Source organism: Gordonia prachuapensis (assembly GCF_036350515.1).
Taxonomy (GTDB): Bacteria; Actinomycetota; Actinomycetes; order Mycobacteriales; family Mycobacteriaceae; genus Gordonia; species Gordonia prachuapensis.
In genome coordinates this window covers 56,923-114,005 of the sequence record NZ_JAZDUE010000008.1, presented here as the reverse complement: position 1 = coordinate 114,005, position 57,083 = coordinate 56,923, and the positions used below count along the sequence as shown (strand labels likewise).

The window sequence follows — 57,083 nt, the reverse complement described above, 5'->3', positions numbered from 1 at the left end:
AAAGCGCCGTCCCGATGTCGGCGATCGGGATTCCCGGTTTGGCCGGGTGTCCGTGTGTACCGGTGATGCTGCACGACCCCGACTCGGCCTGGATGAGCAGGTCGTAGGCACGCTTGTGGTCGAGTGGGCCGCCCTTGCCGTAGCCGGAGATGTCGACGATGACCATACGCGGAAACCGCTGGGCCAGTTCGTCGACGGCGAGTCCAAGTCGATCCAAGGCTCCCGGTGCGAGGTTGGACACAAGCACATCTGCCGTCGACAGCAGCGCCGTCAGCACCGCGAGGTCGTCGGGAGCCTTGAGATCCAGCGCCACCGATTCCTTGCCGTGATTGAGCCACACGAAATGCGCGGACATGCCGTCCACCACGCTGTCGTAGTGACGGGTCGAGTCACCCAGACCAGGGTTCTCCACCTTGATGACACGGGCACCGAGATCGGCGAGGTGCCGTGTACACAGCGGCGCCGAGATCGCCTGTTCCAGACCGATCACAGTGATTCCTTCGAGTGGCCTGACAGTCATGGGAAGTTCGGCTCCCGCTTCTCCCGGTGTGACGCAACGCCTTCCACGACCTCGGGTCCCCCGAAGCCATAGAACTCCATCCCCCACGACGCGTCAAAGATCGGCATCGCCTGCCGATACCAGTTGTTTAGTGCGTGTTTGGTCAGTTGCAGGGCACTGCGTGCCCCTCCCGCGAGTCTGTCGGCGATCTCCATCGCCTTCTCCTGCACCTGATCGTCATCCACACACACCGACACCATGCCGATACGCTCGGCCTCCTCGCCGGTGAGGATCTCGTTGGTGAGCAGATGATATTTGGCCTTGGCCATACTCGTCAGCAACGGCCAGCACACGGCCGCGTGGTCGCCCGCGGCCACGCCGAGGCGAACGTGTCCGTCGACGATCTTGGCCCTGCGTCCGGCGACGGAGATGTCGGCCAACAATGCCGCCACGAGCCCTGCGCCGGCCGCCGGCCCGTTGATCGCCGAGATTATCGGCTGCGGGGTCTCAATGATGTTGCGCACCAGTTCGCGCGCTTCCCGCATCACGCGAGTACGCGAAGAGAAGTCGCCGACCATCTCCTCGACCAGGTCGAACGAACCGCCCGCGGAGAAGGCCCGCTCCCCCGCACCCCGGATCAGCACCACCCGGGTGTCATCATCCTTCGAGATCGCTGTCCACACCTCGGCGAGGTCGGCATGCATCTGCGATCCCACGGCGTTGAGGTTGGGCGCTTCCAACATGATTCGCAGAACCGCAGGCGACGGACGATCGATCGTTAGCGTCTCGAACTCGTCATAGTTCTTCACGTGTAACCGTTACCTTTCTGGGTCGATTGCGCTCCATCCCGACACGGCTCACTGCGAGGCCCATTGCGCAACGACATCACGCACCGACAACAGGTCACGGGGCGGTCGAGCAGGTGTGCGGGCCGGAGTGCGGCTCAACCGCGGCGCCGGCGCCGAGTGCAGCACTCCATCCACCTCCTGATACATCGAGCGGTCCGCGTTGTGCGGGACAACGGCCGCCTCGTCGAAGGTGAGTACCGGCGTCACGCATGCGTCGGTACCAGCGTAGATCGCGGCCCATTCGTCGCGGCCACGTTGTTTGACCGCGTCGGCGATGAGTTCTCGGAGCAGTGGCCACCGGTCCCGATCGTTCTGATCCGGCCATGTCTCGGTGTCGACACCGAGCCGGGAAACGAACTCGGCGTAGAAGTCCGGCTCGAGTGCCCCCACGGCGAGGTGGCCGCCATCGGCGCATCGGTACGTGTCGTAGAACGGTGCACCCGAATCGAGGAAGTTCGTGCCCGGATCGTCCGCGTACAGTCCGGCAGCGCGCAGCCCTTGCAGCTTGGCGGTCAGCAACGCCACGCCGTCGATCATCGCCGCATCGATCACCTGCCCGTGACCGGAGGTACGGGCTTCGAGCAGCGCACACACGATGCCGTACGCGGCAACGGTGCCACCACCGGCGTAGTCACCCAACAGGTTGATCGGCGGCCGAGGCGCCTCACCGCGCCGCGCCATCGCGTACAGCGCACCGGTTTGCGCCACGTAGTTGATGTCGTGGCCGGCCTCGTGGGCGTGCGATCCGGACTGTCCATAGCCGGTCATTCGCGTGAACACCAGACGTGGATTGTGTTCCAGCAGAACATTTGGGCCCAAGCCCAGACGCTCGACCACACCGGGCCGGTAGCCCTCGACGAACACATCGGCCGACGACACGAGTTCGAGCACCTCATCGATGCCATCGGAACTCTTGAGATCGATCGCGACGGAGTCGACGTGACGGTTGACCGGGTCGGCATCATCGCGAAGGGTATCCGTCTGACTCAAAGTGCGTGCACTGCGGTGAGCCGGCCGCGTCACCCGGACGACATGGGCGCCCATGTCGGCCAACAGCATCGACACAAAGGGGACCGGCCCCATCCCGGCGAGGACGAGGACACGAACACCGTGCAGTGGTCCACTCATGGTTGTTGACTCCTTGTGGTGTGCCCGGCATCCCCTGTGATCCAGCAGGATGCCGGGCGGTCTGGGTTGCGTCTCAGTACGACCGGGGCAAACCGAGGACTTGCTGAGCGATGTAGTTGCGCACCATCTCCTGCGAGAACGGTGCGTTACGCAGCAAGCGCACCTCCCGCCAGAGACGCTCGATGTGGTACTCCTTGGCGTAGGCGTACCCGCCGAGGGTGGAGAAGACCCGGTCACAGGCCTCGAATCCGGCTTCGGCACCGAGGTATTTGGCGGCGGCTGATTCGTGGCCGCAGTCCTGATGGTTGTCGAAGAGCTCGGCGGCGTGCATCGCCATCCGTTCCGCGGCTTCGAGGCGAATCCAGGAGTCGGCCAGCGGGTGTGCCACGGCTTGGTTCTGGCCGATGGGTCGGTCGAACACCACGCGGTTCTTGGCGTACTCGGCGCCGATCTCCAGCGCCGCGCGGCCGAGCCCGACACCCTCCATGGCCACGACGATGCGCTCCGGGTTCAGACCATCGATGATGTAGTAGAAGCCCTTGCCGACCTCACCGACGACGTCCTCGTCCGGCACGAACAGGTTGTCGATGAACAGTTCGTTGGTGTCGATGGCGGCACGACCGAGCTTGTCGATCTCGCGGACGGTGACATTCTCGCGGTTCATCTCGGCGAAGAAGATCGTCATGCCCGCGAGTGGCTTCGCGTCGTCACGGGGCGAGGTGCGCGCCAGGAGCAGAATCCGTTGTGCGTTCTGCGCGTTGGTGATGAACACCTTCTGGCCGTTGATGACCCAGCCGCCGTCGACCTTGGTGGCCTTGGTCTTGATGCGTGAGGTGTCCACGCCTGCAGTGGGTTCGGTGATCCCGAACGCGGTGAGCATATCGCCGGATGCCAGTTGCGGTAGATACTTGCGTTTCATGTCCTCCGAGCCGTACCGGACGATCGGCGCCGGCGGGAAGACGTAGAAGTGGACGGCCGATCCACCGCTCATCCCACCACCGGATCCCGCGATCTCGCCCATCATGACCGCGGCTTCCCGCAGTCCCAGGCCGATGCCGCCGTACTCCTCGGGGATCATCGCGCCCAACCAGCCCCCCTCGGCAAAGGCCTTGACAAACTCCCACGGATACTTGTGGTTGTTGTCGCAGTCGAGCCAGTAATCGTGGTCGAACTTCCGTGCGAGTTCCCGCGTTGTGTTGCGGATCAGGTCCAGATCGGGTGCCTCGGTGGACTGGTCGGTGGTTGTCATGTCGATCTCCTCAGTTGGTTCGGGTCGGGATGTCGTCGAGCGGGGTCGCCGGGTCGAGCGAGGACAGATCCCCGGCCGGCTCGCCGAGATAACGGGAACGGATCATGCGGCGCATCAACTTGCCGTTCTTGGTCTTCGGCAGGGTCGCCACGGCGATCACCGTCGGCGCGAATGACTTGCCGGCGTTGGCGAGCGCCGTTTCCTGGAGGTCGTCATGGCTTTCTGCGGCATCGCGGAGCACCACGAACGCAACGGCACGCTGGCCACGCATCTCATCGGGTACGCCGATCACGGCAACCTCCGCGACGCGGGGGTCCCGCAGGACCGCGGCCTCGATCTCGGCCGGACCGACCCGCCGCCCCGACAGCTTCAGGGTGTCGTCGGAACGCCCATGAATCCGCCACATCCCCTCGGCATCGACGCTGACGAGGTCGCCATGAACCCACACATCGTCGAAGCGCTGCCAGTAGGTGGCGACATAGCGGTCCCGGTCGTTCCAGAACGAATGCGTCATTCCAGGGAAGGTGTTGCGTACGGCCAGTTCACCGATCTCGCCCGCCACGTCGTCACCGTTGTCGTCCAGGACGGTCACGTCGACGCCGGGCAGCGGCCCGCTGAACGCCGCGGCGGCGGCGGGAAAGCACGGATAGCCGACCAGAATGCCGCCGCCGACCTCGGTTCCGCCGCTGTAGTTGATGATCGGGCGTCGTCGGCCACCGAACTCGTCGAACAACCACCACCAGGTGGGATCGTCCCAGGCCTCGCCGGTCGACACGAACGAGCGCAGCGTCGGAACGTCGACGATCGCATCGACACCGGCGGCACGCAGGGCGCGGGCCGCCGTGGGAGCGATGCCCTGGACCGTCACTCCGTTGCGGTTGACGATGTCCCACATACGACTCGGGGTCGGATGGATGGGCAGGCCTTCGATCATCACGATCGTCGCCCCGAGTTGCAATGGCCCCGTCATCAGCATCGGGCCGACCAACCAGCCGAGGTCGGTGATCCAGCAGACCACATCATCGGCGTGTACGTCGAAGCCGTAGGCGAAATCGACCGCGGTCTTGACGGCGAATCCACCGTGGGAGTGCACGATCCCCTTCGGCCGGCCGGTGGTGCCGGATGTGTACACGATGCAGAGCGGGTCGTTGGCATCCATGGAAGCGGTGGGCACAGGGGCCGGGTCGGACGGGAGTTCGTCGTAGTAGACGTCGCGCCCGTCCTGCATGCCCACATCGGTGCCGAGATGCCGGATCACCACGACCGATCTCACCGACGGTGATGCGTCGACAGCCGCATCGGCCGTGGACTTCATGTCGATGGTTTTGCCTCGACGTGTGGTGCCATCGGCGGTGATCAACGCGACCGCCTCGGAGTCCTGCAGCCGGGTGGCCAACGCGTCGGCGGCGTAGCCGCTGAAGGTCGGCACGGCAACGGCACCCAGCTTCGCGATGGCCAGGAATGCCACCGCTGCCTCGGGCACCACCGGCATGAACAGGGCGACGCGGTCCCCGCGGCGCACGCCGAGACCGGTCAGGTTGGCGGCGAACCGCTCGACTTCATTGTCGAGTTCGGCGAAGGTCAACGTCCGTCGCTGACCGCCGTCTCCCTCGTAGATGACCGCGGTCTTGTCGGACAGGTCTCCCTGCGCATGGCGGCGGGCGCAGAGGTCGGCGACGTTGATCCGTCCGCCGGTGAACCACCGGGGGAACGGCTTTCCGTCCGACTCGTCACGTGCGGTCTCGAACGCAGTGCTGAACTCGACGCCGAGATCGGCAGTGACTGCACGCCAGAACCATTCCGGGTCGGCGATCGCCTTGCGATTGAGCGCCTGGAATCCTGCACGGTCGTCACTGAATCCCCACGCGCGTAGGGCCGCAAGGAGACGACTTCGCTCCTTCACCGCCTCGCCGGGTTGCCAGGCGGCGTCGGCGACGACCTGTGTTCGGTCGGTCATGTCGGTTCACTCCACTCGATGCTCGATGTGTCTGGTCAGGCAGGCTGAGACTCGGCGAGCGACGACTTCTTGATCATCAGTCCGACCCGAGTGGTGTCACACACGATCTCGTCGCGTTGGTTGATCCCCTGATGACGGAAGGTGACGATGCCGGAGTCGTCGCGGCTCTTGGACTCGCGGACCGCCACGATTTCGGTGCGGACCCGGATGGTGTCCCCGTGAAAGACCGGCTTGGGGAACTTGGTTTCTTGGAACCCCAAGTTGCCCAGTGTGGTGCCATATGTGGTCTCGTGCATGGAGATGCCGCACACCAAACCGTGCACGAACAGGCTGTTCATCAGTCGCTGTCCATGGATCGAGTCCTTGCTGTACTCGGCGTCCAGATGCAGCGGAGCCATGTTGAGGGTCATCGTCGAGAAGAGCACGTTGTCGGTCTCGGTGACGGTACGGCGCACCTCGTGATCGATGATCTGACCGGGTTCGAATTCTTCGAAATACAGGCCTGGCATGGTCCCATTTCCTTCCGTTTTAAATATTGTGCGTTGTCTGTGGTACTGGGTCTCGATACGCCGCTCACTTCGTTCGCGGCTACTCGACCAGCGCCGGGGTTGGGCTGCTCGACCGGCGGCGGAGTTGCGGCTACCCGACCAGCGGCGAGGTTGCGGCTACCCGACCAGCGGCGGGCTTGCCTCAGGCGGTTGCTGATACCGCATCTGCCAGCGCGATAACACCTTCGGCGGTCTTCACGTGCGCGATGTCGATGTGCTGCCCCTCGAAATCCACTGCCGCGCTGCCGGCGGCCTCGGCCTCGCGGAAGGCCTCGATCATCCGCCGGTATCGGTCGACCAGTTCGGGTTCGGGGGTGAAGACCTCGTTGGAGATCGCGACATGCGAGGGGTGGATGCACACCATCCCGCGGTAGCCGAGTTGCCGATTGTCGAGGCAGAACTGCCGCATGCCGTCGAGATCTTTGATGTCCTGCCAGACACCGGCCACCGGATGGTGCAAGCCGGCTGCGCGGGCGGCCAGGACAATTCGGCTCCGCAGATATAGCGTTTCGAGTCCGCCAGGGGTGAACTCGAAGCCGAGCTCGCGGCCGACGTCGGCGCTGGGCCCGGTGGCTCCGAGCAGGCTCGCCACTCGGGGGCTGGCGGCAGCGACCTCTTCGCAGTGGGCCATCGAGAAGGCGGTCTCGTAGCTGACGATGAGGCCGATCGTGTTGTGGTCGATGCCCCGGACCTCTTCCAGGTGCGAGACGACCGCGTCGATCCGCACGATCTCCTCGGCGTCGAGCACCTTCGGCAGAAACAGGCCGGCCAACCCCGGCCGTACCACGCCCTCGAGGTCCAGGCTCTGAATGCCGCTGCCCTTGCTGTTCGGCCGCACCCAGACGTCTGCGTGACCGGCATCGGCGGCGAGCCGATCGATGGTGGCGACGACGGTCGAGCGCGCCTCGTCCTTATCGGACACCGGGACCGAATCCTCCAGGTCCAGGATGACCGCATCGGCGCCCGAAGCGATTCCCTTGTCTGCCCAACTCGGTTTGTGGCCGGGAACGAAAAGCATGGAACGGTAGGGGTTCACGAGTCCTCCTTATTCACGGTGGAAAGGGCTGTCTGATCTGGTTGTCGCACTTCAGGTGTCGGTACCGTCCAGGTCGAGGACTCCGGACGCGGCCAGTTCGTCGATGGTCTCGTCGGAGTAGACCTCTCGGGCGACGTCGCGACTATCGGCACCGACACGCGGAGCAACCGGGCTGCGCTCGGGACGTTCGCCGCCGAATCGCCATGGGGGCCGCATCAGCGCGAGCCCATCGTGCTGAATGTCGGCGAGCTGCAACCACTTCACCTGATCGCTCTCGAGGTAACCGGTCACCGAGAGCACCGGCGCAAACGGCACATCCTGCTCGGTGAGACGCTTCTCCCACTCGGCGTACGAGCGGGTGGCGAACTCGGCCTCGACGACCTTGACCAGTTCGAAGTAGTGGGCCTCGCGTGGACGGTAGACGGCGAAGCGCGGGTCCTCGGCGAGATCGGGCCGCTCCATCGCGGCGCACAGCGCGTGCCAGAACTTCTGCGACGACGACAGGTGTACGGCCATGAACTCTCCGGTCGAGGTCTCCACGCAGAAGTTCTGCGCCTGCGGGTGACGACTCTGTCGGTCGGGGTCCTTGCCGAGTTCGAAGGCCTGAGTGATCGAGTCGGTGGTCAGCGTGCTGACGGCCTCCATGATCGATGTCTGCACGTGTTGGCTTTCGCCGGTCTTCAGGCGCCCGACGAGAGCCGCCAACACTCCTGTGGCGGTGGAAAGTCCGGTGACCAGGTCGGCGGACAGGCCGCCGGCGAGCTGCGGGTGCCCGGCGTCGCCGAAGATCGAGTACAGGCCGCCGAATGCGTGGCCGATGGTGTCGTAGGCGGGGCGGTTGGCCAGCGGGCCACCCTCCCCGAATCCGGTCACCGACCCGTAGACAACGTCTGGTCGCAGCGCTCGGCAGTCTTCCAGTCCGAGGCCGAGAGCGTCGGCCTTGCCGGGCCGCAGGTTCTCCAGCACGACGTCGAAACGGGGGATCAATGCCTTGACAAGGGCGACACCTTCGGGCGTCTTGAGGTCGACGGCGAGGCTGCGCTTGCCGGCGTTGTACTGCCGGAAGTACGGGCTCTGTTCGTTCTGCAGGCGGCGGAAGTCCTCGCCGACCTCGGGGCGTTCGACCTTGACCACCTCGGCACCCAGGGAGCACAACAGCGAGGTCCCGAAGGGGAGGGCGATATAGCCCCCGATCTCGAGGATGCGAAGCCCATCAAGGGGTTTGTGCTGCATTGTCCACTCCTGGTCGGCTATGGCGTGTGCCACAACAATATATTATCCATAATCTCAGAGCAAGGGTTTGTGCTGATCAGATGATCTCTGATCGTCACCGGACGAGCAGCGACACCAGTTCGGCCACCGGCATCGCCGGGTCCGCCTTGTTGATGACCCGCAGGAGCTCGTCGCTGCGCTCTGCCCCGAGATTCGTCACGGTCAGGTCGCGGAACTTGGCGTCCAGGTCGGCCTGTGTCATCGGTTTGTCGGCCGATCCGATCGAGTCCTCGACGAACAGATGCTCCGCACTGCCGTCGGTGAAGACGACCGTGATGTCGGCGACCATCTTCGTCGGGTATGCGGTGCCGAGCTCGGGCTTCACCGCAATGCTCACACGCTGGGCGAATGCGCCCAGCTCGCCGGTCGTGCTGACGTCCAGATCGCCCTCGAGATACGTCTTGTGCGTCTCGTATCCATTGCCCCTGCCCAGTACCGCGAGTGAGAACTGAAACGGCAGGCTGTACTGCAGATGCTCGATCTGCCGGGGGGCCCACGCGTTGACGTTGCGGTTGCCCACCACCACGTCACCGGCGGACTGGATTCCGAGTTCAACTCGCTCGATGTCGGCGACGCGGTCCGCGAACTGCCGTGCGCCGTCGATGAACGCGTGGTTGTAACCGCAACAGCAATACGGCTTGATCAGCGGCCCCGCGATCTCATACGGCCGCTCGGGCGCGAATAGTCGCGCGTCGTCGTCGGTGACCTCGTTGACGACGAAGGTACTGAAGAAGCCCTTTCCGCCGGTGAGGAAGGACAACGGTCCGGTGATCCCGGCCTCGGCCATCTCCGCCGCGCGGATACCGTTGCGTGTCCCGATACCGGAGTGCACACGTTTCACCGAGCCGCCCGAGGACGTGTACTCGGTGGTTCCGGCGCTGTGGCTGAAGGCGATCGACAGTGCATGCATCGTTGTCTCGAGGTCGAAGCCGCGCATCTTGGCGACCACCGCGGCCGCGCCGAACGGTGTCAGCACCGCGTGCGGGTGGAATCCCCGTTGCAACAGATCCGGTGCGGCCAGCGTGCCGATCCGGGTGTAGACCTCGTAGCCGGCCACCGCGCCTTCGATGACCTGACGCATCGTCGCGCCCATCTCCTCGCCGACGGCCAGGGCTGCGGCGATGACGGCGCTACCCGGATGGCTCAGGCTGGCGCTGTGGGCGTCGTCGTATTCGAAGCTGTGCCCGTAGGTGGCGTTGACGAAGGCCGCGTCACCGGCGCTCGTCTGTTCGCCGGTCAGCACGATCCGCGCGGTCCCGGGCACGTGCACCCTGCGGGTCAGGTCGAGCACCGATCGGCACCAGGGCAGGCTGGCGCAGCCGACCTGTAGAGACAACTGGTCCTGGAGGAGTCGGTTCGCTCCGGCCAGGCCGTCCGCCGGCAACGTGTCGTAGTCGATGTCGAGAACCAGTTGCGCGACAGCCTGTTCGACGGTGGGAAAATTGCTCACGTGTGACTCCATCAGTTCTCGAGCTTCGTCAGCAGCTCGGCGGGCAGTCCGTAGGACTTGATCTCGACGTAGGCGTCGAAGCCCTCGAGTCCGGCTTCGCGGCCGATGCCGCTGTTCTTGAAACCACCGATCGGCGAACCGAATCCGACTCCGCTTCCGTTCAATTCGACGGTACCGGTGCGGATGTGGCGAGCCACCGAGAGTGCGTGCTCGGGATCTGCGGCGAACACCGATCCGTTGAGCCCGTACTGGGAGTTGTTGGCGATGTCGACGGCCTCGGCTTCGTCGCGGAAGGTGTGCACGGTGAGTACCGGGCCGAACACCTCTTCCTGCGCAATCCTGGCGTCGGGGTCAACGTCGGCGAAGATCGTTGGCTCCACGTAGTATCCGCGATCCAGGCCCGCCGGACGTCCCCCGCCGATCAGCAGCCTCAATCCGGCGTCCTTGGCATCTCGTACGTAGCCCTCGACGCGCTCTCGTTGCCGAGAGTTGGCCACCGGTCCGATCTCGGTCGTCGCATCGAACGGGTCGCCGACCGGCATCGACTCGACCATGTCGACGAGGCGTTCGAGCAGTTCGTCACGTCGCGACTGTGCCACGACGATACGGGTCTTGTTACTGCACACCTGCCCGGTGTTCCGAAGGGAGAGGGCACGAATCGACGGGATCGCGACATCCATGTCGGCGTCGTCGAGGAGTACGGCCGCGGACTTGCCGCCGAGTTCGAGGGTGACGCGTCGCAGATCGTCTCCGCAGAGGGCACCGATTCGTCGCCCTGCGGCCGTGGACCCGGTGAACGACACCTTGTCCACTCCCGGATGCCGCACCAGGTACTCGCTGACGTCGCGGTCGGCCGGCACCACGTTCACGACGCCGTCGGGAAGTCCGCTCTCCTGAAGGAGTTCGGCCAGCAGGTAGTTGTCGAGCGGAGTCTCCGGAGTCGGCTTGAGGACCATCGTGCATCCGGCGAGCAGGGCGGGCGCGAGCTTGATCATGGTGATCAACAACGGCGCGTTCCACGGGACGATGGCGGCCACCACACCGACCGGTTCGCGGGTCACCAGACCGTTGCCGGTGACCGACTGCCGGATGCTGCTCCACTGGTACTGCGGTGCGATGTCGAGGAAGCTGTCCAGCAGCATTCGCGGGCCGATCGCCTGCATCTTGGTGGACAGCGTGATCGGGCAGCCCATCTCTGCTGTCACCAGCGAGGCGATCGACTCCTGATGTGCCGTCAGTTTCTCGCTGAGCGTGCGCAGCAACGCGATCCGCTCCTCGAGCGTGGTGCGGGGCCACGGACCCCGATCGAACGCGTCGCGTGCTGCCGCGACGGCGCGATCGACATCGGCGGTCGTGCCCTTGGGCACCCGGGCGATCTCCTCCTCTGTGGAGGGTGAGATCACCTCGAAGGTGGCGTGTGAGTCGGGGTCGACCCACTTACCGCCGATGAACAGCTTGTCGTAGTTTCCTTGCCACACCATGGCACACGCTCCTGATTTGCAGAGTATTCCGGCTTCGCCGACCACCGGGCGGATCGTCAGAACTCGATGACTGCTTTGCCGCGGGTCTGCTTGTCGAACTCCTTGTAGGCCTGCTCCGCGTCCTCGATGTTCCAGCGATCGGTGAACAGCGCATCGACATCGACGTGGTGGTCGGCGACGAATCGTGCGCACTCACCCATGCCGACATTCGAGAACGTGTACGACCCGAGTATCGAGATCTGCTTGATGACGATGTCCGGCGAGACGTCCAGGGTGAGGTCGCCGCCGAGGCCGACCAGCGCGACCCGCCCCCAGACCCCCAGAGCCCGAGTCGCCGCCACGCGCGCCGCCGGCGCACCGGAGCTCTCGATCGCCACGGTGGCGCCACGGCCTCCGGTGATCTCCCGGATGGCTTCCACCGGATCGTCTGTGCCCGAGTTGATCACATGGTGCGCGCCGAACTCCGGACCGCGCGCGACGCGGTCCTCGGCGATGTCCACCGCGATCACCTGCGCCCCCATGGCGGCGGCGAACTGCACCGCCGACTGGCCGATCGGGCCGAGGCCGAACACGGCGACCGTGTCCCGGGCGGTGACGTCAGCCCGTTTGAGGGCTCCGAAGGCGGTCCCGGTCCCGCACGCGATGGCTGCACCGGCGGAGAAGCTGATCGACTCGGGCATGTGGACGAGGGTGGCCGCCGGCACCACCATGTAGGTTGCGTGTCCGCCGTGCGCGGTCGCCCCGTAGATGGTTGCGCCCTGTGCGCACATCTGGGTCCACCCGGTCCGACAGGAGTCGCAGTACCCGCACCCGTCGTAGTGGAAGACCATCACCCGGTCGCCCACCGAGAAACTCTCTGGGTCGACGTTCGCGCCGAGTTCCGCGACGACGCCGCAGGGCTCGTGTCCGGCGATGATCGCCGGGGCCTCGTCCATACCGCGGGATGCAAAGTCCTTGAATCCCAATGCTTTCAGTGCGGCACCGGGGGGATCCCGGTAGAACTTGAGATCACTGCCACACAGTCCGGATGCCTTGATCTCGATGACGACGTCATCCGGCCCGGGCGTCGGATCGGGGAAATCGGCCACCTCGAGTTCGCGGTCGCCCTTGAACACCACTCCACGCATCTTTCGCTCCTGTTCTGCGATCCGATTCTTCCCGGAGCCTTACCGCGTGCCGCTCATCATGGTCGCGACCAAGGTGACCGGCTTGTCGGTGCGGTTGCTCCAGATGTGCTTGACGCCACGGGTGACGAAGGTGTCCCCCGGCTTCAGCAGGGTCTCGGCTGTCTCGGTGACGGCATAGAGTTCACCGTCGATGATCGTGACAACGTCGACGGTGTCGGTCTCGTGCCACACCGCGGCCGCTTCGTCTCCGGCCCCGCCGTGCGAGTCCGAGCCGTGGAAGGCGTCCAGCGACGCGGCGTATGCGTCGGCGTCGAACTCGGCGTCGGGCGGAAAGACCGCGATCCGCACGACGAGACCGCCGGCGGGCGGATCGAGCACCGGATCCGCGCCTACCGTGGACTCGGAGTTCACCTTGGCGGGGAGGCTGTCCACCTGCCAGAGTTCGTTGACGGTGAAGCCGGGTTGCGCAGTGCGTACTGCACTGTCGCCGTCGGCAAGGATGGTCGACTTGCCGTCGGCATCGAGGCCGGACACGACGATCCGCGACTGAGCTTCTAGATGCGCTCCACTCATTTGTGACTCCTTGTTCCCTGTGGATCGAGGCGACGACCCCCGGGTGCGCGTTCCACACCACCACCAGTCGCCAGGATGACCTAGCTCACATTACTTAATATATTATGCGCTGTCAACGCTTCGAAGAACTCAGCAAGAGCTCGCGAATACGCGACAGCCCGCGCACGCAGGGAAGCATGCGCGGGCCGTCACGACTCTCGGATAAGTTGCCGGACAACGCTTTCAGCGACTATTTGGTTGGCGTCAACCGGGCAGTGGTGTGGGCCGCGGTGTCAGCCAACATCGGCCCGAGCGCGCCCGGCTGGTCGTGATACTTCGCCCGGTAGGCTTCTGCCACTCGGGCGTTGGTCGAGTCATCCGCGACCCGTTCGAGTGTCGCATCCATCTCGAGATCGCCGGATCGAACGCGCGCGGTGCCGGCCATCGCGTACCGGTACCACGCACCCTGGTCGCCGTACGCAGATCGTACGTAGAGGTCATCGTCGACGCGCACCACCCAGATCGGCGTCCACCGCCGTAGCGAACCGTCGCGCCGATGGCTACTGATGTGCAGTTCCTCCGCACCACTGAGCTGGTCGAGCTGTTCCGGACTCCACACCATGGAGTGCTCCTCACCTCATCGGATCCCGACGTCGACCACGCTAATCTTCGGTCGGCGGCACAGGGAGAGGCTGTCAGTACCCCGATACCTCGTACCTCACTCGTCGAACCACGTCACGGTCTCCGACACCGACGCACGGCTGGTCCGGTAACTGTTGGCTGGGTGATCGAGGTCGGCGTAGCCGAACGAGATGCCGACGAGGATCTTCCGGTCATCGGGAATGCCGAAGTGCTCGCGGATGAAGTCGGACCGTCCGGCGAGCGCCGCCTGCGGGATGGTGGCGATTCCCAGGCTGTGCGCCACGAGCAGAAAGGTCCCGACGTAGAGCCCCGCGTCGACTGCGCCGTATGTCCCCTGGAGCGCATCGGTCGTGATGATCGCGACGTGAGGGGCACCGAAGAAGCGAAAGTTCTGAAGCGCCTGCCGTGCCGACGCCTCCCGATCGCCGCGTTCGACACCGACCGCCTCGTAGAGTTGCCACCCACTCTCGCGCCGCCGCTCCCGGTACACACCGCGATACTCGGCGGGCGGATCGAAGTCGAACGTCGTCGCGTCGGGATGCGCCGCGACGTGCGCGGCGAGCGCCTCCCGGAAGCGCTCGGTGGCCGCACCGGAGGTCACGATCACCTGCCACGGTTGCGTGTTGCACCACGACGCTGAGCGTTGGGCGGTCGCCACCAGACGTTCGATCGCCTCGCGTGGGACCTGTCGACCATCGAACGCACGACAACTCCAGCGGTCGTCGAGCAGCCTGGCCAGCATGTTCGCGGGTCCGCGAGCTGCCAATTCCACATCCGTCGCCTCGCTCGAAGCAGTCATGGCACAAATAATACATAATGCACTATCGTGTGAAAAGGGCCGAACTCGAAGATGGGTGATCAGTGATGCCGACACGCAGCGAAACGATGATCGACCGTGTCGTCGACGTGCTCGAGGCGTTCAAAACCGCCGGCGCTCCCCTGACGGCGTCCGCGGTGAGCCGCCGCACCGGGATTCCGATGCCGTCGGCGCATCGTATCGTCAACGACCTGGTACGTACCGGGTTGCTCGAACGCAACGACGCCCTGACGCTCCGAATCGGCATGCGCCTGTGGGAGATCGCCGCACGATCGACCCCGGTGCTCACGCTGCGTGAGATCGCTCTGCCTTTCATGGAGGATCTGCTGGCCGTCGTGAAGGCACCCACCCTCCTATCGGTCCTCGACCGTAACGATGTCGTGAACGTCGAGACACTCTCACCGCATAATCCCCAGGCCACCAATGTAACCCAGCCGGGTGTCCGACTTCCCGCCCTCGTGTCATCACCCGGGATCATCCTGGTGGCTTTTGCTCCGCCTGATGTCCGCGACGACATTCTCGAGACCGCGAGAATCACCCGTTTCACCGCGCACACAGTCGTCGACCGCACCGAACTCCGCCGTTTTGTCGAGGACGCTCGACGCGTCGGCCACGCCACCATCCCGCGGTGGATATACCCCGATGCCACGGGGATCGCGGTCCCTGTACTCGGTGCCGACGGTGATGCGCTCGCCGCACTCTCGGTCACGAAACCCTTCGATGTGGGCGTTCCGTCCGATCTGCTTCCGGCGATGCACACCACCGCGCGCGGCATAGCGCGGGCCGTTGTCGGCGGCGCATCCGCGTCACCGACGAACAGTCCGGAGATCGCGCTACTCAAGCAGCAACTCCGCCGCGCGACCGAGGTCCGCTGACCGCTCGCGCCGTGTTCCGAGTGAGAGCTGAACCACAGATCGCTTCTCGCTGAACGAGAAACCCACTATCCACGGCTCTCGGGATGTCACAGCCTGAGACGCGCAGTCGTCATCGATGACGATGGCCGCCACCCAGGGCGACGTTTCACCGCGATCTCGCAAAGGACATCTCGTTGACCCACTTGTCACCCGCCGTGAACCGCAACGGCACTCCGCACTATCGCATGTTCATCGCCGGCGAATGGGTCGACACCGAAGACCACTTCGATGTAGTGAACCCCGCGACCGAAGAGATCACGGCCACAGCCGCCAAGGCCCGTATCGATCATGTCGACGCCGCTGTCGCCGCAGCGCGGAGCACCCGTGAGACAGGCATGGCGATCCGTACCCGACGACACCTCGAAGGCGCATCGATCCCATGACTCCATTCACAGATCAGAACACCCAAGACCCGATGGTCGCACTGTGCCGGATGGCATTGGAGACCTCATTCGACGACCTGCCGGATGGGGTCATCACCCACGCGAAGCACAGTCTGCTCGATGCCATGGCGGTGATGATCGGCGGCTCCGGGATGGACGGGATCCCCGAAATCGTCGAACTCGTCAAGGAGAAGGGCGGAGCCGAGCAGTCTGTACTGCCGTTCTACGGCGGACGGGTCCCCGCCGCCGAAGCAGCACTCGCGATCGGCCCGATGCCGCGGGCGATGGACTGCGGCGACCTCCATGAGGAGGCCGGCCACATCAGCGAATACATCGTCGCCGCGCTCCTGGCCGCCACCGGCTTGCGAGGCCGGGTGACCGGCCGGGAGTTCCTGGCCGCACTCGTGGTGGGACAGGAAGTGCTGATCCGTATCGGGTCGGCATACAAGGTCATCAGCTCGGCAGTGAAGGCGAATGACTGCGGTGGCCACTATGTATTCGGTGCGGTCGCCGCCGTCGGTCGGCTCATCGGGCTGACTCAGGATCAGCTCGAGAACGCGCAGGGCATCGCTCGGACGATGACCCAACCCCACACCATGGGCATCTATGCGCCGGCGACGCTGATGGTTCGCGTTCATCACGGCCTGGTGTGCCAGGCAGCGGTCACCGCGTGTCTGTTGGCGCAGAAAGGGATCACCGGGCCGCGCGAGTCGGTCCTGTTGGGAATCAACGGCTTCCTGCGGACAGCGCACTGGGACACCGATCCCGGCGCGCTGACCGGCGACCTCGGTGTGCGCTGGGAGATGACCCGAATCACCGCGAAGGGCTACAGCGCCTGCTATTTCTCCCACTCGTCGATCGACGGGATCATCGGGCAGATGCGCGACCACGACTTCACGGTTGGCGACATCGCCGACATTCACATCGAGGTGTCGACGTCGGGGTGGCGGGCTGTGTGCGAACCCGTCGCGAAGAAGTGGGACCCGCAGACGATTCCGGAATGCCAGTTCAGCCTTCCGTACGCGGTGGCGACCGCGGCGGTCGATCGGAAGGTGTTCGTCGACTCCTACGACGACGAGGTTCGGTCACGATCCGTGGTCCGTGACCTGATGAGCCGCATCACCGCCGAAGAGGTTCCGGCGGTGCCGGATTGGGGTTCTCGCATCCACACCACGTTGCAGGACGGTCGGCGGATCAGCACCGAACACGTCTATGTCAAAGGGCACCCGGACAACCCGTTCACCGAACAGGACTTCGTCGACAAGTTCCGCATGTGTGTGCCCTTCTCGGTCCTCCCCCTGACGTCCGACGTCGAAGAATCCCTGATCAAGCATGTCCTCGAGCTCGATCTCAGCGACGACGTGGTCGCCGAGTTGTTGCTTCCGCTCACCCCGGCACCGTCCGCCCGACCGTGAGGAGCGCGTGCAGCGGAGTGCTCTGACCCGGATGGGGTTACCAGCAGACCCTCCCCACGCACGCCTCCGGTACTTACGCTGGCGTCATGGAGATCACCAAGGACATCAGAGACTTCTTGATGGCCCGTCGTGCCGAGATCACGCCCGACCAGGTCGGGCTGCCGTCGGGTGGGCGCCGCCGCGTCCCGGGCCTTCGACGTGAGGAAGTCGCCTTGCTCGCCGGGGTGAGTACGGAGTACTACACGCAGATCGAACGAGGTCACGTCGAGGGTGTGTCCGACGAGGTGCTCGGGGCGATCGTGTCCACGCTGCGACTCAACGATGAGGAGGTCGCCCACCTGTTCGATCTGGTTCGTGCGGCCACCGCCAGGCGAAGTGCAAAGAAGTCCACGTCACGGTCCGGCGCGAAAGTTCCCGGAGGAGTGCAGGCGTTGATGGATGCAATGGTCACCGCGCCGGCAATCGTCATCAACGGCCGCCTCGACATCATCGGCACCAACGCGCTCGGTCGCGCTGTGTACGAGCCCCTGTTCGCTCGGAGCGGTTCAGTGGTCCCGAACATCGCGCGCTTCACCTTTCTTGATCCGCAGGCCGACAAGGTTTTTCCGGATTGGCGCCGCTCTGCCGACGACGCTGTCGCACTGCTGCGTGTCGAGGGCGCGCGGTCACCTCATTCGGCCGCGGTGACCGGATTGGTCGGTGAACTGGCAACGCGAAGCGATGAATTCCGGTGTCGGTGGGCGGCGCAACACGTCGCCGCACATCGGCGCGGCACCAAGCGTTTCATCAATACCGACGTCGGCGAACTGACGCTACAGTACGAGGCACTCGAACTCGCCAGCGCACCAGGCCTGGTGATGATCGGTTACACCCCGGAGCCCGGCTCGAAATCGGAAGAATCCCTTCGATTGTTGTCGAGTCTCGCCGCACCTGTACACGACGAGCAGGCCGAGTCGCCGGCGGCCCCGGTGTCATCTGACGAGCACCAGTGATTCGAAGCCACATCCGACGCAGGCACCGAGCGTCGTGCGTGCGCCCACTTTCCGTCAACGGGAAGAATCGTCAGGAACCGTCATCGAGGACGGCGTCGAGGAAGTGCGTCGGCGGTCGAGGACCCTCGATATCCCAGCGCCCGGAGCGAATGTCCGATCGGATCTCGTCCACGAGATCAGTGAAGCCAGGCCCACCATCCGCCGGGTAACGTGCCATTCCCGTTTTTGCACAACGAATTACAATATCAGCGGCAACCTGCTTGGCGTCGCGACGTCGGCCGACGGCCCGTAGGCATGCGGCCAGCAGTCGTTCAGCACGCAGCTTCGCCCGCTCACGTCCGGTGCCCGACAGGTGGTCCACCCACTCCTGAATCCACCGGCACGCGATGGCACGATTCGCGGCGGCCCGTTCGTTGTCGGTGTCTGCCAGGTCGTCGGCCTCGATGAGCAGGAGCCGGATCGCCGTCGCCGCATCGAGTTGCGCCACGATCGCGTCGCCGCCGAACGCGGGGAATGTCCTGGTGGCGTAGTCGACCCGCGCGACAACAGGTAGCCGTGCGGGCAGCCGCTGCAGCACCTGTTCGGCTTCCACGAACGCCCGCAACCGAGGCGCGTCCAGACGGTACGCGATGTCGGCGGCCTCGTCGAGAAGCGCTGCGGCACCGTCACGATCGCCGTCGTTCACGGCCAGTCGCGCCCCGATGATGAAGCGCGCCTTGATCATGTCGATGACGCCCTCCTCGGCGCCGAGCTTGAAGCTCTCGTCGAGCAGTTTCTTCGACTCGTCGGTTCGCCCCCGCTCGTAGAGCACATCGGCCAGGACCGCACATGCCAGCCGGGCGGCCTGCGACTTGGCGGCCGACCCGGTGACCATCGACACCTTCACGGCATTGCGGAAGCAGTCCTCGGCGCGGTCGAGATCGAGCTGCTCGAAATAGGCGATGCCGTCCAGGGCGTACCCGTACATGACCGCGTACGGCCCGGTGTTCTGCTGGTGGTACGGGCGTGCCCATTCCTGCCATCGATGTGCCGCGTCGAAGTCGAACCGTGTCGTCGCATGGATCGTCTCGATGTTCGCCGCCACCGACGCGACGAACGGTGGCAGCGTTGCCGGGCGGGAGATCGCCTCGGAAATCAGCTCGTCGAGTACTTCGAGCCGATCCGCGGTGGCGTGTATGCACGCCGCGGCCACGTTCGCCTCCACCTGGATATCCTCGGCGTCGGGTGGCGCCTTCGCGGCGATCGCGGCCTCGGCACGCCGCAGGGCGGCCTCGGCGATCTCGGTGCGATGCAGCAGTACGTTGGCCCAGGCCAACAGCAACTGCACGCGCGGACTCGTGACCACGGCGGCCGGCGGCAGCTTGTCCACCAAGCCGAGCAAGGTGGCCATGTGGGCGTGCTCGATCAGGCTGCGGCCGTCTTCCTCGACGAGCTCGACGGCCCGATCGGTGTCACCGGCGGCGAGAGCGTGCCCCACCGCCTCGGCGACCATGCCGTGCCCGGCGAACCATCGAGAAGCCCTGCGGTGCAGGTCGATCACTGAATCGGGTTGGTCACGTTCGAGGCGGCGTCGGAGGAACTCGAGGAACAGCGGGTGGAATCGGAACCATTCACCGTCGTGATCGACCCTGCGTAGGAACAGATCTCGTGCCTCGATGTCCTCGAGAAGTGCCTGACCGCGGACTTCACCACTGAGCACGGTCGCCAGACCCGCACAAATCCGTTCCGGTGGCGACACGGTCAGCAGGAAGTGCAGGATCTCGGGTTCGAGGGTGGACAGCACGTTCTCGGCGAGAAAATCGCCGATCGCGTGGTGGCGTCCGGAGATGTGGCTGATGAGTTCGGCAGGCGACTCCGCGCCGCGCAGCGACAGGCACACCAACTGCAGTGCCGCGACCCACCCGTCGGTGGAGTTCCACAGTTCGGTGATCTCGTCACGCCCGAGGTCGAGTCCGGCCACGTCGAGCAGGAACGACCGGGCCTCGTCGGCGTCGAAACACAGTCCGGCGATGTCGATCTCGACCAGTTCGTCACGCACGCTCATCCGGCTGATGGGCAGTCCGGAGCGGGACCGGCTGGTGATGATCACCTGCAGGTGATGACATCCGCGTTCAAGCAGGAAGTCCATGGCGCCGATCGCTGCCGGGTCGGTCACCCGGTGCCAGTCGTCGACGATGATCGCGATGCGTTCGTGGCGGGCGTGGATCTCGTTGATCAGCGAGGTCAGGACGTATTGTTCGGCCTTCGCGCCGTGCTCCTCGACGACGTCGGCGAGATCACCGACCACCACGGGGTAGGCACGGCGGATCGCCTCCACGAGGTTCGCGAGGAAGCGGGCGAGATCGTTGTCGTCGTCGTCGACGGTCAGCCAGGCCACCGTGACCTCGTCGCGGATCAGTTCTTCGGCCCATTGGGTGGCGACGGTGGTCTTCCCGTAGCCGGCCGGTGCGTGGATCAGCACGAGACGCCGGCGCTCACCGGCTCGCAGCCTCTCCATCAACCGATCTCGCGGCACCTGTGCCCGCGGACGGAGCGGCGGACGGAACTTGGTGGACGGTGTCGGCGGTGCGGTGGTGATCTCGGAACGGATACGACGGTCGCCACCACCGCCGATCGGATCGGCGGTGGTGGCGAGTGGCAGGGCCATCTCGTCGACGGCCAGGCCGAGTTCGCGCTGCACATCGCGGAGGCCCTCACCGAAATCGGCGACCGTCGCGGGACGGTCGTCCGGTTCCCGGGCCATCGCCCACTCGACGGCCCGCGACAGCGACGCCGGTATGCCTGCCTCCCGAAGGTCGGGAACGGGCTGCGCAGCCATCCGGAGGAACTGCGCGACAACCTGTTCACCGCTGCGACGTTCGAACGCGGCGTGACCGGTCAGCGCACAGAAGAGCGTTGCGCCCAGCCCGTAGACGTCCGACGCCACCGACGGCGCGGTGCCCGAGAGCAACTCGGGAGCGGTGAACGCCGGCGACCCGGTGACCATGTCGGCATCGGTCTCGAAACCGCCGGAGATCCGAGCGATCCCGAAGTCGGTGAGTTGTGGCTCGCCGTATTCGGTGAGCAGGATGTTGCCGGGCTTGACGTCGCGGTGCAGGGTGCCGGACCGGTGTGCCGTCTCCAACGCACCGGACACCTTGACACCCAGGCGGAGGACGTCGTGCCAGGCCAGCGGCCCGTGTTTGCGGATGCGGGTGTCGAGCGAGTCGTGCGGGTGGAACTGCATCACGATGAACGGGAATCCGCCCGGGGTGGCGCCGACTTCGAGGATGTTGATGATGTTCGGGTGCCCCGACAGCCGACCCATGGCGCGTTGTTCGCGCACGAATCTCTCGAGATTCTCTTCGTCCAGATGATCGGTGAGGACCTTGACCGCGACCGTGCGGTCCAGGTCGGGCTGGCTACAGCGGTAGACCGCGCCGAAGCCTCCGGAACCGATGAGCACCGCATCGGTGAATCCCGCACTCACGAGTTCTCCGGCGATGTCGGGAACGACATCGCGCTGTGTGGTGTGCGGATCGTACTCGGCCATAGGTGTGCCTCGATCGCGCTGGCGCGCTTGTCGGTGCTTCCCCAGCGTATCGCGGAAGTCGCCGGCATCCGGTCGAATCCGACACCGGTCGACCGCGAGCGGGCCGGGTCAGTTCGCGGCCGCCTCCAGCGCGTCGCAGCATTGCGCCACCGCGACGTCGGGCGGGGTCAGCCGCGTGGCGAGCTCCGCCGCCGCACCGATCACCTGGTCGTCGAGCAGCAACCGCAGATCGTCCGTCTCGAGTGACTTCAGTCGTCGGCCCCCGCCGACACCCAGATTTCGGACGGCAGCCGTCCACATCGGCTGATCGGCGCTGAGCCAGCCGATGACAGCGGGGATACCGGCGCGGGCGACCGCGGATGTGGTGCCGGCGCCGCCGTGGTGGACCGCACCACGGCAATGCGGCAACAGCGCCTCGTGGTCGAGCGCTCCGGCGACGCGCAGTACGGCGTCGCCGCCGGGCACATCGTGGTCGGTGTGCGCGATGACCCGTAATCCGAGCCCCACCAGCGACTCGACGATGTGCTCGAGGCGCTCACGCTCGATCGGCATGCTGCCGAACCCCACGTACACGGGTGCGCCGTCGGCGCCGGCCCACGCGATGGTGTCGTCGGTCGCGGCGCCGTGGTCGCCGTTGAACGCCTTGCGCGTCTGCTCGTCGGGGATCAGCGCCCCGGCGAACGGACGCCGCGCCGGCCACTCGGCGGCGAGACCGGGAAAGAACGCCGCATCGTATGCCTGCACCTCGGGAGTGCCCGCGACACTGATCCGACGGGGCAGCGGACGACGGGCCGGCGGCAGTCCGAGACGTCGGCGGAGATCGTTGTCGCGTTTGCGCACGGTCAGCCAGTTGACCTGATCGCCGATGAACCACAGCGCACGCCGCGCCCACCGTGGGGTTCCGCCGAACATGTCGACCGAGGTGTTCGCCCGGATCGGGCAGTAATGCAGCGGGACAAACGTCGCGCCGGCGAACTCGGCCACCGTGGCGGCGCGTTCCTGGGCGAGTAAGCCGGTCACCAGCACGTCGGCGTCGTCGGCGAGTTCACGCATGACCTGCTCGGACATCTCGGCCCCGAACGCGGAGATCTCCGCGAGGGCCTTGAATCGCACCGACGGGTTCTTGCTCTTGAGGCGTTCCTTCACCAGCGGGCTGCGTAGCAGTTCGGAGTTGTCCGGGCACAGCACCTTGGTGGGCAGGCCGGTGCGGCTCACCGCGTGGGCGATGTCCTCCGGAGCGGCGACGGTCACGTCGTGGCCGCGTTCGGCCAGGGCGCTCGCCACGGCGACCCCCGGCTGGACGTCACCGCGACTGCCATGCATCGCGAAACCGAATCTCATGGATTCCCCCACCTCGTGCTCGGCGGCCCGTCAGTCCCGAGGGGCACCTTCCAGGACGATCTCGACCGCGCGCGCCGCGCTCTGGCACGCGCCTTCCATGGTGGTGGTCCAGTCGGTACGCGTCCAATCGCCCGCCAGCGCCAGTCCGCGCACCGATGTCCGCTGATCTGGCCGGATACCCGCTGTCCCGGGCCGCTGGGCGAATGTGGATTTCGGCATCCGCACCACGTGGCTGTGTACCACCTCAGCGTCGCGGGCGGCCGGGAAGTAACGGCGCAGCATGTCCATCTGGATGTCGGTGATCTCGGCGTTCGACTTGCCGGTGAGCTCGTAGGCGGCGGACACGGTGGTCGAATAGAGGTGATGGCGCTGCGGGTCGCGGCCGTGCATCCGCTGGCGGTCCCACACCTGCTCCAGCACCCCCTCGCCACCGAGGAGGATCTCGCCCCAGTCGGCCATGTCGATCGACCGGTCGAGATAGAGGTTGACGCTGACGATCGGGACCGGTGTGAGTTGCTCGACGGCGTCGTAGATCTTCTCGTGTCCGGGCACCTGGTCGAGCAGCCCTTTCACGCTCCACACCGGCACCGCACAGATCACCGCATCGGCCGGGACCCGCTCACCGTCGGTCAGGGTCACCCCGGTGACGGCGCCGTCGGCGACGTCGACCGACGCAACGACGGCCCGATGGCGGATGTCGACCCCGTTGTCGGCGAACACTTTCTGCGCCCCGTCGACGAAGAGGGTGTCGAGATCCACACTCGGGTAGCCGATCGAGATCGGGGTCTTCGTCGCGCGGGCCCGGCGCATCCCGGTCACCAGCAGGTCGGCCGGCACCTTCGCCGACGAGATGGTCGGTTTGTCGCCGGTCAGGCCGATCACGATCCCGTCCCACAACGCATCTCGCGCGGACTGCGGCATCCCGATGCGACGGAACCATTCGTCGGCGGTGATGTCGTCGAGCCAATCCGGCTGCCGGAGCGCCTGTCTGATCAACGTCGCCTGCGCGCGGGCGGTCCGCAACCGATCCAGTCCGGTGACCCCGGGCAGATCACCGATGGCGGCGCGCAACCCGGCGACACCGGCAAACGACGACCGGCGGGTGCCGCCACCGGGCAGGCGGACGGTCATGTGACCGGGAAACCGGACGTGTTCGCGCGTGCCCACGCTGTCGAGGTAACGCATGAGGTGCTCGTAGCCGCTGGCGAAGACGTGCTGCCCGTTGTCGGGCACATCGTCGACGGCGGCGACGGGCATCGCGATGGTCCGCCCGCCGAGCGAACCGCGGCGCTCCAACACGGTGACCCGATGCCCGGCCTCGGTCAGCCATACCGCCGAGGCCAGCCCGGCCAATCCCCCACCCACGACCACGCAATGCATGCGACGACAGTACCGGTCAGCGCTGACCGTCGGGTGGTGGCGCTGCCGTCGGCCCACGCGAACGACGTGAGAACCCCGAGGTTCCGGGTAACGCCAGTACCTCCTCGAACGCCCGTACCGGGCATACCGTGGGAATCATGAGCACCACCGACGTCCGCACCCAGGTCCGCGAGTTCCTCAGCTCGCGGCGCGCGCGTATCACCCCCGAGCAGGCGGGTCTGCCCGTCTACGGCGGTAACCGCCGGGTCAAGGGACTGCGGCGTGAAGAGGTGGCTATGCTCGCCGGCGTCTCGGTGGACTACTACGTCCGGATGGAACGCGGCAACCTCGGCGGGGCGTCGGACAGCGTCCTCGACGCCCTGGCCAACGCCCTGCACCTCGACGAAGCCGAGCGCGAGCACCTCTATGCGCTCGCGCGGCAATCCCAGTCCGGCAGCCGTCGTCGCACCAAGAGCACAGCGGTGTCGGTGCGCCCGGCGGTTCAGCAGGTCCTCGACGCCATCAGCGGGGCTCCGGCGTGGGTGCGGAACGGGCGCCACGACATCATCGCGATGAACGACCTGGCGCGGGCGCTGTACTCCCCTGTGCTGGCCGACCCGCGCAGACCGGCGAACACGACGCGGTTCGTCTACCTGCATCCGGAGGAGGCGCGCGAGTTCTTCGTCGACTACGACCAGATCGCGAAGGACGCGGCCGCGATGCTCCGGTTGGAGGCGGGCAAGAACCCGAACGACAAGGCCCTCGTCGCGCTGGTCGGCGAGCTCTCGACGCGCAGCGAACTGTTCCGGCAGCGGTGGGCATCGCAGGACGTGCGGTTTCACCGCAGCGGTCGTAAACGGTTGCGCCATCCCGCGGTCGGACAGCTCGACCTCGACTTCGAGGGGATGGAGTTGCCGTCGGAGCCGGGGCTGAACCTCAACATCTACACCGCCGCGGCGGGCACCCCCACCGCCGATGGACTGAAGCTGTTGGCGTCCTGGGCGGCCAGTCAGGAGGAGCGGCTCACCGAACGGCAGGCGCCGGGCTGAGCGGCTCAGCCCACCTGCGCCTGACCGATCATCTCGACCACGTCGAGCACGCCGGCCGTCCGCTCGTGGTCAGCCGTGGGATCGGCTGTGCCACCGACGATCGCGGCGAATTTGCGGATCTCGTGGACCATGTTGTTCGCCGGACCGTCGAAGCTGTGGTCGGTGACCGTGCCGTCGTGTAGCCGGATCTGGGCGACGGTCGGTTGGGCCACATGGTCGAACGTCAGCGTCCCGAGTTCGCCCTGGATCTCGTCCGGCCGCTGTGACGCGGAGATCTTGGAGTACGAGAGGTCGACGACGAGCCCGTCGTACACCGCCAGCGCGCTACCCGCACCATCCGCCCCACCGGCGATCGGCACCGATGCCCCGGCAACCAGCCGCGGTTTGCCGAAGAACTCGACCATGGCTGCGATCGTGTACACACCGAGGTCCATCAACGCACCGCCGGCAAGCGCCGGATCGAAGATGTTGACCCGCTCCCCGGCGAGCACCTTGTCGTAGCGCGCGGACCGCTGACAATAGGAGAAGGAGGCACGTCGCACCGGCCCGAGCGACCCGATCAGATCCTTGATCGCGTGCAGCGCCGGGTCGTGGACGTTGCGCATGCCCTCGAGCACGACGACGCCGTGGTCGCGGGCGTGGTCGACGAGCGCGGTGAACTCCGCCGTGGTCGGCACCGCCGGTTTCTCCAGCAGCACATGCTTGCCCGCGCGCACCGCCCGCATCGCCTGCTCGGCGTGGATGCCGTTGGGCGAGGCGACGTAGACCGCGTCGATCGTCGACGAGGCGAGCAGACCGTCGAGATCATCGCTGGATCCGGCGATCGCCGTCTCGGAGGCGAACGCCGCGGCCCGGTCCGCGTCGCGCGAGTACACGGTGGTGACGTCGACGTCGTCCACTGCCGATGCCGCGTCCAGGAAGGTGCGGGTGATGGAACTCGTGCCGATCGTGGCCATCCGGATCATGGCGCCATTGTGCCGGTCATGACGGCGTCCATTACCCGGAATGACCCGCCCGCAATGTACCGATTCGTGAGTCGGACCCGGGATCCGCCTGAACCGATGTCGGATTTGCCAGTAGAGTCAGCCGACGTGGCCGCCAAGCCGAAATCCGAACTCCAGCGCGACGCCGAGCGCACGCGCAGTGAGTTGCTGGCCGTGGCGACTGAGGTGTTCGCCGAGTCGGGCTACTCGGGCGCCCGTGTCGATGTGATCGCCGAGCGCACCCGGACGACGAAGCGGATGATCTATTACTACTTCGGCGGCAAGGAACAGCTCTACCTCGCCGTGCTGGAGAAGGCCTATCGCGGTATCCGCGACGCAGAGCAAAAACTGCAGGTCAATCACAAGAATCCGGTCGAGGCCGTGCGGCGGCTGGCCGAGGTGACCTTCGATCACCACATCGCCCACGACGAGTTCATCCGGCTCGTGTCGATCGAGAACATCCACCGCGGCGAGTTCATCCGGCGACTCGCCGACCTCCCGCAGCTGTCCGCACCCGCGACCTCGCTGCTCGACGAGATCTTGCGCGACGGGCGCGAGGCCGGCGTATTCCGCGATGACGTCAGCGCGCTCGACGTCCACCTGGTGATCAGTTCGTACTGCGTGTTCCAGGTCGCCAACAAGTACACGTTCGGCTACCTCTTCGACGTCGACCTGGCCGACACATCGCAGCGTGCACACCTGCGGCACATGATCGGCGACGTCGTCGTCGGCTGGCTCACCAACCGCCCGTAGCACCAGCTAGCCGCCAGGTCTCAGCGCCAGGTCGCGGCACCGCAGCACGGTCTTCCCTTCGCGGGTATGCACCCTCGGAGACCCCGGCCGCGGAGAGCCCGATCACACATTTCCCCTTGACGCGATGCGGACCACAGTGCTCTACTTTTACGAACGTACTAGTTCGTACATTACGGAGACCGAGTATGACCACCCGCACATCCAGCCACCTCGTCGGCCTCATCGGCACCGGCGTCGGGCCTTCCCTGACCCCGGCGATGCACATGGCCGAGGGCCGCGCCCAGGGGCTCGACTACGTCTACCGGCCCATCGACCTCGCCGCGCTCGACATCGCACCCGATCGCATCGGTGAGGTTCTGGGCTGGGCCCGGGCACTCGGGTTCGACGCGGTCAACGTGACCCACCCGTGCAAGCAGATCGTGCTGCGCCACCTCGACCGGATCGATCCCGTCGCGCAGCAGCTGGGCGCCGTGAACACCGTGCTGTTCACCGATGACGGCACCGTCGGACACAACACCGACACCACCGGATTCGCGCACGGGTTCACCGAGGGGTTGCCGGACGCCGATCTGGACACCGTCGTGCTCATCGGGGCCGGCGGTGCGGGCACCGCGGTCGCCGATGCGCTGCTGCGACTGGGCTGCCGACACCTGACCGTCGTCGACCTCGACGTCGATCGCGCCTCGTCGCTCGCACGGGAACTCACGCAGCGCCACCCCGCGGCCCAGGTCGACGCGTCGTCGTTCGACAAGCTCTCGGTCCTCCTGCCCGACAGCGACGGTGTCGTCCACGCCACGCCGACCGGCATGGCCGAGCATCCCGGTGTCGCATTCGACCCGGCGCTGCTGCACCCCGACCTCTGGGTGGCGGACATCGTGTACCGCCCCCTGGACACCGAAATGCTGCAAGCCGCGCATGCGGCCGGCTGCCGCACCCTCGACGGCGGGCGCATGGCCGTCCATCAGGCCGTCGACGCCTTCGCCCTGATCACCGGGATCTCTCCCGACGCCGATCGCATGTCCCGCCATTTCCGCCAGACGGTCGAAAACCGCGCCCGCTGACCTCGACCGCCGAGCAGAATCAGACAAAGGAGTCCCCGCATGACCTCAACCGCCGTACCCCAACCGGAGTCCACTCCGGAACGAACGCCGAAACGCGCAGCCCTGGCCAGCTTCATGGGCAGCGCCGTCGAGTACTACGACTTCTTCCTCTTCGGTACCGCAGCCGCGCTGATCTTCCCGCACGTGTTCTTCCCCTCGGACAACGAGGCATCGTTGGTGATGTCGTTTGCGACATTCGGTTTCGCCTACATCGCCCGCCCGGTCGGCGCGGTCATCCTCGGACACTTCGGCGATCGCATCGGACGGCAACGAGTGTTGATGTTCACCCTCGTGCTGATGGGCCTGTCCACCTTCATCATCGGCTGCCTGCCCAGCTTCGACACCATCGGCTGGCTGGCACCCGTGCTGCTCGTGCTGTGCCGCCTCATGCAGGGACTCTCGGCCGCCGGTGAGCAGGCCGGCGCCAGTTCGCTGACGCTGGAGCACTCCCCCGATCATCAACGCGCCTTCTTCACGTCATGGACGCTGACCGGCACGCAGGGCGGGCTGATTCTGGCCTCGCTCATCATGATTCCGTTCATGGCGCTGCCCGACGAGGCGAAGTACACCTGGGGCTGGCGTGTTCCGTTCTGGCTGTCGGCCGTCGTCGTGGTGGTCGCCTACTTCATCCGTCGTCAGCTGCACGAGACACCGCAGTTCACCGAGGCCAAAGAGGCCGGAACCATCGCGAAGATGCCGCTCGTGCCGCTGATCCGCTACGAGTGGCGCGCCGTGCTGCGGGTGATCCTGTGTGCGTTCATCGCAGCCGTCTCAACGGTTTTCGCCAATCTCGCCCTCGCCTACGGCGAAGAGGTCGGCCTCGACACCGACATCACCCTGTGGCTGGTCGTGGTCGCCAACGTGTTCGCGCTCCTCACCCAGCCGTTCTTCGGCATGCTCGCCGACCGGATCGGACGCAAGCCCGTGTTCATCTACGGCGCACTGTCGTCGGCGGTGCTGATGCCCTTCTACATGCTGTCGATGACGGACGGTAACCACCTGATGACGTTCGTCCTCGCGGTGGCCACGTTCTCCTGCGGCTATGGCGCCGCGAACGCGGTGTGGCCGTCGTTCTACGGCGAGATGTTCTCCACCGAGGTCCGCTTCTCCGGCATGGCGATCGGCACGCAGCTGGGCTTCCTGATGGCCGGGTTCGCCCCGTCGATCGTGACCGCCCTCGGCGGCGTCCGCGAAGGTGGCTGGGTGGTCATCAGCGTGTTCACCGCGGTCATCTGCCTCATCTCGGCCGGCGCTGCACTGACCGCCCGCGAGACCAAGGACGTGCCGACGGCCGAGCTCGGTGGTCGGGTCGCGCCGGAGCTCAAGGAGTTGGCGCACCAGTAGCTCAGAGATGTCGCCGACTGTCGGAGGGGCCCGCGCAGGGGTCCCTCCGACAGTCGTATGCGTGACCTCCGAGGACCCCCGCGAGCGACCGTTAGCATTTCGAACTTCTTATATGCATGTGCTACACATACATCTGTGCCCGACGCCCCTTCGCTCCCCGACACGCTCGACGATGCGCTCACCCGCATCCAGCAGGTCCGGCAACGACCCAGTTGGCGGCGCCGCATTCTCGCCGGGGGCGACGGCACCACCTCGATCTCCACGGTGCGTGCGCTGCGGGCCGTAGAGCAACGCCAGAGCGCCGGCGCGGGCGCGTCGGTCAGCGACGTCGCCGACCACATGGCGGTCGAGCACTCGACGGCCAGTCGTACCGTCGCAGGCCTGGTGTCCGCCGGCCTGATGGCCAAATCTCCGTCCGCATCCGACCAGCGGCGCTGCGACCTGACCCTGACGGATGCCGGCCGCGACGAGTTGGCACGGATCACCCAGCGACGCCATCAGATGATGGCCGACACCGTCGCGCATTGGTCGGATGACGATGTGCGAAAGCTGATCTCATTGCTGGAACGCCTCGGGGACGATCTCGAGCGGACGCCGACCGCATGACCACCCAGACACGACCACATCCCGAAGTCTCCCCACGCGGCCCCCTTCCCCTGCTGGTGGACCGCCTGTTCGGCACCCTGTTCTGGGGAAAGATGCTGTCGGTCATCGGCGTTTGGACACACAGTCTTGTCGCCGCGCTGGTGATCTTCGACGCCACCGGCTCCGCGCTGATGGTCGGTCTGGTCGGGGTGGTCCAGTTCGGGCCGCAGCTGATCCTCAGTCCGACGAGCGGCAAGTGGGCCGACCGCGGCGACCCGGCACGTCAGGTCATCATCGGAAGAGTGTTGTGCGCCATCGGTTCCGGAGCGATCGCGGTGCTGCTGGCGGTCCTGCACGATGCCGGGCCGAGTGCGGTGACCGCCGTCGTCCTCATCGGTTCGTTCGTCGTGGGCATCGGATTCGTCGTCGGCGGTCCGGCCATGCAGTCGATCGTTCCGAGCCTGATCCGAACCGGCGAACTGCCCACCGCGATGGCGCTGAACTCCGTGCCGATGACAATCGGCCGCATCGTCGGTCCGATCACCGGTGCGTTCATCGCGGCGCACGTCGGACCCGCGTGGGCCTTCGGCGTGAGCGCGGCGCTGAGCCTCGCTTTCGCGGTGATGCTCGCGGTGGTGCGGTTTCCGCGCCCGGCACCACGCAAGGCCGGCCAGGACTTCCGGGTACGCGTCGCGCTTCGTCACGTGTGGCAGGACCGGCCGCTGTTGTTCGCCCTCATCGCGGTCGCGACCGTCGGCTTCGCGTCCGATCCGGCGATCACACTCGCGCCGTCGATGGCCGAGGAGGTCGGTGGCGGGGCGCAACTCGTGGGGCAACTGTCTGCGGCGTTCGGCGTCGGGGCGGCGATCTCCCTCGCGCTCCTCGCCGCACTGCGTGGTCGACCGAGCGCACCGACCACCGCCTCGATCGGTCTGTGCGCACTCGCCCTCGGCAACGGACTGCTCGCGGTGAGTTCGAACGTCGGACTGGCCATGCTCGGATTCGCCGTCGCAGGATGCGGTTTCGGTGTCGCGATGACCGGCCTCAGCACAGTGGTGCAGCAACGCGCACCGGAGGCGCTTCGCGGCCGCATCATGGCGTTGTGGATGGTCGGCTTCGTCGGATCCCGACCGCTTGCCGCCGCACTGCTCGGCGGCAGCGCAGACCTGTTCTCCGCGCACTTCGCCTTTGCGCTCGGCGCCGGCGTCGTGGTGATCACCGCGTTCATCTGCCGGCCGAAGGCGCTGTCGCACCCGCGAGATTCAGCCTTGAACGATGTATGACTCGAGCTGCTGACGGTCCTCTTCGAGTTGCGTGATACGGCTCTTCACCACATCACCGATACTGACGATGCCCGCGAGTCGCCCGTCCTCGAGGACCGGGATGTGGCGGATACGTCGTTCGGTCATCGTCTCGGCCAGTGAGTCGACGGTGTCCTGGGGGTCGCAGAATTGGACGGTTGTGGTCATGATGTCGCCCGCCGACGCATCGAGTAGCGCGGCACCGCGGTTGCGCAGACCCCGCATCACGTCGCGCTCGGAGACGATGCCGACGGCGCGGTCCGCGTCGGTCACCACGACGGCGCCGATATTCCGGTCGTGCATCAGGGCGATCAGGTCGGGCATCGACGTATCAGGTCCGACCGATGCGACGTCGGAGCCCTTGTGTCGCAGAATGTCCGAGATTCTCATCGGTACCTCGATCCGATCAGGACCGGTCACCGGCGACCGGTCACGTCACTGACCAGGGTAAACGTCGACAGGCGACGAGGGAAGTGTCCGACGCGCGACGGCGCGCACCGTAGTTCCGGGTACTGACAGAACCCCCCTCGCGCGGATCGCGAGCCGTAGCGTGGAATGTATGGAACTCGCTCTGCACATCGCTGATTTCACCTGGACCGGCGGCGCCCCTGAGCTCGGGCCCGCTCTGCGAAAGCATGTTCGCGACGCGGAGGCGATCGGGGTGCGCCGGATCAGCGTCATGGACCATTTCTGGCAGATCCGGCCCGTGGGTCCCGTCGAGAACGACATGCTCGAGGCCTACTCGGCCCTCGGTTTCATCGCCGCCCACACCGAACACTCCTTGCTGCACACCCTCGTCACGGGTGTCACGTATCGCGAACCAGCGCTCTTGGCCAAGGCGGTGACGACCCTGAACGTGTTGTCCGGCGGCAGAGCCGGCCTCGGTATCGGGGCGGCGTGGAACGACGAGGAATCCGAGGGTCTAGGCTTTGACTTCCCGCCGACCGCCGAGCGCTTCGAACGCCTCGAGGAGACGGTGCAGATCTGTCGGCAGATGTGGTCGGGCTCGGAGGAACCGTTCGACGGCAAGCACTATCACCTGACCCGCACACTCAATTCGCCTCAGGCGCTGAGCACTCCGAGTCCTTATCTGATGATCGGCGGTTCCGGCGAGAAGAAGACGCTGCGCCTCGTGGCGCAGTACGCCGATGCGTGCAACATCTTCGCCGGGCCGGACGCCGCCCACAAGCTCGAGGTGCTGCGTGGCCACTGCGACGATGTCGGCCGCGACTACGCCGAGATCGACAAGACCACCATCTTCCCCATCGACCCGAGCAGCACTGTCGACGATGTCGTCGCGAAGGCCAACGAGATGGCCGGCCTGGGCTTCACCGCCGCCTACGTCTTCGCCACCGGCATCACGGAACCCGAGAAGATCATCGAGCTGTTCGCCGCTGCGATGCCCCGACTCGACTGAGACGGCGAGCTGTACGCGGGTCGTCGCCGGTCACGCGAACCCACTCGGGTAACGCGGGCCGCCGACGAACCGCGGGACCCGAACCCACCCGCGGCACCCAGGACGACCCGCGTTCCCGCAGCCCCCGCGCGAAGCTTCGTTGGTCGTCGACGTCGCCTTACGGCTTCACCAGAACCTTCAGCGCCTCCCGCGAATCCATCTTCGTGTAGGCGTCGGCGACCTGGTCGAGCGCGACGCTCTGGTCGAACACCCTGCCCGGGTTGATCTTTCCCTCCAGCACCAGCGGGATGGCGTCGTCGATGTACGCGCGCACCGGCGCCGGACCGCCGGTGACCGCGGCGTTCTTTCCGAAGATGGAACCGAAACCGACTGGCGCCTTCTCGTATTGGGGCACGCCCACCCGCGAGATGATGCCGCCCGGACGGATGACGCCGTACGCCTGCTCGTAGGCCGGCATGTGACCGACTGCTTCGATGACGACGTGGCTGCCCTCGCCGTCGGTCAGGTCCATCACCTTGGCCACGCCCTCGTCGCCGCGCTCGGCGACGATGTCGGTGGCACCGAACTCTTTTCCGAGATCGGTGCGATCGGTGTGTCGCCCCATCAGGATGATCTGCTCGGCGCCGAGTTCGCGGGATGCCAGCACGGCCGAAAGTCCCACCGCGCCATCGCCGATGACGGTGACAGTCGTGCCCTTCTCGACACGACCCATGTGGGCGCCGTGATAGCCGGTGAGATAGACGTCGGACAGGGTGAGCAGACTCGGGATGAGGTCACTGAGCTCGGAGACGTCGGGCACCGGCACCAGGCTGCCCTCGGCGAACGGCACCCGGACATACTCCGCTTGTGCGCCGGGAACGTCGTGCGATCCGAAGAATCCGCCGTTGACGCAGGCGGTTTGGAAACCGTCGCGGCAGAACACACAGGTGTTGTCCTGGAAGGAGAAGGTACCGATGACCAGTGTTCCGTTGGCCAGCGACGAGACCTCTGTCCCGGTCTCCTCGATGACGCCGATGAACTCATGCCCCATCGGCACGCCGTCCGTGGTGGCATCCATCGAGTGATAGGGATGCAGGTCCGACCCGCACACGCAGGCCTGGACCACCCGCACGATGGCGTCGGTGGGCTCGTGGAGTTTCGGATCGGCGACGGTCTCGACTCGAACGTCTCCGGGTCCGTACATCAGGGTTGCTCGCATCGTTTCCTCTCCAGGTGTATCGATTCAACAAGGGGGCCAACGGGAATGGTCGTCACGCTTCCGGGATGTCCAGGCCAAAGGTCTCGCGGGTGATCTGCTCCGGTTCGGGGCCACCGCGCACGCCGGTGTCGAGTGCATCGATCTCGGCCAGTTCGGCATCGGTCAGCTCGAAGTCGAAGATGTCGAAGTTCTCCGCGATCCTGGCCGGCGTCACCGACTTCGGGATCGCCTGGCGCCCCTGCTGCAGGTGCCAGCGCAGCATGACCTGTGCTGCGGTCTTGCCGTGGGCAGCGGCGATCGTGCCGATGACCTGGTCGTCGAGAGTGGATCCGGCCGACCCGTCGCGATAGAAGGTGATCCCACCGATCGGCGACCACGCCTGGGACAGCACACCGTGCTCGGTATCGGTGGCGAGAACGTCACGCTGCTGGAAGTACGGGTGCACCTCGACCTGGTTGATCGCCGGCACGATTGAGGTCGCTTCCAGTAGCCGCGACAGGTGATCGGGCATGAAGTTGCTGACGCCGATCGCCCGGACGCGGCCGTCGGAGTAGAGCTTCTCGAGCGCGCGGTATGCGTCGATGGTCAGCTCGAATTCACCGGGCAGCGCCTGATGCAGGATCAGCAGGTCGATCTGCTCCACGCCCAGTTTGCCAGCGCCCTTGTCGAATGCGTGCAGTGTCTGGTCGTAGCCGTAGTCGGTTATCCAGATCTTGGTCTCGAGGAACACCTCGGACCGGTCGATTCCCGACTGCGCGATCGCGTCGCCGACGCCTCGCTCGTTCAGGTAGGCGGCGGCCGTGTCGATGTGTCGGTAACCGACATCGAGCGCCGTACGCACAGCTGTGGCCGTGTCGTCGGGCGGCGTCTGGAACACCCCGAACCCGAGTGCGGGGATCTCGACGCCGTTGTTCAAGGTCAATGTGGGAACGCTCATGGCTACCACGCTATGAGTGTCCCGGCCGGTGCGGGAGGGTTCGTCGTGCCAGGTACCGGCAGTACCTGTTTCATGCGCGACGCTCCCCGACCGTGAGGCGACGGTGCCCCATCGCACCCGGTGGGCACGATGGGGCACCGCCACGATGTCAGGCCTCGGCGTCCTGCCGCTTCGGCAGCACCCAACCCGCACGCGGGAAGTGGCAGGTGTAGCCGTTCGGGTACCGCAGCAGGTAGTCCTGATGCTCTGGTTCGGCCTGCCAGAACGGGGCACTCGGCTCGATCGTCGTGACAGCCTTACCGGGCCAGAGCCCGGAGGCGTCGACGTCGGCGATCGTGTCCCGCGCGACCTGCTCCTGCTCGGGGGTCAGCGGGAAGATCGCCGACCGGTAGCTCGAGCCGACATCGTTGCCCTGGCGATCGCGGGTGGTCGGGTCGTGGATCTGGAAGAAGAACGCCAGGATGTCCCGATACGACGTCTGCGTCGGGTCGAAGACGATCTCGACCGCTTCGGCGTGCCCGGGATGGTTGCGGTAGGTGGCGTGCTCGTTGCTGCCGCCGGTGTAGCCGACGCGGGTGTCGAGCACTCCCGGCTGGCGGCGGATGAGGTCTTCCACGCCCCAGAAGCAGCCGCCCGCCAGGACGGCCGTCTCGGTTCCGGGTCGGCGGGTGATCTGTCCGGTGTCGGTGGTCACGATGCGTTCTCCTCACTGTTGTCGGGGGTGTCGGTGTCGTCAGTGGTTCCCGCGAAGAGGCTGCGGTATTCGCCATAGCCCTGCGACTCGAGTTCGGTGACCGGGATGAACCGCAGTGCCGCGGAGTTCATGCAGTACCGCTGGCCGCCGGCATCACGGGGCCCGTCGCCGAAGACGTGGCCCAGGTGGCTGTCGGCCCCGGCCGAGCGGACCTCGGTGCGTCGCATCCACAGGGTCCGGTCGGTCTTCGTGGTGACCGCCTCGGGGTCGATGGGTTGGGTGAAGCTGGGCCAGCCGGTCCCGCTGTCGTACTTGTCGGTCGACGAGAACAGCGGCTGACCGGACACGACGTCGACGTAGATGCCCGGCTCGTGGTTGTCCCAATATTCGTTGCGGAAGGCCGGCTCGGTGTCGTCCTGCTGCGTGACGCGGTATTGAGCGTCGGACAGGGCTCGAACGGCCTCGTCGGTCTTGCGGTATTCGGTGCTCACAAATCCTCCTTCGGCGCCGCTGGCTGCGGCGTCACCATGCACAACAACGACGGTGCGCGATTTGGTCCCGGCCCGCCTCCCCGTTCCCTGAGGTGCGAGGAGCGCTAGCGAAGAGCCTCGAAGGGCTCGAAGGGCGCGCAGGGCAACCCCGCGCCACCTCCCCGAAACATGATCGATACCCACTCCACATCGAAGAAATGGAACTCTGGACCGCTTTGCGGTGTTGACCGATATGAGTGGGTTGCACGCTCTGAGGCGGTGAGACGATGGCACAGCAAAGCGCACGACGCATCACGCGACTACGGCTGCTGTACACCCTCGGCACCACGATGACGGTCAGTCTCGTGGCCGCTGTTCTCGTCGCACTCCCGACCACCGACCCCGAATCCACCGCGACCAGATCGTTCCCCGAGGCACCACCCGCCACACTCGCGCAGTCCGCGCTGACCGCGGCGGAGTCCGCGGCAGCGGCCGGCGACGTCGACGCGCGCATCGCGATCCTCGACCGCCGGCACGACCATCTCGCGACCACCGACTCCGCCACCACACCGACACTGGCTGCATCACTGGTCAAGCTCATCGTCGTGGTGGACATCCTGGACCGCCGGCGCGAGGAAGGCCTTGCGATCGGCGCCCGCGACATCCAGCTGATCAATCGCGCGCTGAGTGTCAGCGACGATCAGGCGATGAACGAACTGTGGACGCGCTTCGACGGCATGGGCGCCATCGGTCGCGTCGCGGGACGCCTGGGCCTCGAGGGCACCGCGCCGCCACCTGACGTCAACTACTGGGGGCAGGCGACCATCACGGCGTCGGCCACCGCAACTCTTCTCGACCACGTTCTCGAGATGCCCCCGCCGGACCGCGACCTCGTCATCGCCGCACTCGCGAGTGCACCACCCGTGGCCGCAGACGGCTTCGCGCAGGACTTCGGCCTACTCGCTCCCGGACTCACCGATGCCGTTGCCGCCAAACAGGGTTGGATGTGCTGCGTCGACGACAGCGCTCAACTGCACAGCGCCGGCGTCATCGGCCCACACGGCCGGTTCGTCGTCGTGGTACTGGGTCGGCTCGAGCCGACCGCCGACTGGGAGCCCGCGCGACATCAGGTGAGCCATATCGCCTCTGCGGCCGCGCAGGTGTTGCTCGCCGACGATTCGGCGCGCCTCGACTGGCTGCCCGCTGTTCATCTCGCGGCCGCGGCGTGACAGTGACAGAGACCGATCAGACGAAGCGTGCCGACAGCGCCGTCAGCGTGGCCTCGATGCCGTCGGCGTTCTTCTTGTCGTATCCGATGATCTCGATGGCTTTGGGCATCTTGAGCCGCGAGTAGTCGAAGGTCTCGGTGACCCGCGTCGAGGTGGGCGACTCGCTGGCCATCTCCCATCGCCACCGATGTCCCATCGGATGTCGCCATTCGATCACCTGGTTGTCGGCGAACTCTGTCACCGTCGATGTGATCTTGTACGGGAAACCGTACTGCTTCATCCCGACACTGAACCGCGCTCCTCGTTCCAGTCGCTCCGGCCCGGTCACCGGGGTGTGGCGTACGGTGCCCGACCCATCGAGTTCCGGATGGCGGTGCGGATTGGCCACGAGGGCGAAGATCTCGGCGACCGGAGCGTTCACGACGATCTGTCGGGACACTTGGTGCGGCCCGCTGTCGACGGCCACTGGTTTGTCAGCCATATGGCCAACGTACGTGATGCTGCTCGTTCTGACTTCACTCCGCGAGGAATTGCAACAGTACGCTGTTGACGGACTGCGGCGCCTCGATCGGGATGAGGTGCGAACCAGGGATGACGCACAACCGCGCGCCCGCGATCGAATCCACCACGCCGACACTGTGATCGAGGGTCACCTCGTCGCGATCGCCCTGCATGACCAACGTCGGCGCGGAGATCGCCGACAACTCCGCCAGATCAATCTCGGGCTCCGACCTGATCATCGCCATGGTCTTGTCCCAGACGATCGGAAAATGGTCGGCGCCGTCCGGCGACTCCGAGGCGTACTCTGCCGCAAAGAAATCCACGGTGTCCTGATCCGCGGTCTCGAGTGCGTCGAGCATGCCGCCGGTCGCACGGCCAGAGCTGTTGAAATACTGGCCGATCAGAATCAGGTGACCGACGAGGTCGGGTCGTCGCAGAGCGACCAGAACGGCGACCACCGCCCCGTCGCTCCAGCCGATCAGCTCCGCCGGCCCACCCACAACCTCGTCGAGGTAGGCGATGGTCTCGTCGGCCATGTCCGCATAGTGGAATTCGTCAGTGACGTCGGGACTGTGGCCGTGCCCGTGACGTTCCGGGCAGTACACGCGCCACCCCGCCTCGACGAGTGCCGGCACCTGACCACCCCACGCCGACGCACCAGAGAACGCGCCATGTAGCAGCACAACGGGTCGGCCATCGCCGTCGATCTCATGCCAGATCCGGGTGTTCGGTTCGGGATGGCTGATGGTGGTGTATTCGCGCACGCTGGGGGACACGGAAACACACAGTACCCCGTATTGACGGCCGTTGACCTGCATCGACATCGGACTGCCTGCGATCCCGGCGGCGTGGGGCTAGTGTCGGATTCGAGTGGGTTGAAGAAGTTGACCGATTCAGCGGGTATGTGACCCGAGTGCCCCGCTGCCGCAACTTCGACATTCGACGCGAGTGGTGATCTGCAATGACCGAGCCGCGTAATGAACTCACGCCGACGGCAAGTCCGCGAGCCGCACTGGTGCTCACCCTGGTGGCTGTCGTGGTGGTCGTCCTACCTTTCATCAGTCCGGGGTCCGGTGCCACCGGGTCGGCGCTGCCGTTCGCGCCGCCCACCCCACGGGCGCAATCGGCGGTTGCAGCCGCCGAAGACGTACCTCGCAGCGGCCGGGTCGCCACCCGTATCGCGATTCTGGACCGTCGATTCGGGAGTCTCGCCACCAACGCGGCCGCGAGGACGCCGACACTGACCGCGTCGTTGGTGAAAGTCGTCGTGGCCGTGGACATCATCACCCGTCGGCGCGAGAACGGCCTGGCCGTCGGTCAGCGGGACCTGCAATTGATCCAGCGGTCACTGGCCGTCAGCGACGATCAGGCGATGAACGAACTCTGGACCCGCTTCGACGGTATGGGTGGGATCGGGCGGGTGTCACGGCGGGTCGGGCTGACGGGCACCGCGCCGCCGGGCAATCCGGCCCTGTGGGCCGAGGCGACGACCACCGCGGCCGATATGGTGAAGATCTTCGACTTCATCCTGAAAATGCCTCCGGCCGACCGTGTCTCGATCATGAGGCCAATGACCGACCCGCCGGCGGTCGCCGCGGACGGATTTGCGAAGAACTACGGTCTGCTCGCCCCCGGCCTCACCGAATCCGTTGCCGCGAAGCAGGGATGGATGTGCTGCGTCGGCGGCGGGGGGCAATTGCACAGCACAGGTGTGCTCGGACGGGATGGCCGGTTCGTCGTCGCGCTGCTCGGGCAGTTGCCACCGACCGGCAACTGGGGGCCGGCGCGCGGCCAGATGAATGCGGTGGCTCGGGCAATCGTACGGGTCCTCTATGACGACGACCCGGCTGTCGATGTGCTGCCGATGGTCGAGGAGTTCCTGAAACCGTTCGGGCTGAACGGCCGGTGAGAGGCATCCGGCGCCATGGTCCGGTCTCAAACGTCTGCACAGCGTGGCGGTGCGAAGCCTCTGATCGAGTCACCTCTGCTAGAAGCGTCAGCATCAACATCGTTGGCCACCAACAAATCGCGAGCGTCGGTTAACATCGCGACATGAGCGCCCAGACCCCCGAGGAGTACATCGGTGCGCAGACCGAACTCGTGCAGGAATGGCTACGCGAGTTCCACGACTACGTCGAGCACCACTATCCCTCGGTGCCGCTCATCATGTTTCGTGGCGTCCCGATGTTCCGGTTCGAGGACTCGTACCTCAAGGGCTATGTGATGTTCACTGCCGCATCCCGGACGATGTCCGCGCACGCGATCGATTTCGATCACGTCGATGCCGCGAAGGCAACCGTCGGCGGCAGCCAGCCGGCCAAGGGTTGCGTCAAGGTCAAGTACACCGACGCCGCGTCGAAGCCCGCCGTCTACACGTTGATCGATGCGGTGATGGCGCGCCACCACATTCCGAAGGTCTGAACGCCTGGCTGCGACGACCTGCGAGGCAATACGCCGGGACTAGGCCGCGATCGGGAAGCAGAAGATCGTGATGCACGCGGTTTTCGGGACGTCGGGGAACGGGAAGATGGGGATCACGGGGATCGGCAGCAGAGGCACCGGAAGGAGCGGCACCGGGATGTCCGGAATCCGGATCGTGGTGTCGACGTCCTGCGGCTGCTGGGTCGAGGCCGCATCGGTCGGTGCCGCCGATGCCAGTGGCGCGAAAGCCAGCGTCGCAGCCGCCACAGCGGCGACTCCCAAGCCGGCCTGTCGAATCAGTGTGGTCATGGCTGCTCTCCTCTGAACATGCTCGAGATCGGAATCAGACCACTGATCAAAGTGTGTGGATCGGCCGCGGCGTGGACTGTTTCGTTGCGCACACAAACCAATTCCCTTGGCCCGCATCGGGACACGATCCCTGGGCCGCCTGGCAACGATTCTCGCACACGCGAGTCCCGATCTCGACGGGATCGTCATTCGACGAGAGGAGGTCGATGCATGGCTCGTTGCCGCGGGTCGGATTGGTTCACGCGGTGCGTCGACGGCCCGCGGGAGCCGACACGACCCGCGCAGCCTCACCTTCTCTCGCGCAATCTCACCGACAGGTCCTGAGCCCCCTCCAACAGCAGTCGGCCCATCGCCCGACGACGGTCGGTTGTGAACCGTGTCTGTACCCCGGTGACGCTCACCGCCCATGCAGGTAGTCCGTTCTGATCGAACACCGCCGCCCCGAGTCCCCAACTCCCCTCGACCAGGAGCGCCGGGTTCGTCGCGTACCCGTCCCGGCGAGTCAACTCGATGCGCCTGCGAATAGCGTCCTCGGCATGATCCGGACCCCAGTCCGGCTCCAGGGTGTTCCGACTGAAGAAGTCGTCGACGTCCCGATCGGGAAGGTGACCGAGAATCGCCAGACCCGCAGACGCCACACCCAGCGGGAACCGAATACCTTCGTGCAACACGTGCGATCGCAACGGGAAGCTGCCCTCCCGACTCAGCACGCAGACCGTCTCGTCACCGCGGCGCGCGGAGAGGAACACGCTCTCGCCGGTCTCACGAGCAAGATGCTCGATGACATCACCGGCAACAGACGTGATGTCGTATCGGTGCGCCGCACTTGCGCCGAGCAGGTACAACTCGGGTCCCAGTGACCACAAGCCGGTCCTGCGGTCTCGGTCGATGATCCCCTGATCAGCGAGTGCGCTGAGCAGCCGATGAGTCGTGGGCCGGGCGAGGTCGGCGGCCCGGGCGAGGTCCGAGGTGGTGGCGCTGCCGGCCTCGGTGGCCGCAACCGCACGCAGCAGGGCGGCCGCGCGAGCGATGACACGGTTACCTGATTCGGCGGGCACAACCGCCAGAATAGCGTTCACTGAGTGAACGCATCCGGCCGCCTTCCACCACCGTTCGAACACTCTGCCCCGACTTGAGGCTTCGATGTTGACCTCTGAACTGCGCGGAGAAACACTCACCTGGCACGAGGTGACGTTCAGCAGACGAACGCATGCGAAGGGAGTCACAGTGACAACACGAGTCGTCGACACGGTGGACGCTGCGATCGCCGACATCGGCAGCGGGGCCACCCTCGCCGTGGGCGGCTTCGGACTGTGCGGTATCCCCGACCGGTTGATCGCCGCACTCGCCGACGCCGGGCCCGACAACCTCGAGGTCTTCTCCAACAACTGTGGCGTCGACGACCATGGCCTCGGCATCCTGTTGTCGCTGGGCCGTATCCGCAGGGTGACCGCGTCGTATGTGGGCGAGAACAAGGAGTTCGCGCGTCAGTACCTGGCCGGTGAGCTCGAAGTGGAACTCACGCCGCAGGGCACGCTCGCCGAACGACTACGCGCGGGCGGGACGGGGGTACCGGCCTTCTACACACCGGCAGGCGTGGGCACACCCGTCGCCGACGGCGGGATGCCCTGGCGCTACTCCGCCGACGGATCTGTCGCGGTCATGTCCCCACCCAAGGAGACCCGAACCTTCGGGCACCGGCGCTACGTTCTGGAGGAAGCGATCACCGCCGACTTCGCCCTGGTCCACGCCCGGATCGGTGACACCGCGGGCAACCTCGTGTTCGACAAGACCGCGATGAACTTCAACCCCCTCGCCGCGATGGCCGGGCGGATCACCATCGCGCAGGTCGAGGAACTCGTCGAACCAGGTGCCATCGCACCCAGCGACGTTCACCTGCCGGGAGTCTTCGTTCAACGGCTCGTGCACACCGGACCCCAGGACAAGCGGATCGAGAAGATGACCACCAGTACTCCCGGAGGAGCAGGGCGATGACGATGAGCACGGAGATCACCGGCTGGACCCGCGACCAGATGGCTGCCCGCGCAGCCGCGGAGATGATCGACGGGGAGTACGTCAACCTGGGCATCGGCTTGCCGACGCTGATCCCCGATCACCTCCCGGCAGGTGTCCAGGTCACCCTGCACTCCGAGAACGGCATCCTCGGCACCGGCGGCTACCCCACCCCGGCCACCGTCGACCCCGATCTGATCAACGCCGGCAAGGAGACCGTCACCATCAATCCCGGTGGCGCCTTTTTCGATTCGTCGTTGTCGTTCGGCATGATCCGTGGCGCACACATCGACACCGCGGTCCTCGGCGGCATGCAGGTCTCGCGCACCGGCGACCTCGCCAACTGGATGGTCCCCGGCAAGATGGTCAAGGGCATGGGTGGCGCGATGGACCTAGTTCACGGTGCAGCGCGCGTCATCGTGCTCATGGAACACACCGCCCGCAATGGTGATCCCAAGATCCTCGATGTCTGCACGTTGCCGCTCACCGGAGCCGGCGTGGTGGACCGGATCATCACCAACCTCGGTGTCATCGACGTCGTCGTCGACGGCACCCTCGTGCTGACCGAGGTCGCACCAGGTGTCCGTGTCGACGACGTGATCGCCTGCACCGGGGCGGAACTCACGGTGCGCTGACCGGATCGCCGGCAGTTACCCTGCAGCGGTCACGAGTGGCGCACAATCGGTGCCATGCCCCGCGTGTCCACCGGCGAATCCGTGATCGCACGGTCCATTCGTGTGGTCGAGGCCTTCGGCGTCGATGACAAGGAGTTGACCGTCGGCGAGATCGCCCGCCGGTCCGGGCTGCATGTCGCGACCGCCTCGCGCCTCATCGAAGAATTGGTGCGGGCGCACTGGTTGGAGCGCACCGACCACGGGGTGCGGATCGGTGTCCGGCTGTGGGAGGTGGCCTCGCGCGCGTCACCCGCGGTCGGACTGCGCGCCGCCGCGATGCCCTTCATGCAGGACCTTCACCATGTGATCGGCAACGACGTCCAACTCGCGGTCCGGGAGGGCACCGAGGTCCTGTTCCTCGAACGTCTCACCTCACCGTCGCCAGTGGTGAACTACTCGCGGATCGCCGGCCGACTACCCCTGCACGCGTCCTCGTCCGGCCTGGTATTGCTCGCGCATGCCGATCCGTCCGTCACCGACGAGGTGACCTCCCAGCCCATGAAGGCGTATACCGACAAGACGATCACCACTGGACCCCAGCTGCGCACCGCGCTCGCCCACATCCGCCGCGAGGGATACGCGCTGTGCGCCGGTCACATCTTCCCCACCACCACCGGCATCTCTGTGCCTATCCGCGGTCGCGGTGACCAGGTGGTCGCCGCACTCGGCCTCATTGTCCCGAACGACGACGCCGCCTTCGGCCGCATCCCGGCCCTGAAAGCCGCAGCGCGAGGCATCGGACGTGTGATGTCGACGCCACAACCATCGTCACGGTGATTCACCGCACTCTTTCTCTCTCAATGATTGAGAACGCTGTAGTAGGGCTCCTGCCGATCCGGCGAACCTTGACGGAACCGTCGTCAAGGAAAGCGATCGTCGAGGAAAGACCATGGGAAGCCGTTCTGATTCTGGCAACACACTGCAGGTCGTGGAGAAAAGGCGCGTCGCCACCGATGTGGTGACGCTGACGCTCGCCCACGCCGACCGTCGTCGATTGGCGGACTGGACTCCGGGAGCTCACCTGGATCTGATCCTGCCGAATGGGCTCACACGCCAGTACTCGCTGTGCGGAGACCGCTGGGATGCCTACACATACACGGTCGCGGTGCGCCGGGACCGGAGCGGCCGAGGTGGCTCCGCCTTCATCCACGACGAACTGCGCGTCGGGGATGAGATCCAGGTCGGCGGCCCCCGCAACAACTTCCCGATGACCCCGGCCGACCGCTACCTGTTCATCGCCGGCGGCATCGGCATCACACCGATCATCCCGATGATCGCGCAGGCCGACATCGTCGGCGCGCAGTGGCGGTTGCTCTACCTCGGCCACACCCTCGACTCGATGCCATTCGTCGGCGAACTGGCCCCCCATCGCGACCACATCACCACGATCGCCAGTTCCACCGAAGGCCGTGTCGACCTCGCCGAACACATGGCGTCGGTCGACGACATGACCAAGGTGTACGCCTGCGGACCCGTGTCCATGCTCGACGAGTTGTCGTCGCACGCTTCGACGTGGCCAGCCGGGAAGCTGCGTATCGAACGCTTCACCTCGATCGATCCTGCACCGGCCCGGACGACCCCGTTCGAACTCGAGCTCGCCCGATCACAGCGCGTGCTGACGATCGCCGCAGACGTGAGCATCATCGACGCACTGTCGTCGGCGGGCGTGGGTGTGCTCACGTCCTGCCGCGAGGGAGTATGCGGCACCTGCGAGACCACCGTCCTGGCGGGTCAGCCCGACCACCGTGACGCGGTCCTCGAACCACACGAACGCGACGCCGGCGACTGCATGTTGGTGTGCGTGTCCCGCTCCCGCTCCGACCGGTTGACCCTCGACATCTGATCCCCGACATCTGATTCGGCACCTCTGATCCAGGAAGCATCATGACCATCACAGCCCGGACCACCCTGCCCACCTCGGACGCAGACCCGTTCGCGCTCGACCTCCTCGAGGATCCGCTGGCATTCCAGGCCGAACTGCGGGACGCGGGACCTGTTGTCCACCTGGACAAGTACAGCGTGTACGCCATGGGTCGCTACGAGCAGGTGCGGGCGGCCCTCACCGATTGGCAGTCCTTTCAATCCTCGGCCGGCGTCGGGCTCAGCAACTTCCGGCACGAGAAGCCATGGCGGCCACCGAGCGTCCTGCTCGAGGCCGACCCGCCCTTCCACGACGCTCCGCGTGCGGTGCTGACCAAGGTGCTCGGACCGCGTGCACTCATGCGCATGCGGGACGCGTGGCTCGCCGACGCCGATGACCTCGTCGACCAGGTTCTGTCCGGCGGCGACACCATTGACGCCGTTCCCGCTCTCGCCCAAGCCTTCCCGCTGCGAGTGTTTCCCGACGCGGTCGGCCTGCCCAAGGAAGGGCGCGAGAACCTGCTGCCGTACGGCAACCACACCTTCAACGCCTTCGGCCCGCACAACAGTCTCGTGGCGGCCGGCGAGCCGTATGTGGCCGAACTCTCCGCCTGGGTCAACGCTCAGTGTCAACGAGAGAACCTCGACGACAACGGTTTCGGCGCGCAGATCTGGGCGGCCAGCGACCGCGGCGACATCACCGCCACCCAGGCACCACTCATCGTGCGGTCACTGCTGACCGCCGGCGTCGACACCACTGTCAACGGACTCGCGGCCGTGCTCTACGCGTTCGCCACTCACCCCGACCAGTGGCAGCGCGTCCGCGACAACCCGGATCTGGCGCGCACAGCATTCGACGAGGCCGTGCGCTGGGAATCGCCGGTTCAGACGTTCTTCCGCACCGCCACCAACGACATCCACATCGGCGATGTCGTGATCCCCGATGGCGAGAAGATCCTCATGTTCCTGGGCGCCGCCAACCGCGATCCCCGCCGCTGGGCGCAACCCGACGAGTTCGACCTGTACCGCGACCCGTCCGGGCATGTCGGCTTCGGGATGGGCATCCACCAATGCGTCGGACAGCACGTCGCACGACTCGAATCGGAAGCGCTGCTCTCTGCTCTCGCCAAGCGGGTCAGCAAGATCGAGCTCACCGGCACCCCGCAGCGGCACCTGAACAACACGCTTCGCTCGTGGAGATCGATTCCGTTGCGCCTGCACACCTGACCTGCCCCTCCGGGCCCGACTCCATCATCCGCCGTCCAGTAGTGCCGGGCCGGCGGCGATGAGCCACGCCCCGATCAGCCCGCCTCGACCTTTCCCTCCATCAGTCCACCACTTTCCGAAACCTGAACGGAGACCGCACATGACCACCGACTTACGCCGCGCCATCGATGAGAGTCCGATGTCGCGCTATCAATGGACCGCAATTTCCATCTGCATCCTGCTCAATGTCCTCGACGGCTACGACGTTCTCGCCATGGCCTTCACGTCCACCTCGGTGTCCGACGATTGGAACCTGTCCACCAGCGTGCTCGGCGTTCTACTCAGCGCGGGACTGTTCGGCATGGCCATCGGTTCGCTGTCGCTGGCCCCGTTGGCCGACATCGTCGGCCGACGCAAGCTGATCCTGGCGTGTCTGGTGTTGTCTTCTGGCGGCATGATGCTGTCCGCCGTCAGCCAGAACGCCACGCAGCTCGGCATCCTCCGCGTCCTGACCGGTGTCGGGATCGGCGGAATTCTGGCGTGCAGCAATGTGATCGGCGGAGAACTCGCCTCCAACCGGTGGCGCGGCCTCGCGGTCAGCCTCAACTCGACAGGCTATGCCATCGGCGCCACGATCGGCGGTCTTGCTGCCCTGCTGCTCGTCGACACTTTCGGATGGCGATCGGTGTTCCTCGTCGGCGGCGTGTGCACCGCTGCCCTCATCCCGCTCGTTCTGTGGCGGTTGCCGGAATCGATCGACTTCCTCACCGTCCGGCAACCTGCCGGCGCGCTGGACCGCATCAATGCGTTCGCCGGCCGTATCGGCCATCCGCCCCTGCGTGAACTGCCTGCCGCCACGACCACCGGCTCCAGCAAGGGTGGCGTCGTCGACACCGCACGGCAACTGTTCGATCGCCAGAACAAGCGGACCACTCTGCTGATCTGGACCGCATTCTTCTTCACCATGTTCGGGTTCTACTTCGTCACCAGCTGGACACCCAAACTTCTTGTCGAAGCGGGAATGTCGGCGAAGGAAGGCATCACCGGAGGGATGATCCTGAACCTGGGCGGAATCCTGGGCACCTTCCTGCTGGGGGCGCTTGCGGCTCGATTCCGGCTCGCACGTGTCCTGGTAGCCTACCTGGTCGTCTCCGCGGCACTCATGACGATCTTCGTCCCGGCCGCCGGGGTGTTCGCGCTCGCACTGGTCGTCGGATTCGGTCTGGGCATCGTTGTGAACGGTTGCATCGCAGGCCTCTACGCCCTGACCGCCACCTCCTACCCGGCACCAATCCGAGCGACGGGCATGGGCTGGGCTATCGGCATGGGGCGGATCGGCGCGATTCTCTCACCCCTGGTTGCCGGAGCCCTGCTCGACGCCGACTGGTCACCCACATCGCTGTACATGGTGATGGCGGTCCTGTTTGTCGCCGCGGCCGTCGCAGTGATGGCGATGTCGGCCGCCGGTCGCCAGTCCACCACTGGCGTGGCGGGTGCGGTCGGTACCGATCGCACCGCGGATCTCAGTCGGAGCTGATCCGGTCACACGCTGGCCGATTCTGGCCGCAGTTGCAGTTTCCCGCTTGGGGACTGGCAACTGCGGCCAGAGCCGTCGATGAGGATGCGCTGATCAGAACGGTGGTGGATTCTCCAGGTTCCATCGTTCCATTGCCCGCTTGTCGGCGCGTTTGACTGCCGCGCCGCGTTGGGCTCGGATGGTGTCGATGCGTTGTCGGGCGGGGTCGTCGGGTGGTCGGGTGGCGCGGGTCAGTGATTCGAACAGGTCACGGCCGGTGAACGCATTGCCCAGGTAGGTGTGGCCGGTGGGTGATTGGAAGAACACCTCGCCGAGGGGATCTTGGTAGTCCCGCCACCCGGCGGCGAATGTCTTGATCCGATGATGAAACCGACACAGTGGCTTGAGGTTGCGTGGATCGGTCGGGCCGCCCTCGGCATGCGGGACGGAGTGATCCACATCGGCGTGGAAGGCTCGGTTGTTGCAGCCGGGGAAGCTGCAACACAGTTCGCCGGAGCGGATGAGGTCGGCGACCTTCCTGCTCGGCGCGTAACGCTCGACCTGCGCAGCATTCGCGTCGTCGGGGTGGACGTAGCAGCGTTTCGCCTCGGCGACGAGTGCTCGCGCGGTGTCGGCATCGATCACGCCCTGCCCGTCGAGGAACGCCGGGTCGTCGTCGTGGCCGAGCAAGGTGCTCAGGTTCACCACGATGTGGAACGTCGGGCGAGGTGCCCCCGGATCGGACGTCGCGGTGGGGTCGGATTCGGCGGCGTCAGGTTCGGTCGAATCGGATTCGGCAGCATCGGATTCTGCGGTATCGGTTTCGGCCGCATCGGATTCGGTGTCGTTGTTGTCGGCGCAGCAGGCCTCACACTCACAGGTAAGGGTGGTGGCGCCGTTGCCCAGCGCGACCAACGCATCGGCGCGCCGCTGTGCCGCCGTGCGGGGGTCGCCAGCATGCACAGCGGCGGCCATGGCATTGAGCCGGGCGTCCACCGCGGCCGCCTGGTCGGCGGGCAGAGCGCCACCGATACGTGCCTGGCCGGGGGTGTGGCGGTCCGGGCGGACGCTGATGTTGCGGTCCTTGTCGACCAGTTCACGACGCCGCCGGGTGGCTGCCGGATCGTTCTGGGCGATCAGTTTGTCGATCATCGCCAGGAAGCGGGTCATCGACATCGGTTCACGGGTCTCGATGGCCTCGGCCATGAGTTTGTCGAGCAGATCCAGGTTCTCGGGTGTGCACAGACTGGTGCGCTTGACGACAACGAGGAATCGGGGCAGATCGATGCGACCGGCGCCCAGGGTCGCACCGGTGAACGGCAACTGATGGCGCAGCACACTGCCGGCCTCGATGAACTCCCGCGCCCGCGACGTGGGATGGTCAGGGCCGCACCCACCTCGGCCACCGCCTGCTCGAGTCCGTTCGGCCCGTACTGGGCGCGGGGGTCCTCACCGGCGGCGGCGCGCACCGCGAGACGTTCCAGATCGGCCAGCGAGGTGGATTCCTCGCCGAGCGCCGCGGCCAGCCTGACCAGGTGGTCTTGTTCGCGTTCCTCGTGGATGAGGCTGGCCGCCTGCAGCATTCGGTAATCGGCAGCCGCGCGCACCGCATTGCTGTGATGCAACACCTCGACCAGCTCGGTGGCCGAGTGATGCTCATCCTCACCCATCTGGGCCAGAGGCTGCGCGGTCGATTGCATGACACCAAGCTATCGGCACCCACCGACAAATTCGGACACACAGGACTTCGCTTCGGTCGACCTGTGGACAACACTGCCGTCCCTGGGCTCAGTCCCCCACGGCCCGATCGAGTCCGGTCCTCGCTCAGAGCATCGCTTGTCTACGACGACTGCGCGCGTGACACCGGCGCACCGACGGGGGCTGTCGTGACCGATAGCGCAGCACGCATCCCCAACGGCGTGATGACCGCGGCCAAGATAGCGCCGAACACCATCTTTCCCGCCAGCGCGACCCCAACGGACAACTCCGAGGAGCCGACCAACGCCATCACCACTGCGGCGAGTGCCGTCCCAGTGAGCGCTGAAGCCACAGCCACGACCAGCGCGCGCTGCCAGAGGCGCGCCGGCAGGCGACTGTGCCCCGCCCCACGGGTCAGGCGCCCCTCGCGTAGCGCCTTGTTGATCTTCGCGCCGGGTACCAAGGTGGCCATCAGCGCGATCACGAAACCCTGCGGGACGAAGTCGAACACATAGTTTCCGATGCCCCAGACCTGCACTGGTTGCCCGAACCCGAATACCAGGAGGAAGAACAGGAGACTCATCGCGGTGTTGATGGCGATGCTGATTGCGGTTTCGCGCCGGATATAGGCGCGTTGCTGATTCGTGGACATGGTGACTCTGGATTCCGACATCTCAGGCTCCCGCGCCGACCCGCTCGTCGGTCTCTGTAGGAGCCGCGTCCATTTCGGCGAAGGTATCGGCCACCCAGTCGGCGACGAAGCTGCTCACGTGGCCGAGGTCGTCGAGTCCGATGTGTTCGGCGCCGCCTTCTTCGGGGGTGAACACCCGAAGCTCACGCTTGGGGCTGTTGACGGCCTGGTCGTAGGAGCGTTGCGCGTACTCGAGCGGGATCTGCCGGTCGTTGGCGCCGTGAGCAATCAGGAACGGAACCGTGATCTTCTCGACGACACCGTCGAGGTGCACCTTGTCTGCCATCGTGAGGAACTCGTCGAGGTTGTCGTGGCCCCAGACCCACATCACATGATCCCAGTAGTGCGGCACCGGGCGCTCACCCTCGCGTTCGACGCGGCGCCGTTGCACCTTGCCCCAGTTGTGGTTGGCTCCCCATGCCACGACGAGAGCCAGGCGCTTCTCGAAAGCGGCTGCGCGCGGGGCGAAGTAGCCTCCCAGGGACCATCCGACGAGCCCGATACGACCCGAGTCGATGTCGCTGTCCGACTCGAGGAAATCGACGCAGGCCGCGGCCCACTCCTCGGTGTCGATCTGAGCCGTCAAACCCTGCTTGCGCAGCGCCTCCCCCGATCCGGGGCAGTCGACCATCAGGGTGGCGATCCCCCGCTCCGCGAGTTCCAGGCTGTGATCGGACAGGTACTGATGCTCCTTGGTGCTGTCCAGCCCGTTCCACATGATCATCGCCGGCGCCGGACCGGCGACCGCCGGCTTGGTGTAGTACGCCGGCAACGTGGTGTCGCGGAACGGAATCTGCACGCGACGGGTCAGCGGGTCGTTGAGCTCGAAGGACTTCTCCAGCAGGTCCATGCAACGCTGGTACGTTGCTTCTCGCTCGGTGGTGCCGGCCTGCTGCATCCGCTCGGCCGTGATCAGGTAGCTCGCCGCCCGTGCGTAGGCCTGACCGGCGGTGCGGCGGTGGCCTTTCGCGGCATCCTCGTCGGCGGCGGCGACCAGCCGATCGACCATCTCCGTCCACGAACGTAGGAAGTCGACGGTGCCGACGTCCTCGTTGCCTGCGGCGATGTCGCGCAGAGGGCGGCACGCGCGGTCGACCTCGTCGATCCGGCCTCGGCTGTTCATGGTGCCGGCGACGGCGAAGTTCCAGACGTAGTTGTTCTTGGCGAAGTATTCGAACATCGGTGTTCTTTTCCTGTCAGTTGGTTTCGGGTTGTTGGCGGGTTGGCAGCGGCTGCGGGCTCGACGTCACTTGACCGCGATCGGATTCACCGGCGCTCCGACGGCCCCGGTCACCGGGATCGGGGCCGCAGTGAGGAAGAACTCGTACACCCCGTCCTCCGCACAGTCGGCGGCCAGTCCGTCGAGGTCCCACATCTCCCCGAGGAACAGTCCCATGTTCGGGATCGCCACCTGATGCAGCGGTTGGAACGCCTCGTCGAACTCGTTCGGCCGCACCTCGAACCCCCAGGTATCGGTGGCGATGGCCGCGATCTCCCTGTCGTGCAACCAGTCCGCGGTCGTGAAGGAGAGCCCTGGCGCTGCGCCGCCCGCATAGTCGTTCCACCCGTCCCGCTTGGCTCGCTGTAGTTGGCCGGTGCGCACCAGCACGAAGTCACCGGTTCCCACCCGGCCCTGCAGCCCGTGGTGGGTAATGGTTCGCTCGAGGTGTTCGACTGTGATCGCGAATCCATCGGGCAGCTCACCGTCGGTGCCGCACACCCGGCCGACGTCGAGGAGCACACCGCGGCCGACGAACAGGTCGGCGACGGTCTCGATACCGGTCACCTGGTCGCCGGCTGAGGTGACCACCTCCCCCGCCCGTCGGCCGTTCCAGGCTCGTCCATGATCGAATATGTGGCCGAGTCCGTCCCATTGGGTCGAACACTGCAACGGCATGGTCACGACATCGTCGGCACCACCGATGCCATGCGGGAACCCCTGGGTGCCGGCTTCGGCGTCGGTGCCGGTGTCGAGCATCGTATGAATGGGATTGGTGCGCCGGCGCCAACCCTTCTGCGGGCCATCCATGTTGAATTGCAAGGACAGACTGAATGGAACACCGCGACGCGCGAGCTGGGCGGCGGCTGAACGTTTCTCGTTGTCGACGAAGTTCAAGGTGCCGCGAATGTCTTCGGTTCCCCAGCGGCCCCAGTTGGAGCATCGTTGGACCGTGGCGGCGATCGCGGCCTCCGGGTCTGCCGGGTCGATCACCCGTGTTGTCATGTCAACGGAATCGGTGGTCATAAAACAGTCCTCGTCTCGAGCAGAAGCATCGTCATGGGTTTGCCGGCAGCCGTCTGGCCGCGCACCTGACTCATCCAGGCACTGTGCTGGCTGCGAAGTGGGCGGCGCGCAGCGCGTCTCGGTCGCGAGCCCTCCGCGCCGCGGGCACACCCGGTGCGGCGCCACTGCGACCAACCACGGTGTTGGACAACGTGCCGATCCCCTCGACAGTGAGGGTCACGGAATCACCGGGTTGTAGCGGTGGCGGGTCAAGGCGGCCGCGTCGGCCCCAGAGTTCGGCGAGGCACCCCCCGTTGCCCATGGTTCCGGACCCGAGTACGTCGCCGGGTTCGACGCGCGAGTTACGTGATGCGTACGCGATCATCGCCGGAAACGTCCAGCCCATGTTCTGCAGGACATCTCGCCCGACCTCGACGCCGTTGACCTCGGCCACACACCCGAGGGCCAGAAATCCCTCCGCGTCGGTACGGTCATCGAACTCGTCGGCGGTGACCAACACCGGGCCGATCGTGTTCGCAAAGTCCTTGCCCTTGGCCGGACCGAGTCCCACCTGCATCTCGCGGCGTTGGATGTCGCGGGCCGACCAGTCGTTGAGGATGGTGTAGCCGAAGATGTGCTCGCCGGCCTCCTTCACCGACAGGTCGCTTCCGGCGCGGCCGATGACAGCAGCGACCTCGAGTTCGAAGTCGAGCTGTTCACATCTGTCCGGGATGGTGACTGCGGCGTTCGGACCGGAAATGGTGTGCGGATTGGTGAAATAGAAATGCGGCGCGTCATACCACGCATCGGGCACACCGGACTCGCCTTGCATGCTGGCCCGGACACCCTCGACATGCTCGGCGAAGGTGACGAAGTCGCGAATGGTGGTCGGCTGCAGGGGCGCATCGAAGACGAGACCCTCGTCCGGCAGGACGGTCTCCTGCTGAATCGCCCGGGACCCGATCGCGATGGCCTCGGCAAGGCCAGATCGGACGAGATCCAAGACAGCGACACCGGGAATCGGATGCCACCCGGCGTCGGACTCGACGACGGCGGATCGATGTCCCTCGGATTGCAGTACGGTGCCGAAACGCATGTGGTTGCTACTTTCTGAGCTTCAGGTCAGACGGGCGGAGCGACGAACAGACCTTTGTCCACGTCATTGAAGGACTTGGCGGCCACGAACTCGTCCATGGCGTTGGCCGTCCCCCACTGGTCGCTGACGGCCGGGTCGGAGAAGTCGTAGACATGGGGATGCCACGTGTCTTCTTCGAGGACTTCGAGTTCGGTGGTGTATTCCATGGTGTTGCCGTTGGGGTCGAGGAAGTAGGAGAAGGTGTTGTTGCCGGCCTGGTGCCGGCCGGGTCCCCAGATCTTCTCCACGCCGCCGCGCAGCATGCGTCCGGTTCCGCGCATGTACTCGTCGATGCCGCGCATCTCGAACGAGGCGTGATGGAGCGCAGGATGCGGTCCTCGCGCGATCGCCATGGAGTGATGCCAGTTGTTGGTCCGCATGAACCACATCATCTTTCCCATCCGCGGGTGCATCAGGATGTCGGAGACCTGGAACCCGAAGTTCTTCTCGTAGAAGGCGACTGTGCTCTCGGGGTCGGTGCTGTTGACGACGACGTGCGAGAGCTTGACCGGGATGGATTCGCCCTCCTCGATCTTGCGGTGTGCGCGCGGGGCCACGTCAGCGGAGACCTCGATGGTGCGGCCCTCGTTGTCGAAGAATCGGAATCCATAACCGCCGCCGGGTGTTTGCAGATCGCGGGGTTCGCCGACCACCTGCACGCCGCCACGTCCCAGCCGCTCCGCAAGTGCATCGACTGCGTCGGCGTCTGCGACCCCGTAGGAGATGAGGTCGAGACGTTTGTCGGCGTCCTTGCGGATACGGACGATGTAGGACTCGGGCGATCCCTCGGCAGCGAGATAGGTGACGTCACCGTCGCTTCCGGCAACGGACAGGCCCCACTGCTCGGTGTAGAAGGAGAGTTGCTTCTCGTAGTCGGGCACGGCGAGCGCCACGTGTCGTAGATGGGTGAATGCGTAGTCGGTCATGGTCATGTCTCCCTGTGTGGGCTGGATGGTCAGGCGGGCGCGCTGACGAGCGCCGCGATGCGTCCCATCAGGCCGGGGACGTCGGCGGCCGGGTCGTTGTCGAGCATCCACTGTCCGAGTTGCAGTGACCCGTTGACGACCGCTCCGGCGCGCGGGAGTCGGCGTTCGTGGAAAGTGCGCCACAGATCGGCGCCGACGGGCATGCTGACGAGCAGTTCGGCCAGCACAGCGGCATCCTCGAGTGCCTGCGCGCCGCCCTGGGCGAGGGTGGGCGGGCACACATGAGCCGCATCACCTATCAGCACAACCCGACCACGGTTCCATGGCTCCTCGAGCAGGTGGGACTCGAACCAGGTGTAGTTGATGCGGGAGGCGTCGGTGATGAGGGCGCGGATGTCGTCCCACGGGCCGTGGTAGTGCTCGGCGAGGGATCGCATGATCTCGAGCCGCTCGACGTCGCTGAGTCCGGAGCGGTCCTGCGCATCTTCGACGATGTAGGCGTACATCGAATCCTCGCCCGTCGGGCAGTATCCGGCGATGTAGCCAATCCCGCCGTAGTAGAGGTCGGTGCGGGTGATCGACTCCGGTCGTGAGCACAGCACCCGCCAGATCCCCATGCCGGTCGGGGCCGGCTCGACGTCGATACCCAGGGCACGCCGTGTCGCGGACTTGACGCCGTCCGCGCCGATCACGACGTCATAGCGTCCGCGCGACCCATCCGAGAACTCGACGTCGACGCCATCCGCGTCCTGACCGAGCGTCGTCACCTCCGTGGAGAAGCGGGACTTGACTCCGGCCAGATCGGCAGCTTCACGCAGCATCGCCGCCAGCACCGGACGCTCCATGCCCATCGCCGCGGGGAGGTCCGGCCCACCGGTCTTGGCGTCGGGCATCTCGACGATCAGGGTGCCGTTGTCATCAGGGGCGCGGATGCCGAGGGTGTCGAAACCATAGCCATGCTCGGCCACCTCGTCCCACACACCGAGGTGCGAGAGCACCCGCAACGCGTTGCCCTGCAAAGTGATACCCGATCCGCTCGCACGTTCTCGAGGCTGTGATTCGACGATGTCGACCGCTACTCCTGCCTTGGCGAGCAGAATCGCCGCAGCGCAGCCGGCGATCCCGGAGCCGGCCACGAGGACCGACGTCGCTGTGTCCTGAGTCATTGAGGTTGTTCTCCCGAGTGGTGGTGGTCACGTGACCGATGACGTGGTGTCACCACTCTGCGGTGTGCATCACAATAAGTGAAGACGCTATTGCTGATGCTCGGCATAAACTTCATTTATGGAAATCGATGACGACACCAGGCCAAATCAGCCACGAGACGGCGAGCCGACCCGTTCGCTGTCGAATCTCGACCTCAACATGCTCGTCACGCTCGACGCCGTGCTTCAGCACCAGAGCGTCACGCGGGCCGCCGAGCAACTCGGCATCACCCAGCCCGCGGTCTCGGCAACACTCCGACGACTCCGACGCCATTTCGCCGACGAGTTGCTCTACCGAGCCGGGGCGCGGTACCGGCTCACCGCCCTCGCGGCCGACCTCCGGCCCCGCACCCGAGTCGCACTCGAAGGCGTAGAACGCGTCTTCAACAGCCGATCCGGACTCGACGTCGGCGACACGATCCGCGAATTCGCTATTCTCACAAGTGATTACGCGACCTCACTGATCGGCGAGGCGGTGGTCAGGAATCTGCTCGACAAGGCACCTCATGCTCGCATCCGCATCATTCCGACCAGCCCCGAACTGGTCGTCCGCGCCGAACAGGTGCTCACCGAACGTGACCTGCTCCTGGTCCCGCACGGATTCGTGTACGACCTCCCCAACGAAGAACTCTTCCGTGATGAGTGGGCGATCGTGATGGACGCCGACAATCCCATTGCCGCGACCGGACCAACGGTCGACGACCTGAAGACGCTGCCCTGGGTGCTCGTGTACCACGACGCGGCGGCGTCGACCCCCGCCGCCAGGCAACTCCGCATGCTCGGCATCGAGCCACGTGCGCAGGTCGTGACCGAGTCGTTCCTGACTGTGCCGGCTCTACTCGCGCACAGTGATCGAATCTCGCTGCTGCCGACGCTCATGCTGGAGGCTATTCCCGAGGAGCACAACCTGATAGCGCACCCGCCGCCCGTGCCGCTCGAACCTCTGGTTCAGGCGATGTGGTGGCATCCCATTCACGATCGTGAGCCCGAACATCAACTATTGCGGGATGTAGTCCGGTCTGCAGTGGGCGACGTGATCGGCGGGTCATAGTGCTCATGTTCTTGTTTGTCATACAAACAAGAACATGAGACGATGTTTGAG

General features: G+C 65.9%; 56 protein-coding genes (2 of these 56 only partly in view). 22 read left to right on the top strand and 34 right to left on the bottom strand.

Translation table 11 applies throughout. The features are described 5' to 3' along the window. From V1Y59_RS11315 to V1Y59_RS11250, 14 genes are all read right to left on the bottom strand, one after another. Positions 1-520, bottom strand: partial view of a CaiB/BaiF CoA transferase family protein gene (locus V1Y59_RS11315; RefSeq protein WP_330505063.1) — the 5' portion only. It extends 626 nt beyond the left edge of the window; only the first 520 of its 1,146 coding nucleotides appear in the window; the start codon lies at positions 518-520; the stop codon falls past the left edge of the window. Further along, on the bottom strand, positions 517-1,308 hold the full coding sequence (locus V1Y59_RS11310; RefSeq protein WP_330505062.1) for an enoyl-CoA hydratase/isomerase family protein: 792 nt from the start codon (positions 1,306-1,308) through the stop codon (positions 517-519). Before V1Y59_RS11310 ends, V1Y59_RS11315 begins: the two co-directional genes overlap by 4 nt. Before the next feature lie 48 nt (positions 1,309-1,356). After that, positions 1,357-2,475: a CaiB/BaiF CoA transferase family protein gene (locus V1Y59_RS11305; RefSeq protein ID WP_330505061.1), complete on the bottom strand. Its 1,119-nt coding sequence runs from the start codon at positions 2,473-2,475 to the stop codon at positions 1,357-1,359. 73 nt (positions 2,476-2,548) lie between these two features. Further along, complete coding sequence (locus V1Y59_RS11300; protein ID WP_330505060.1) at positions 2,549-3,724, bottom strand: acyl-CoA dehydrogenase family protein; 1,176 nt, start codon at positions 3,722-3,724, stop codon at positions 2,549-2,551. 10 nt (positions 3,725-3,734) lie between these two features. Then, entirely contained in the window at positions 3,735-5,681 is a 1,947-nt protein-coding gene (locus tag V1Y59_RS11295) for an AMP-binding protein (RefSeq protein ID WP_330505059.1), read from the bottom strand. Between the two features lie 35 nt (positions 5,682-5,716). Continuing rightward, positions 5,717-6,190, bottom strand: coding sequence for a MaoC family dehydratase (locus V1Y59_RS11290; RefSeq protein ID WP_330505058.1), 474 nt, complete (start codon positions 6,188-6,190; stop codon positions 5,717-5,719). A 181-nt stretch (positions 6,191-6,371) separates the two neighbouring features. Then, complete coding sequence (locus V1Y59_RS11285; RefSeq protein WP_330505057.1) at positions 6,372-7,265, bottom strand: HpcH/HpaI aldolase/citrate lyase family protein; 894 nt, start codon at positions 7,263-7,265, stop codon at positions 6,372-6,374. Positions 7,266-7,316: 51 nt separating this feature from the next. Then, on the bottom strand, positions 7,317-8,531 hold the full coding sequence (locus V1Y59_RS11280) for a CaiB/BaiF CoA transferase family protein (RefSeq protein ID WP_330505056.1): 1,215 nt from the start codon (positions 8,529-8,531) through the stop codon (positions 7,317-7,319). A 61-nt stretch (positions 8,532-8,592) separates the two neighbouring features. Continuing rightward, the gene (locus V1Y59_RS11275) at positions 8,593-9,987 is read right to left on the bottom strand and encodes an MmgE/PrpD family protein (RefSeq protein WP_330505055.1); all 1,395 of its coding nucleotides are present in this window, start codon (positions 9,985-9,987) and stop codon (positions 8,593-8,595) included. Between the two features lie 11 nt (positions 9,988-9,998). Continuing rightward, positions 9,999-11,468, bottom strand: a complete 1,470-nt coding sequence (locus V1Y59_RS11270; RefSeq protein ID WP_330505054.1) for an aldehyde dehydrogenase — start codon at positions 11,466-11,468, stop codon at positions 9,999-10,001. 56 nt (positions 11,469-11,524) lie between these two features. Continuing rightward, entirely contained in the window at positions 11,525-12,595 is a 1,071-nt protein-coding gene (locus V1Y59_RS11265; RefSeq protein ID WP_330505053.1) for a zinc-dependent alcohol dehydrogenase family protein, read from the bottom strand. Between the two features lie 39 nt (positions 12,596-12,634). After that, positions 12,635-13,168, bottom strand: a complete 534-nt coding sequence (locus tag V1Y59_RS11260; RefSeq protein ID WP_330505052.1) for a cupin domain-containing protein — start codon at positions 13,166-13,168, stop codon at positions 12,635-12,637. Between the two features lie 229 nt (positions 13,169-13,397). Then, positions 13,398-13,769, bottom strand: a complete 372-nt coding sequence (locus V1Y59_RS11255; protein ID WP_330505051.1) for a DUF2255 family protein — start codon at positions 13,767-13,769, stop codon at positions 13,398-13,400. Between the two features lie 96 nt (positions 13,770-13,865). Beyond that, entirely contained in the window at positions 13,866-14,588 is a 723-nt protein-coding gene (locus V1Y59_RS11250; protein ID WP_330505050.1) for a nitroreductase, read from the bottom strand. A gap of 65 nt (positions 14,589-14,653) precedes the next feature. Between V1Y59_RS11250 and V1Y59_RS11245 the strand changes: the two genes are divergently transcribed. The 4 genes from V1Y59_RS11245 to V1Y59_RS11230 all read left to right on the top strand — a co-directional run bounded on the left by V1Y59_RS11245 (position 14,654) and on the right by V1Y59_RS11230 (position 18,310). Continuing rightward, positions 14,654-15,481: an IclR family transcriptional regulator gene (locus tag V1Y59_RS11245; RefSeq protein WP_330505049.1), complete on the top strand. Its 828-nt coding sequence runs from the start codon at positions 14,654-14,656 to the stop codon at positions 15,479-15,481. 173 nt (positions 15,482-15,654) lie between these two features. Continuing rightward, entirely contained in the window at positions 15,655-15,903 is a 249-nt protein-coding gene (locus tag V1Y59_RS11240; protein WP_330505048.1) for a hypothetical protein, read from the top strand. Further along, positions 15,900-17,318 (top strand): MmgE/PrpD family protein, encoded by a 1,419-nt coding sequence (locus V1Y59_RS11235; RefSeq protein WP_330505047.1) that lies wholly within the window; start codon positions 15,900-15,902, stop codon positions 17,316-17,318. Before V1Y59_RS11240 ends, V1Y59_RS11235 begins: the two co-directional genes overlap by 4 nt. An 86-nt stretch (positions 17,319-17,404) precedes the next feature. Next, a complete protein-coding gene (locus V1Y59_RS11230) occupies positions 17,405-18,310 on the top strand; it encodes a helix-turn-helix domain-containing protein (protein ID WP_330505046.1) in 906 nt (301 codons plus the stop codon). 70 nt (positions 18,311-18,380) lie between these two features. Here V1Y59_RS11230 and V1Y59_RS11225 read toward each other — a convergent pair whose 3' ends face one another. The 3 genes from V1Y59_RS11225 to hpnE all read right to left on the bottom strand — a co-directional run bounded on the left by V1Y59_RS11225 (position 18,381) and on the right by hpnE (position 24,563). Then, positions 18,381-21,842: a protein kinase domain-containing protein gene (locus tag V1Y59_RS11225; RefSeq protein ID WP_330505045.1), complete on the bottom strand. Its 3,462-nt coding sequence runs from the start codon at positions 21,840-21,842 to the stop codon at positions 18,381-18,383. Between the two features lie 108 nt (positions 21,843-21,950). After that, complete coding sequence (locus tag V1Y59_RS11220) at positions 21,951-23,183, bottom strand: glycosyltransferase (protein WP_330505044.1); 1,233 nt, start codon at positions 23,181-23,183, stop codon at positions 21,951-21,953. Positions 23,184-23,213: 30 nt separating this feature from the next. After that, a complete protein-coding gene (gene hpnE / locus V1Y59_RS11215; RefSeq protein WP_330505043.1) occupies positions 23,214-24,563 on the bottom strand; it encodes a hydroxysqualene dehydroxylase HpnE in 1,350 nt (449 codons plus the stop codon). 137 nt (positions 24,564-24,700) lie between these two features. On the opposite strand from hpnE, the gene V1Y59_RS11210 reads away from it, so the two are divergent. Continuing rightward, a complete protein-coding gene (locus tag V1Y59_RS11210) occupies positions 24,701-25,591 on the top strand; it encodes a helix-turn-helix transcriptional regulator (protein WP_330505042.1) in 891 nt (296 codons plus the stop codon). Positions 25,592-25,596: 5 nt separating this feature from the next. On the opposite strand, the gene V1Y59_RS11205 is transcribed toward V1Y59_RS11210, so the two are convergent. Then, positions 25,597-26,556, bottom strand: a complete 960-nt coding sequence (locus V1Y59_RS11205) for a Gfo/Idh/MocA family protein (protein WP_330505041.1) — start codon at positions 26,554-26,556, stop codon at positions 25,597-25,599. 126 nt (positions 26,557-26,682) lie between these two features. Here V1Y59_RS11205 and V1Y59_RS11200 point away from each other — a divergent pair, with 126 nt between their 5' ends. The 5 genes from V1Y59_RS11200 to V1Y59_RS11180 all read left to right on the top strand — a co-directional run bounded on the left by V1Y59_RS11200 (position 26,683) and on the right by V1Y59_RS11180 (position 31,639). Continuing rightward, positions 26,683-27,327, top strand: a complete 645-nt coding sequence (locus V1Y59_RS11200) for a TetR/AcrR family transcriptional regulator (RefSeq protein WP_330505040.1) — start codon at positions 26,683-26,685, stop codon at positions 27,325-27,327. 185 nt (positions 27,328-27,512) lie between these two features. Beyond that, the gene (locus tag V1Y59_RS11195; protein ID WP_330505039.1) at positions 27,513-28,388 is read left to right on the top strand and encodes a shikimate dehydrogenase; all 876 of its coding nucleotides are present in this window, start codon (positions 27,513-27,515) and stop codon (positions 28,386-28,388) included. Positions 28,389-28,427: 39 nt separating this feature from the next. Further along, positions 28,428-29,771 (top strand): MFS transporter, encoded by a 1,344-nt coding sequence (locus V1Y59_RS11190; protein WP_330505038.1) that lies wholly within the window; start codon positions 28,428-28,430, stop codon positions 29,769-29,771. Between the two features lie 135 nt (positions 29,772-29,906). Beyond that, positions 29,907-30,377, top strand: a complete 471-nt coding sequence (locus V1Y59_RS11185; RefSeq protein WP_330505037.1) for a MarR family winged helix-turn-helix transcriptional regulator — start codon at positions 29,907-29,909, stop codon at positions 30,375-30,377. After that, positions 30,374-31,639 carry an MFS transporter gene (locus V1Y59_RS11180; RefSeq protein ID WP_330505036.1) on the top strand — a complete coding sequence of 422 codons (1,266 nt, stop codon included), beginning with the start codon at positions 30,374-30,376 and terminating at the stop codon, positions 31,637-31,639. The genes V1Y59_RS11185 and V1Y59_RS11180 overlap by 4 nt, the downstream gene beginning before the upstream one ends. Here V1Y59_RS11180 and V1Y59_RS11175 read toward each other — a convergent pair. Next, positions 31,619-32,047 (bottom strand): CBS domain-containing protein, encoded by a 429-nt coding sequence (locus tag V1Y59_RS11175; protein WP_330505035.1) that lies wholly within the window; start codon positions 32,045-32,047, stop codon positions 31,619-31,621. The two genes, V1Y59_RS11180 and V1Y59_RS11175, sit on opposite strands and share 21 nt — an antisense overlap. Before the next feature lie 169 nt (positions 32,048-32,216). On the opposite strand from V1Y59_RS11175, the gene V1Y59_RS11170 reads away from it, so the two are divergent. Continuing rightward, positions 32,217-33,074, top strand: coding sequence for an LLM class F420-dependent oxidoreductase (locus tag V1Y59_RS11170; RefSeq protein WP_330505034.1), 858 nt, complete (start codon positions 32,217-32,219; stop codon positions 33,072-33,074). Between the two features lie 157 nt (positions 33,075-33,231). Here V1Y59_RS11170 and V1Y59_RS11165 read toward each other — a convergent pair whose 3' ends face one another. The 4 genes from V1Y59_RS11165 to msrB all read right to left on the bottom strand — a co-directional run bounded on the left by V1Y59_RS11165 (position 33,232) and on the right by msrB (position 36,394). After that, positions 33,232-34,272: an alcohol dehydrogenase catalytic domain-containing protein gene (locus V1Y59_RS11165; RefSeq protein ID WP_330505033.1), complete on the bottom strand. Its 1,041-nt coding sequence runs from the start codon at positions 34,270-34,272 to the stop codon at positions 33,232-33,234. Between the two features lie 52 nt (positions 34,273-34,324). Next, a complete protein-coding gene (locus V1Y59_RS11160; RefSeq protein WP_330505032.1) occupies positions 34,325-35,209 on the bottom strand; it encodes an aldo/keto reductase in 885 nt (294 codons plus the stop codon). A 148-nt stretch (positions 35,210-35,357) separates the two neighbouring features. After that, positions 35,358-35,903, bottom strand: a complete 546-nt coding sequence (msrA, locus tag V1Y59_RS11155; RefSeq protein ID WP_330435845.1) for a peptide-methionine (S)-S-oxide reductase MsrA — start codon at positions 35,901-35,903, stop codon at positions 35,358-35,360. Then, positions 35,900-36,394, bottom strand: coding sequence for a peptide-methionine (R)-S-oxide reductase MsrB (gene msrB, locus V1Y59_RS11150; RefSeq protein WP_330505031.1), 495 nt, complete (start codon positions 36,392-36,394; stop codon positions 35,900-35,902). The genes msrA and msrB overlap by 4 nt, the downstream gene beginning before the upstream one ends. A 266-nt stretch (positions 36,395-36,660) precedes the next feature. On the opposite strand from msrB, the gene V1Y59_RS11145 reads away from it, so the two are divergent. Next, complete coding sequence (locus V1Y59_RS11145) at positions 36,661-37,602, top strand: serine hydrolase (protein WP_330505030.1); 942 nt, start codon at positions 36,661-36,663, stop codon at positions 37,600-37,602. A gap of 16 nt (positions 37,603-37,618) precedes the next feature. On the opposite strand, the gene V1Y59_RS11140 is transcribed toward V1Y59_RS11145, so the two are convergent. Together V1Y59_RS11140 and V1Y59_RS11135 are read right to left on the bottom strand one after the other, a co-directional pair. Beyond that, positions 37,619-38,083 (bottom strand): SRPBCC family protein, encoded by a 465-nt coding sequence (locus V1Y59_RS11140; RefSeq protein ID WP_330505029.1) that lies wholly within the window; start codon positions 38,081-38,083, stop codon positions 37,619-37,621. Between the two features lie 34 nt (positions 38,084-38,117). Further along, positions 38,118-38,879 carry an alpha/beta fold hydrolase gene (locus V1Y59_RS11135; protein WP_330505028.1) on the bottom strand — a complete coding sequence of 254 codons (762 nt, stop codon included), beginning with the start codon at positions 38,877-38,879 and terminating at the stop codon, positions 38,118-38,120. 185 nt (positions 38,880-39,064) lie between these two features. On the opposite strand from V1Y59_RS11135, the gene V1Y59_RS11130 reads away from it, so the two are divergent. Both V1Y59_RS11130 and V1Y59_RS11125 read left to right on the top strand, forming a co-directional pair. Continuing rightward, positions 39,065-40,012 (top strand): serine hydrolase, encoded by a 948-nt coding sequence (locus tag V1Y59_RS11130; RefSeq protein WP_330505027.1) that lies wholly within the window; start codon positions 39,065-39,067, stop codon positions 40,010-40,012. Positions 40,013-40,155: 143 nt separating this feature from the next. Next, positions 40,156-40,524, top strand: coding sequence for a hypothetical protein (locus V1Y59_RS11125; RefSeq protein WP_330505026.1), 369 nt, complete (start codon positions 40,156-40,158; stop codon positions 40,522-40,524). A gap of 39 nt (positions 40,525-40,563) precedes the next feature. Here the strand turns inward: V1Y59_RS11125 and V1Y59_RS11120 are convergent, their stop codons facing one another. Beyond that, on the bottom strand, positions 40,564-40,833 hold the full coding sequence (locus tag V1Y59_RS11120; RefSeq protein ID WP_330505025.1) for a hypothetical protein: 270 nt from the start codon (positions 40,831-40,833) through the stop codon (positions 40,564-40,566). 287 nt (positions 40,834-41,120) lie between these two features. Next, a complete protein-coding gene (locus V1Y59_RS11115; RefSeq protein ID WP_330505024.1) occupies positions 41,121-41,891 on the bottom strand; it encodes an IclR family transcriptional regulator in 771 nt (256 codons plus the stop codon). A gap of 169 nt (positions 41,892-42,060) precedes the next feature. Between V1Y59_RS11115 and V1Y59_RS11110 the strand changes: the two genes are divergently transcribed. The 6 genes from V1Y59_RS11110 to V1Y59_RS11085 all read left to right on the top strand — a co-directional run bounded on the left by V1Y59_RS11110 (position 42,061) and on the right by V1Y59_RS11085 (position 48,123). After that, positions 42,061-42,828, top strand: coding sequence for a CoA transferase subunit A (locus V1Y59_RS11110; RefSeq protein ID WP_330505023.1), 768 nt, complete (start codon positions 42,061-42,063; stop codon positions 42,826-42,828). After that, positions 42,825-43,481 (top strand): 3-oxoacid CoA-transferase subunit B, encoded by a 657-nt coding sequence (locus tag V1Y59_RS11105; RefSeq protein ID WP_330505022.1) that lies wholly within the window; start codon positions 42,825-42,827, stop codon positions 43,479-43,481. Before V1Y59_RS11110 ends, V1Y59_RS11105 begins: the two co-directional genes overlap by 4 nt. A gap of 54 nt (positions 43,482-43,535) precedes the next feature. After that, positions 43,536-44,297 (top strand): IclR family transcriptional regulator, encoded by a 762-nt coding sequence (locus tag V1Y59_RS11100; RefSeq protein WP_330505021.1) that lies wholly within the window; start codon positions 43,536-43,538, stop codon positions 44,295-44,297. 112 nt (positions 44,298-44,409) lie between these two features. Then, the gene (locus tag V1Y59_RS11095) at positions 44,410-45,363 is read left to right on the top strand and encodes a PDR/VanB family oxidoreductase (RefSeq protein ID WP_330505020.1); all 954 of its coding nucleotides are present in this window, start codon (positions 44,410-44,412) and stop codon (positions 45,361-45,363) included. 41 nt (positions 45,364-45,404) lie between these two features. After that, a complete protein-coding gene (locus V1Y59_RS11090) occupies positions 45,405-46,607 on the top strand; it encodes a cytochrome P450 (protein WP_330505019.1) in 1,203 nt (400 codons plus the stop codon). Positions 46,608-46,746: 139 nt separating this feature from the next. Next, positions 46,747-48,123: an MFS transporter gene (locus V1Y59_RS11085; RefSeq protein ID WP_330505018.1), complete on the top strand. Its 1,377-nt coding sequence runs from the start codon at positions 46,747-46,749 to the stop codon at positions 48,121-48,123. 93 nt (positions 48,124-48,216) lie between these two features. Here V1Y59_RS11085 and V1Y59_RS11080 read toward each other — a convergent pair whose 3' ends face one another. The 7 genes from V1Y59_RS11080 to V1Y59_RS11050 form a co-directional block, all read right to left on the bottom strand. Next, positions 48,217-49,440, bottom strand: coding sequence for an HNH endonuclease signature motif containing protein (locus V1Y59_RS11080; RefSeq protein WP_330505017.1), 1,224 nt, complete (start codon positions 49,438-49,440; stop codon positions 48,217-48,219). 502 nt (positions 49,441-49,942) lie between these two features. After that, positions 49,943-50,473 (bottom strand): hypothetical protein, encoded by a 531-nt coding sequence (locus V1Y59_RS11075; protein ID WP_330505016.1) that lies wholly within the window; start codon positions 50,471-50,473, stop codon positions 49,943-49,945. Position 50,474: 1 nt separating this feature from the next. After that, the gene (locus V1Y59_RS11070; RefSeq protein ID WP_330505015.1) at positions 50,475-51,671 is read right to left on the bottom strand and encodes an alpha/beta hydrolase family protein; all 1,197 of its coding nucleotides are present in this window, start codon (positions 51,669-51,671) and stop codon (positions 50,475-50,477) included. 66 nt (positions 51,672-51,737) lie between these two features. Continuing rightward, the gene (locus V1Y59_RS11065) at positions 51,738-52,736 is read right to left on the bottom strand and encodes a cyclase family protein (RefSeq protein WP_330505014.1); all 999 of its coding nucleotides are present in this window, start codon (positions 52,734-52,736) and stop codon (positions 51,738-51,740) included. Between the two features lie 70 nt (positions 52,737-52,806). Then, a complete protein-coding gene (locus V1Y59_RS11060) occupies positions 52,807-53,811 on the bottom strand; it encodes a fumarylacetoacetate hydrolase family protein (protein ID WP_330505013.1) in 1,005 nt (334 codons plus the stop codon). Positions 53,812-53,837: 26 nt separating this feature from the next. Then, on the bottom strand, positions 53,838-54,776 hold the full coding sequence (locus V1Y59_RS11055) for a VOC family protein (protein WP_330505012.1): 939 nt from the start codon (positions 54,774-54,776) through the stop codon (positions 53,838-53,840). 29 nt (positions 54,777-54,805) lie between these two features. Further along, on the bottom strand, positions 54,806-55,942 hold the full coding sequence (locus tag V1Y59_RS11050) for an FAD-dependent monooxygenase (RefSeq protein WP_330505011.1): 1,137 nt from the start codon (positions 55,940-55,942) through the stop codon (positions 54,806-54,808). Positions 55,943-56,060: 118 nt separating this feature from the next. Here V1Y59_RS11050 and V1Y59_RS11045 point away from each other — a divergent pair, with 118 nt between their 5' ends. Together V1Y59_RS11045 and V1Y59_RS11040 are read left to right on the top strand one after the other, a co-directional pair. Then, positions 56,061-57,032 carry a LysR family transcriptional regulator gene (locus tag V1Y59_RS11045; protein ID WP_330505010.1) on the top strand — a complete coding sequence of 324 codons (972 nt, stop codon included), beginning with the start codon at positions 56,061-56,063 and terminating at the stop codon, positions 57,030-57,032. A gap of 50 nt (positions 57,033-57,082) precedes the next feature. Further along, position 57,083, top strand: partial view of a TetR/AcrR family transcriptional regulator C-terminal domain-containing protein gene (locus V1Y59_RS11040; protein ID WP_330505009.1) — a 1-nt sliver only. 620 nt of this gene lie beyond the right edge of the window; a 1-nt sliver of its 621-nt coding sequence is all that appears in the window; its start codon straddles the right edge of the window (only 1 of its three bases is visible, at position 57,083); the stop codon falls past the right edge of the window.

Excerpts from the sequence above, each read along its gene's own strand:
- V1Y59_RS11305 (WP_330505061.1), bottom strand. The coding sequence starts at position 2,475 with ATGAGTGGACCACTGCACGGTGTTCGTGTCCTCGTCCTCGCCGGGATG.
- V1Y59_RS11300 (WP_330505060.1), bottom strand. The coding sequence starts at position 3,724 with ATGACAACCACCGACCAGTCCACCGAGGCACCCGATCTGGACCTGATC.
- V1Y59_RS11295 (WP_330505059.1), bottom strand. The coding sequence starts at position 5,681 with ATGACCGACCGAACACAGGTCGTCGCCGACGCCGCCTGGCAACCCGGC.
- V1Y59_RS11290 (WP_330505058.1), bottom strand. The coding sequence starts at position 6,190 with ATGCCAGGCCTGTATTTCGAAGAATTCGAACCCGGTCAGATCATCGAT.
- V1Y59_RS11270 (WP_330505054.1), bottom strand. The coding sequence starts at position 11,468 with ATGGTGTGGCAAGGAAACTACGACAAGCTGTTCATCGGCGGTAAGTGG.
- V1Y59_RS11265 (WP_330505053.1), bottom strand. The coding sequence starts at position 12,595 with ATGCGTGGAGTGGTGTTCAAGGGCGACCGCGAACTCGAGGTGGCCGAT.
- V1Y59_RS11260 (WP_330505052.1), bottom strand. The coding sequence starts at position 13,168 with ATGAGTGGAGCGCATCTAGAAGCTCAGTCGCGGATCGTCGTGTCCGGC.
- V1Y59_RS11255 (WP_330505051.1), bottom strand. The coding sequence starts at position 13,769 with ATGGTGTGGAGTCCGGAACAGCTCGACCAGCTCAGTGGTGCGGAGGAA.
- V1Y59_RS11250 (WP_330505050.1), bottom strand. The coding sequence starts at position 14,588 with ATGACTGCTTCGAGCGAGGCGACGGATGTGGAATTGGCAGCTCGCGGA.
- V1Y59_RS11245 (WP_330505049.1), top strand. The coding sequence starts at position 14,654 with ATGCCGACACGCAGCGAAACGATGATCGACCGTGTCGTCGACGTGCTC.
- V1Y59_RS11235 (WP_330505047.1), top strand. The coding sequence starts at position 15,900 with ATGACTCCATTCACAGATCAGAACACCCAAGACCCGATGGTCGCACTG.
- V1Y59_RS11230 (WP_330505046.1), top strand. The coding sequence starts at position 17,405 with ATGGAGATCACCAAGGACATCAGAGACTTCTTGATGGCCCGTCGTGCC.
- V1Y59_RS11225 (WP_330505045.1), bottom strand. The coding sequence starts at position 21,842 with ATGGCCGAGTACGATCCGCACACCACACAGCGCGATGTCGTTCCCGAC.
- V1Y59_RS11220 (WP_330505044.1), bottom strand. The coding sequence starts at position 23,183 with ATGAGATTCGGTTTCGCGATGCATGGCAGTCGCGGTGACGTCCAGCCG.
- hpnE (WP_330505043.1), bottom strand. The coding sequence starts at position 24,563 with ATGCATTGCGTGGTCGTGGGTGGGGGATTGGCCGGGCTGGCCTCGGCG.
- V1Y59_RS11210 (WP_330505042.1), top strand. The coding sequence starts at position 24,701 with ATGAGCACCACCGACGTCCGCACCCAGGTCCGCGAGTTCCTCAGCTCG.
- V1Y59_RS11205 (WP_330505041.1), bottom strand. The coding sequence starts at position 26,556 with ATGATCCGGATGGCCACGATCGGCACGAGTTCCATCACCCGCACCTTC.
- V1Y59_RS11195 (WP_330505039.1), top strand. The coding sequence starts at position 27,513 with ATGACCACCCGCACATCCAGCCACCTCGTCGGCCTCATCGGCACCGGC.
- V1Y59_RS11190 (WP_330505038.1), top strand. The coding sequence starts at position 28,428 with ATGACCTCAACCGCCGTACCCCAACCGGAGTCCACTCCGGAACGAACG.
- V1Y59_RS11180 (WP_330505036.1), top strand. The coding sequence starts at position 30,374 with ATGACCACCCAGACACGACCACATCCCGAAGTCTCCCCACGCGGCCCC.
- V1Y59_RS11175 (WP_330505035.1), bottom strand. The coding sequence starts at position 32,047 with ATGAGAATCTCGGACATTCTGCGACACAAGGGCTCCGACGTCGCATCG.
- V1Y59_RS11170 (WP_330505034.1), top strand. The coding sequence starts at position 32,217 with ATGGAACTCGCTCTGCACATCGCTGATTTCACCTGGACCGGCGGCGCC.
- V1Y59_RS11165 (WP_330505033.1), bottom strand. The coding sequence starts at position 34,272 with ATGCGAGCAACCCTGATGTACGGACCCGGAGACGTTCGAGTCGAGACC.
- V1Y59_RS11160 (WP_330505032.1), bottom strand. The coding sequence starts at position 35,209 with ATGAGCGTTCCCACATTGACCTTGAACAACGGCGTCGAGATCCCCGCA.
- V1Y59_RS11145 (WP_330505030.1), top strand. The coding sequence starts at position 36,661 with ATGGCACAGCAAAGCGCACGACGCATCACGCGACTACGGCTGCTGTAC.
- V1Y59_RS11140 (WP_330505029.1), bottom strand. The coding sequence starts at position 38,083 with ATGGCTGACAAACCAGTGGCCGTCGACAGCGGGCCGCACCAAGTGTCC.
- V1Y59_RS11130 (WP_330505027.1), top strand. The coding sequence starts at position 39,065 with ATGACCGAGCCGCGTAATGAACTCACGCCGACGGCAAGTCCGCGAGCC.
- V1Y59_RS11125 (WP_330505026.1), top strand. The coding sequence starts at position 40,156 with ATGAGCGCCCAGACCCCCGAGGAGTACATCGGTGCGCAGACCGAACTC.
- V1Y59_RS11120 (WP_330505025.1), bottom strand. The coding sequence starts at position 40,833 with ATGACCACACTGATTCGACAGGCCGGCTTGGGAGTCGCCGCTGTGGCG.
- V1Y59_RS11105 (WP_330505022.1), top strand. The coding sequence starts at position 42,825 with ATGACGATGAGCACGGAGATCACCGGCTGGACCCGCGACCAGATGGCT.
- V1Y59_RS11100 (WP_330505021.1), top strand. The coding sequence starts at position 43,536 with ATGCCCCGCGTGTCCACCGGCGAATCCGTGATCGCACGGTCCATTCGT.
- V1Y59_RS11095 (WP_330505020.1), top strand. The coding sequence starts at position 44,410 with ATGGGAAGCCGTTCTGATTCTGGCAACACACTGCAGGTCGTGGAGAAA.
- V1Y59_RS11090 (WP_330505019.1), top strand. The coding sequence starts at position 45,405 with ATGACCATCACAGCCCGGACCACCCTGCCCACCTCGGACGCAGACCCG.
- V1Y59_RS11085 (WP_330505018.1), top strand. The coding sequence starts at position 46,747 with ATGACCACCGACTTACGCCGCGCCATCGATGAGAGTCCGATGTCGCGC.
- V1Y59_RS11075 (WP_330505016.1), bottom strand. The coding sequence starts at position 50,473 with ATGTCGGAATCCAGAGTCACCATGTCCACGAATCAGCAACGCGCCTAT.
- V1Y59_RS11070 (WP_330505015.1), bottom strand. The coding sequence starts at position 51,671 with ATGTTCGAATACTTCGCCAAGAACAACTACGTCTGGAACTTCGCCGTC.
- V1Y59_RS11065 (WP_330505014.1), bottom strand. The coding sequence starts at position 52,736 with ATGACCACCGATTCCGTTGACATGACAACACGGGTGATCGACCCGGCA.
- V1Y59_RS11060 (WP_330505013.1), bottom strand. The coding sequence starts at position 53,811 with ATGCGTTTCGGCACCGTACTGCAATCCGAGGGACATCGATCCGCCGTC.
- V1Y59_RS11055 (WP_330505012.1), bottom strand. The coding sequence starts at position 54,776 with ATGACCGACTACGCATTCACCCATCTACGACACGTGGCGCTCGCCGTG.
- V1Y59_RS11050 (WP_330505011.1), bottom strand. The coding sequence starts at position 55,942 with ATGACTCAGGACACAGCGACGTCGGTCCTCGTGGCCGGCTCCGGGATC.
- V1Y59_RS11045 (WP_330505010.1), top strand. The coding sequence starts at position 56,061 with ATGGAAATCGATGACGACACCAGGCCAAATCAGCCACGAGACGGCGAG.